The following is a 53062-nucleotide window of genomic DNA, read 5'->3' as shown; positions in this document are numbered from 1 at the left end:
CGGCAGCAGCGCGCCGAGCGCGACAGCGCCGTCGGCGTTCCGCTTGAACCAGATGTTCGGGAAGCCCAGGAAACGGTGCCAGGCCACACCCATGTTCGTGTTCAGGGAGATCGTGATCGCCCAGATCATGGTGGTGCCCAGCTTCACCATGGCGGCGATGTACGTGAGGTTCTGCAGGGTGCCGAAGTCGAGGTCGCGGAAGGCGACGACCAGCGGATACGAGGCGAAGTACGCGGCCTCGTACTGGTCGACGTGGTGGAAGGCGCCCTCCAGGCCGCGCAGCGTCATGATCGCGAGACCGATGATGACGATGACGGCCTCGACGAAGTAGGCCTGACCCATCTTGGAGCCCGTGAACCGGGACTTGCGGCCGGCTCCGCCCGGACGGTTCAGCTGCCGGATGACGATCAGGACGAGGACGCCGACCGTCGTGCCGAGCGCGATGAACTCGGTGTAGACCTCATAGGGCAGCCAGCCGCCCAGGATCGGCAGCACGAAGTCGGCCTGGAAGAGCTGGCAGTACGCCGTGAGGATCGTCAGGCCGAGGGTGAAGAAGCCGATGGCGACGAACCAGTGCGCCACTCCGACGATGCCCCACCGGTTCATCCTCGTGTGGCCCAGGAACTCGCGGAGGACGGTGACCGTCCGCGCCATCGGGTCGTTCGTGCGGCTGCCCGGCGGGATGGACTGGCCGAGTCTGAAATAGCGCGCGAACTGGACGGTGGCTCGGGCGAACAGTGCAGCGCCGACCACAGTCAGGGTCAGCGACACGATGATCGCAGTGAGTTGCATGAGGGGCTCCTCGGGCCTGCGAGAGCGGGTTTTCAGGATTACCAAACAGTAACTTGGCTTGCTGGCTCTGAGGTTACCCAGGACCGCAGGCTCGATGTAGTCGCACGACTGGTGATCTACGTCGCTGACCGGTCGCCTTCAACCCGCATGATCCGCACGGCCGTTGTGCCGCGCGAGCCCGTCCCCTGTCCATGCGTCGGGGCGTGGTGAGGTCCCGACGAGGGCCCCGTGGACGAGCAGCTGCACGAGGTCCGGCAGTTGGGGGTCGCGCAGCGGGTGGTCGGGGTCGCGGGAGCGGGCGAACAGCAGATCGAAGAAGGTCTGGGCTATCTGCGGCGCCGGCATCCGCAGGGACTTCTCCTCGGGGGCCAGCAGGGTCGCGAGGGACGAGACGATGGACCCGAAAGCCTCGCGGGCCTCCCGTATGCCCTTCGACTCGGTGATCGGACCGCGGTGGGCCCGGGGGTGCCCGACCACCTCCGCATAGGCGATGGTCGTGCCGATGCGGGGCAGGTAGGCCTCCAGTGCTCCGGCGGCCGCGGTGAGGCGCGCTGCCACGGAGGCGTCCAGAGGGATGTCGGCAAGCTCGCGCAGAACCTCGTCGGGGCGTGCGGCCTCGGCCAGGCAGGCGTCGAGCAACTTGTCCTTGCTGGTGAACACTTGGAAGATCGTCGCCTCACTGATGCCGGCAGCGCGGGCGATATGGCCGGTGGTCACCGCCAGGCCGTTCTCCGCGATCAGGGCGAGTGCGGATCGGACGATCATCTGGCGGCGCAACTCCGGACTCATGCCGGGAGCCCGTCGCCGTGCCGGAGCCTGGCCGGTCATGCGCCGAGGCTAGTGCGCGGGTGATCACCGGGTCAATCGACCTCACGGCCACATGGCAGCTTCCTGACGACTTCGCCCTTCGGGTGTTCCGCCGGCCGGACAGCCACCGGCCACCCGATGCCGTCACCCTCCTCCGATCCGTCGGATGCGCCGGATCGGACGAGGGTGACGGCGCGGGTGGTGCGGACGGACTCAGGCCGTCCGGTGCCGCCCGGCCGGCCGGGGCAGGGCGAGCCGGTCGCGCAGGGTGCCCCCGGCCGGAGCGGTCTGCGTCCAGGGGGCCTCGTCAGCCCGCACCTCGGCCGCGAGGGCCAGAACGGCGTCATGTGCCGGGCCCGCCGCGCCGGTCGGGGCGAGCAGGGTGAAGCCGTCCGCGGCGCCGGCCTCGAACAGCCTCCTGAGCCGGCGGGCCGCGTCCGTGCTGCCGTCGACCGGCCAGTCGAGCAGTACGGCGATGGCGTCGGCGTCACGTCCGGCCGATCTGGCCTGATCGCGTACGGACTTGCGGATACGGGTGGCTTCCTGGCCGTCCTGGGCCGGGAGGAGGACGACATCGGCGGTGCGGGCGGCGAACGCGAGGTCGTCGGCGTCCGCCGGGCGGTGGACCAGAAGAGGGTGCCCTTGCGGCGGGCGGGCGATGTTCAGCGGTCCGGCCACGTCGAAGTGGGGCCCCCGGTGGTCGAGGGCATGGAGCTTCTCGGGGGTGAAGTAGACGCCCGACCCGCGGTCCCGGCGGAAGGCGTCGTCCTCGAAGCTGTCCCACAGGCCGCTCAGCACGGTGATGAACTCCTCGGCCCGGGAGCGCCGCCCCGCCGCCGACTCGCTGCCGGACCGGCTGTAGTTGGCCGACGCGTCCGGGTCGGCGACGGTGATCGGCTGCCAGCCGGCGCGTCCGGCGCTGAAGTGGTCGATCGTGGCCAGGGTCCGCGCCAGATGGTAGGGGAGCGCGTGTTCCGTGGACACGGCGGCCACGAGCCCCACGGTGCGGGTGCAGACCGCCAGCGCGCCGGCGAGGGTGCCGGCCTCGAAGTAGGGGCTCTCGGCCGGGTCGTGCGCGGCGGACTGGCGGTCGTGGAGCAGCAGGGCGTCGATGCCGACGCGCTCCGCCTCCCGGGCCCTGTCGTGGACCCGGGTGAGGCCACGGACCGCGGGGCCCCGCGAACTGCCGTCCGGGGCGCCCGGGGCGGTGATCAGTCGCGTGAACAAGGTGATGTGGCCATCGCTTCGGCTCATGCGGCACCTGCCGTGATCGACGCCTCGTCGGTCCTGGCCGTCGCGCCGTCAGGGGGAGGAGCGGATAGCCCCAACTTCTCGCGCAGAGTGCCTTCGGCGTACTCCTCGTGGACCAGGCCCCGGCGGCGCAGCTCCGGCACGACATGGTCGACGAAGGCGTCGAGGGAGGCGGGCAGGTGGGGGAAGTCCACGATGTAGCCGTCGGCCGCGCGCTCGGTGAACCCGCGTTCCATGTGGTCGGCCACCTGTTCCGGCGTACCGGCGAAGAAGTCGGCGATCTGGCGCAGGGCAAGCTGGCGTAGCGTCAGGTTCTCCCGATGCGCCAGGGACGTCCACATCTTCCGCGTACTGGAGGAGCGGTTGGAGGAGGGTATGTCCGGCACCGGGCCGTCCAGGGGATACCGGGTCAGGTCCAGGTCCCCCAGCTGTTCCTGGAGCGCCCGCACGGCCACGATGTCGGGCACGAGGTCGTGGAGTTCACCGATGAGGCGGCGCGCCTCCGCCTCCGTGCCGGCCACCAGGGGCTGGACGCCGGGCCAGATCTGGACGCCTTCGGGGTCCCGGCCGTGCGCGGCGACGCGTCGCTTCAGGTCGGCGTAGGTCTCCTGGCCGTCGGACAGCCGGGTGTGCCGCGTGAAGATCACCTCCGCGTGCCGTGCGGCGAACTCCCGGCCCACCGGCGAGGCACCGGCCTGGAAGATCACGGGGCTGCCCTGCGGGGAGGCCGGCAGGTTCAGTGGGCCCCGGACATCGAAGAACTCGCCGCGCGGGGTCCCGGGTTGTTCCGGTGCGGCGGCGGCCCCCGGCCCCGTCCGCCCCGGGGCCGCCCACAGCCGCTTGGTCACGCCGATGAACTCCTCGGCGCGGAGGTAGCGCCGGTCATGTTCCATGTGCTCGGGGAACCCGAAGTTGCGCGACTCCCAGGGCGCCGCCGAGGTGACGACGTTCCACCCGGCCCGGCCGTCGCTGATGTGGTCGAGGGACGTGAACCTGCGGGCGATGTCGTACGGCTCGTTGTAGGTGGTCGTCGCCGTCGACGCGAGTCCGATGTGGTCGGTCCCGGCGGCATAGGCGGCCAGCAGGCTCAGCGGCTCGAAGTGCTCGTTGCGCGCGGTCTGGCTGATGTGCTGGATGTCGGTGCCCCAGACGGCCACCACGTCGGGGACGAAGAGACAGTCGAACCTCCCTCGTTCGAGGGTGCGGGCGCACGCCAGGTGGAAGTCGATGTCGAGCTGGGCGTTGACCGGAGTCGACGGGTGCCGCCAGGCGGCGATGTGCGAGCCGGGGCCGTCGATGATGGCCCCGAGTTTCATCGTGCGTTTCCGACGAACCATGTGCTCTTCCCTCGGCTGAAGTTTTCGGATGAGGAGGATTTCACCGGGAACGCGCACTCCGCTGCTGTCCCGAGCATTTACTGCGGATCGACGGTACTAGGTGATCGCGCTTCTGTCCGGTCCACAACCGGACGGATGGGGGTCCTTGCGTGCTGAAACCTTACTGAAACCGCCCCATGCCATACTGGCCAGTAACTGTCCGGTCTTGCTGGATGTTCCGTGTTATCGCGCAGTATGTGAAGCGGCTTTGCGTGATGAACGTGAGCAGTTTTCATCGGGGGTTCTTGTGGCGTGTTTTCGTGGAGGGGTCGAGGCTGCTCGGATTTCGGCCGTGCCGGTGGTCCCGCGTGCGGTCCGAGGTTCTGATCTCGGCGCGGGCTGGGATTCATCGGCGACGAAGTCGGCGGCGGAGTGCGACGGATGTGACCTTCGGCAGCACCTGAGGTCCGTCCCCTGACGCCCCGCTCTGTCGGTTTTCGCCGTCTTCCGGTGGTCGCGGACCTGTGACTCCCGGCGTGCGGTTTCCCACGATTCGCCTGCCATTCTTCCGAATGCGGATTCGTGAAGTGAGCGGGCTGCGCGCAAGTGCGTTGTTCTGGCATTTCTTGGAGGGGTATCACCGTGAGTGGTAAAGTTATTTCCGGATGCAACGGCCAGAACTCCAGCGCAAAAATCGCCGTCGTCGGATTCTCGTGCCGAGTCGCCGGGGCGTCGACCCCCGAAGAATTCTGGCAGCTCCTCAAGGACGGGCGTTCCGAGGTCGGGGAATTCCCCGACGCCCGACGGGCCGGCCAGGGCGCGGGCCTCTGGGACCTGCCCGGCGGCTACCTGGACGCCGTGGACGGGTTCGACGCGGACTTCTTCGAGGTGTCGCCGGCCGAGGCGGCCGCGATGGACCCCCAGCAGCGCCTGGCGCTGGAGCTGGGCTGGGAGGCGGTGGAGAACAGCGGCACGTCCCCCGACGCCCTGCGGGGCACCCGGGTCGGTGTCTTCGCCGGGGCCATCAACGACGACTACGCCGCCCTGCTGCACGCCCGGGGCGCGGAGGCGATGACGCGGCACAGCCTGACGGGCACGCAGCGCAGCTTCATCGCCAACAGGATCTCCTACCGCCTCGGCCTGCGCGGTCCCAGCGTCCTGGTGGACTCCGGCCAGTCCTCCTCGCTCGTCGCGGTGCACCTCGGAGTGCAGAGCCTGCTGCGGGGCGAGTCCGACGCGGTCCTCGCGGGCGGCGTGAACCTCATCCTCACCGAGCACAGCACCAGCAAGCTCAAGCACTTCGGGGCCCTCTCGCCCGACGGCCGCTGCTACACGTTCGACGCACGGGCCAACGGCTACGCGCGCGGCGAAGGCGGCGGATTCGTGCTGCTCAAGCCCCTGGAGAAGGCCCTCGCCGACGGCGACAGGGTCCTCGCCGTCATCGAGGGCAGCGCCGTCAACAACGACGGCGGCGGTGACGGCCTGACCGTCCCCAGCGCCGCGGCCCAGCGCGAGCTGCTCCTCGACGCGAGCGCGGCGGCCGGTCTCTCGCCCGCGGACATCCAGTGCGTCGAGCTGCACGGAACCGGCACCAGGGTCGGCGACCCGCTGGAGGCCTCCGCCATCGGCCAGGCGCTCGGGGCCGCCCGCCCCGAAGACAAGCCCGTCCTGGTCGGTTCCGTCAAGACGAACATCGGGCACCTGGAGGCGGCGGCCGGGATCGTCGGGTTGCTGAAGGTTGTCTCCTGCGTCAGCCACCGTGAGTTCGTCCCCACGCTCCACCAGGAGACCGGGAACCCGCGCATCCCGCTCGCCGAGTGGAACCTCAAGGTGCAGACGGAGCACGAGCCGTGGCGGGGCGAGAACGACCGGCTCGTCGCCGGCGTCTCCTCCTTCGGGCTGGGCGGCACGAACTGCCACGTGATCGTCGGCGACGCGCCCGCCGCGCTGCGCGAGGACCGTCAGCAGAAGCAGAAGCAGAAGCAGAAGCAGAAGCAGAAGCAGCCGGGCGGCGCGGTGCCCTGGCCGGTGTCGGCCCGCGGCGAGGCGGCGCTGCGCGGCCAGGCGGACCGCCTGGCCGCCCACGCGGAAGGACACCCGGCCGATCCGCACGAGGTCGGGCGCGCTCTGGCGGCGGGGCGCGCGCAGTTGACGCACCGGGCCGTCGTGGTGGGCGAGGACGGACCGGGCCTGCGCGCCGGACTCCGGGCGGTGGCGGCGGGGGCCGGCTCCGCGCAGGTCGTCCGCGGGGTGGTGAGCGGTGACACCGACTCCGGCGTGGTGTTCGTCTTCCCGGGCCAGGGCTCGCAGTGGGCGGGCATGGCGGTCGAACTCCTCTCCTCCTCACCGGTGTTCGCGGCGCGGATGGAGGAGTGCGAGGCGGCACTGACCCCGTACGTCGACTGGTCGCTGACGGAGGTGGTGCGCGACCTCGCCGACCCGGGCTCGCTCGAACGCGTCGACGTCGTGCAGCCGGTGCTGTGGGCGACGATGGTGTCCCTGGCCGAGGTGTGGCGGGCGGCAGGCGTGCGTCCGGCCGCGGTGATGGGCCACTCCCAGGGCGAGATCGCGGCGGCGGTGGTGGCCGGAGCCCTGTCGCTGGCGGACGGCGCGAAGGCGGTGGCGCTGCGCAGCCGGGCGATCGGGCGGGGTCTCTCGCGGCGCGGCGGCATGGTCGCCGTCGCGCTGGGCGCCGCGGCGGCCGGAGAGCTGATCGCCGAGTTCGGCGGGCGTCTGTCCGTGGGAGCCGTCAACAGTCCTTCGGCGACGGTGGTGTCCGGCGAACCGGGCGCCGTCGAGGAGCTGTTGGCCCGCTGCGAGTCCGCGGAGATCCGCGCCCGCAGGGTGCCGGTGGACTACGCCTCGCACTGCGCCGAGGTCGAGACCGTGCGCGACGAGGTGCTGCACGCGCTGACCGGGATCGCTCCCGGGGCGGCGGAGGTGCCGTTCTACTCGGCGGTGACCGGCGCGAGGGCCACGGGCCGGGAGCTGGACGCGGAGTACTGGTACCGGAACCTGCGGGAGACGGTGCGGTTCGAGGAGAGCGTACGGTCCGCGGTGGCGGCCGGCTTCACCCGCTTCGTCGAGGTGAGCGCCCACCCGGTTCTGGTGGCCGGGATCGAGGAGACCCTCGAAGCCGCGGGCGCGGACGAACACGGGCTGGTGGTGGGCACGCTCCGCCGCGACGAGGGCGGCTGGGACCGCTTCCTGCTGTCCGCCGCCGAGGTGTGGACGCGCGGCGTCGACGTGGACTGGTCCGCGATGCTCGGCCCGGGTCCGAAGGCGGATGATCTGCCGACGTACGCCTTCCAGCGCCGCGGCCACTGGCTAGACACGGCCTCCGGAATCCGGAGCGGGGCGGCCCCGGCCCCGGAGGACCGGCCGGAGCGGGAGTCGCACCCGGACCCGCACCCGGAGCCCGGACACCCCTGGGGGGATGCGCGGGACGTGGCGGATCTCGTCCGGGACGAGGTCGCCGTCGTCCTCGGGCACGCCTCGTCCCACGACATCGACATGGACCGTACGTTCAAGGCCCTCGGCTTCGACTCCACGGCGATGGTCGACCTCCGCAACCGGCTGAAGGCCGCGACCGGCGTCAACCTGACCACCACGGCTCTCTTCGACCACCCGTCCCCGTCCGCGACGGCCGCCCACCTGGGGCGCCGGCTGCTCGGAGCCGACGAGACAGGGACCCGGGGCCCCGCCCCACGGCCCGCCGGAGCCGCCGACGACGACCCGATCGCCATCGTGGCGATGGCGTGCCGCTTCCCCGGCGGTGTGGAGACGCCCGAGGACCTGTGGGACCTGGTGGCGGCCGAGCGGGACGTGATCGGGGATTTCCCCGTCAACCGCGGCTGGGACCTGGAGAACCTGTACGACCCGCGGCTGGAGCGACGCGGCACGAGCTATGTGCGGCAGGGCGGATTCCTGCACGACGCCGTCGCGTTCGACCCGGACTTCTTCGGCATCTCGCCGCGCGAGGCCCTGGCGATGGACCCGCAGCAGCGGCTCCTCATGGAGACCTCCTGGGAGGCGCTGGAGCGGGCCGGCCTGGATCCGTCGTCGCTGCGCGGCAGCCGGACCGGGGTGTTCTTCGGTGCGATGTTCCAGGAGTACGGCCCGCCCCTGCAGGACGGCGCCGAAGGCGTCGACGGGCACCGGCTGACCGGCGGCACGACGAGCGTGGCCTCGGGGCGGGTGGCGTACACACTCGGCCTGGAAGGCCCCGCGATCACGGTCGACACGGCCTGCTCCTCCTCGCTGGTCGCTCTGCACTGGGCCGTGCGGTCGCTGCGGTCGGGCGAGTGCACGATGGCGCTGGCGGGCGGCGTGACGATCATGCCGACGCCGGGCATGTTCGTGGAGCTCAGCCGCCAGGGCGCGCTGTCGCCGGACGGGCGGTGCAAGGCGTTCTCGTCGACGGCCGACGGCACCGGCTGGGCCGAGGGTGTGGGCGTCCTTCTGGTGGAGCGCCTCTCCGACGCCCGCCGCAACGGACACCAGGTGCTCGCCGTCGTACGCGGCAGCGCGACCAACCAGGACGGCGCCAGCAACGGCCTCACCGCGCCGCACGGCCCGGCCCAGCAGCGCGTCATCCGCGCCGCGCTGGCCGACGCGGGCCTCACGCCCGACGAGGTCGACGTGGTCGAGGCGCACGGCACCGGCACGAAGCTCGGTGACCCGATCGAGGCGCAGGCCCTCCTGGCCACCTACGGACAGGGGCGGCCCGAGGGCCGTCCGCTGCGGCTGGGCTCGGTGAAGTCGAACATCGGGCACACCCAGGCGGCGGCGGGCGTGGCAGGTGTCATCAAGACGGTGATGGCGATGCGGAACGACAGGTTGCCGCGCACCCTGCACGTGACCGAGCCCTCGCCGCACATCGACTGGTCCGCGGGTGCGGTGGAGCTGCTGACCGAACCGGAACCGTGGGTGGCGGACGGGCGTCCGCGCCGGGCGGGTGTGTCCTCGTTCGGCATCAGCGGCACCAACGGGCACGTCATTCTCGAAGAGGCCCCCACCGACGCGCAACCGGCCCCGTCGGGACGGCCGGGCGCGGCCGACGCCACTGGCGGCACGGGCCTGGTGGCCGACGGCGGCCCGGTGCCGTGGGTGGTGTCGGGCACGTCGCAGGAGGGGCTGTCGGCGCAGGCCGGACGCCTCGCGGTGTTCGCCGGGACGCGCGGGGAGCTGTCCCCGCCGGACATCGGCTGGTCCCTCGCGTCGTCGCGGTCGGTCCTGGACCACCGTGCCGTGGTGCTGACCTCCGACCGGGACGCGGGCCTGGCGGGTCTGTCGGCGCTGGCCGAAGGGCGGCCCGCCGCCGGGGTCGTCTCCGGAGCGGCGGACGTCCGCGGCCGCGTCGTGTTCGTCTTCCCCGGCCAGGGGTCGCAGTGGCGGGGCATGGCGGTCGAACTGCTCGACTCCTCGCCCGTGTTCGCCGCCCGGCTCGCCGAAGTGGACGCGGCCGTGGGCAAGTTCGTCGACTGGTCGGTGGTCGATGTGCTGCGCGGCGCGCCGCACGCCCCCTCGGCCGAGCGCATCGAGATCCTGCAACCGGTGCTGTTCGCGGTGAACGTGTCCCTCGCCGCGGTGTGGCAGGCGTCCGGCGTGCGGCCCGCCGCCGTCGTGGGGCACAGCCAGGGGGAGGTCGCCGCCGCGCACGTCGCCGGTGCGCTGTCCTTGGAGGACTCGGCGAGGCTGATCGTGCTGCGCAGCGCCCTGTTCGCCCGCGAGCTGGTCGGCAGGGGCGCCGTCGCCTCGGTGGCGCTGCCCGCCGACACCGTACGGGAGCGCCTCGCACCGTGGCAGGGCCGGCTGGTGGTCGCCGGGCGCAACGGTCCGCAGGCGACGACCGTCGCGGGAGACGTCCCGGCGCTGGAGGAGTTCGTCGCCTCCTGCCAGGACGACGGGTTCAGGGCACGCACCGTGGGGTCGACGGTGGCCTCGCACTGCGCGCAGGTCGACCCGCTGCGCGAGGAGATCCTGGAGCTGTTCGCCGACATCGCCCCGGTCAAGGGCAGCGTGCCGTTCTACTCCACGGTCACCGGCGCCGTCCACGCCACCCAGGACCTGACGGCCGCGTACTGGTTCGACAACGCCCGGCAGCCCGTGAACTTCGAGGGCACCGTGCGCAGGCTCATCGAGGACGGCTTCCGCTTCTTCGTCGAGTCCAGCGCGCACCCCGTGCTGACCGCGGGCATACAGGCGACCGCCGAGGACGCGCGGACCGAGACGGTGGCGATCGGTTCGCTGCGCCGCGACGAGGGCGGCCCCGCCCGGTTCTTGACCTCGCTGGCCGAGGGATACGTACGCGGCCTGCCCGGCGTGGACTGGCAGGCCCTGTTCGCGGGGACGGACGCGCGGCTGAGCGAGCTGCCGACGTACGCCTTCCAGCGCCGCCGCTACTGGCTGGAGGCCCCGACGGCGGGCACCGGCGACCCGGGTGGCTTCGGCCTCGACACCGCCGACCACCCGCTGCTCGGCGCTGCCGTGTCCTCGGCCGCCGACGGCGCCGTCCTTCTGACGGGCCGCTTCTCCCTGCGGACCCACCCCTGGCTCGCTGATCACACCGCACGGGGCAGCGCGCTGCTGCCCGGCGCCGCGTTCGTGGAACTGGCCCTGCGCGCGGGCGACGCGATCGGCTGCGACCGGCTGGCGGAACTCACCCTGGAGACCCCGCTGCTCCTGCGCGAGCGCGCAGGCGTGCGGATACAGGTCGCGGCCGCGTCCCCGGACGCCGAGGGGCGCAGCCACGTGGCGGTGTACGCGCGGCCGGAGGCCGCGGACGCCACCGGCCCCGACGAGCCCTGGACCCGGCACGCCACCGGCCTTCTGGACACGGCGGGCGCGGCACCGGCCGTCCCCGCCGACCTGACGGCCTGGCCGCCGCAGGGCGCGACCCCCATCGACCTGGACTCCTTCTACGACAGGGCCGCCGACGCCGGCTACGGCTACGGGCCCGCCTTCCAGGGCATGCACGCCGCCTGGCGCGTCGGCGAGGAGATCTACGCCGAGGTGACCCTGGCGGACGAACAGGGCACGGAAGCCGGCGACTTCGGCATCCACCCCGCCCTCCTCGACGCCACGCTGCACCCCGCCCTGCTGAGCGCGCTCGACGATCAGGAACCGGCCCTGCGCCTGCCGTTCGCCTGGAGCGGCATCGCCCTGCACGCCGTGGGCGCCTCCTCCGTACGCGTACGTGTCGCCCCCGTCGGCGCGGACGCGGTGTCCGTGACCATCGCCGACACCACGGGCGCACCGGTGGCCTCGGTGGAGTCGCTGACCCTGCGCGCGGTGCCGGCGCGGCAGCTCACCGGAACCGCGGACCCCACCCACAACGCACTGTTCCGCACCGAGTGGACCGCGCTGCACACCACCGACGACGCCCCCGGAGCCGGTGGGTTCGCGGTACTCGGCAAGCCCGGGAACGGCCCGTTCGACGCGGCCCGGCACGCCCCCGACCTCCGGACGCTGTACGACGGCGACGGCGCCGCCCCGGACATCGTCGTGGCCGCCTGCCCCGCGCAGCCGGGCGACGACCTGGCAGCCGCCACCCACGCGGCGACGGACCACGCCCTGGCTCTGGCCCAGGCGTGGCTCGCCGAGGAGCGTGCCGCGCAGTCCCTCCTCGTGGTCGTCACCCGGGGCGCCGTGTCCGCGCGGCCCGGCGAGGACGTCGTGGACCTGGCGCTCGCCCCGGTGTGGGGCCTGCTGCGATCGGCGCAGTCGGAGAACCCCGGCCGTCTCCTGCTGGTGGACGTCGACGGCCTCGACGCCTCCCGCAGCGCGCTGGCCGCCACGGTCACCGCGGCCCTGGCCGCGCAGGAGCCGCAGGTGGCGGTGCGGGAGGGCAAGGCCCTGGTGCCACGCCTGGCCCGCACCACCGCACCCGAACAGGACGAAACGGGGCCGGTGTTCGGCCCCGACGGCACCGTGCTGATCACCGGCGGCACCGGCGCCCTCGGCGGCCGGCTCGCCCGGCACCTCGTCACCGGGCACGGCGTGCGGCACCTGCTGCTCGCCGGCCGCCGCGGCCAGGACACCCCCGGCGCGGCCGACCTCGTCGCCGAACTCCTCGAGCTGGGCGCCGAGCACGTCGACCTCGCCGCCTGCGACGCGGCCGACCGCGACGCGCTGGCCGCCCTCCTGGACGCCGTACCGGACGACCGGCCGCTGACCGGCGTCGTGCACGCGGCCGGCGTCCTCGATGACGGACTGCTGACCGGTCTGACCCCCGAGCGCGTGCGGCGGGTGCTGCGCCCGAAGGTCGACGCGGCACTGAACCTGCACGAGCTGACCGCCGGTCTCGACCTGACGGCGTTCGTCTTGTTCTCCTCGATCGCGGGGACCTTCGGCAACCCCGGACAGGCCAACTACGCGGCCGCCAACGCCTTCCTGGACGCCCTCGCCGGGCACCGCCGCGCCCGGGGACTGCCCGCCCAGGCCCTCGCCTGGGGCCTGTGGGCCGAGTCCGGCGACATGCTCGGCCACCTCGCCGAGAACGACCTCGCGTGGATGAAGCGCGCCGGCATCCAGCCGTTGCCGACCGACCTGGGGCTGGCCCTGCTGGACGCGGCGGTCACCCGGGACGACGCGCACCTGGTCCCCGTGCGCCTGGACACCGCCACCCTGCGCGCCGAAGCCGCCTCCGGCATGCTGCACCCCCTCTTCCGCGGCCTGGTGCGCGCGCCGGCCCGCAGAAGCGCCGCCGGCGTGCGGGCCGCGGGCGGCACGGCCCTCGCACAGCGCCTGGCGGGACTCCCCGAGGAGGAGCAGACCCGGACCCTCCTGGACCTGGTGCGCGCCCAGGTCGCGACCGTGCTCGGGCACACGGACGGCACCGCGATCGTCGCGGGCCGCCCCTTCCAGGAGCTCGGCTTCGACTCGCTCACCGCCGTCGAGCTGCGCAACCGCCTCAACGCGGCCACCGGCCAGCGGCTGCCCGCCACCCTCGTCTTCGACTACCCCACGCCCGCGCTGCTCACCGGCTACCTGCGCGCGGAGGTCCTCGGCGTCGCGCCGGCGGCCACCGACGCCCCGCGGCCTCCGGCGGCGGGCGGCGCGACGGACGAGCCGATCGCCATCGTCGGCATGGCCTGCCGCTACCCCGGCGGCGTCAGCTCCCCGGAGGACCTGTGGCGGCTCGTCGACGAGGGCCGCGACGCGGTGTCGCACTTCCCGACCGACCGGGGCTGGGACGAGGGACTGTACGACCCGGACCCCGACGCGACCGGTAGGACGTACGCACGCGAGGGCGGATTCCTCCACGAGGCGGGCGAGTTCGACCCGGGCTTCTTCGGCATCTCGCCGCGCGAGGCCCTCGCCATGGACCCGCAGCAGCGACTGCTCCTGGAGACGACCTGGGAGGTGTTCGAGCGCTTCGGCGTCGACCCGAGGACGCTCAAGGGCAGCGCCACCGGTGTGTTCACCGGTGTCATGCACCACGACTACGGCTCCGGCTCCGAGACCCCCGAGGGGCTGGAGGGCTACGCCGTCACCAGCACCCAGGCCAGCGTCGCCTCCGGCCGCGTCGCCTACACCTTCGGTCTCGAGGGCCCGGCGGTGACCGTCGACACGGCGTGCTCGTCGTCGCTGGTCGCCCTGCACCTGGCCGCGCAGGCGCTGCGCTCCGGAGAGTGCGACCTCGCCCTCGCGGGCGGCGTGAGCGTGATGGCGACGCCGTGGGTGTTCGTGGAGTTCAGCCGCCAGCGCGGCATGGCCCCCGACGGCCGCTGCAAGGCCTTCTCGGCGGCGGCGGACGGCGCGGGCTGGTCCGAGGGCGCCGGGGTGCTCCTGGTGGAGCGGCTGTCCGACGCCCGCCGCAACGGGCACCAGGTCCTCGCCGTCATCCGCGGATCCGCGGTGAACCAGGACGGTGCGAGCAACGGTCTCACCGCACCCAACGGCCCCTCCCAGCAGCGGGTCATCCGCGCCGCCCTGGCCAGTGCCGGACTGGAGTCCGCCGACGTCGACGTGGTCGAGGCGCACGGCACCGGCACCACCCTCGGCGACCCCATCGAGGCACAGGCGCTGCTCGCCACCTACGGCCAGGACCGCCCCGCCGGGCGGCCGCTGCGGCTCGGTTCGATCAAGTCGAACATCGGGCACGCGCAGGCCGCCGCGGGCGTGGCGGGCATGGTCAAGATGGTGCAGGCCATGCGGCACGGCGTGCTGCCCCGCACCCTGCACGCGGACGAGCCGTCCCCGCACGTGGACTGGAGCGCGGGCGCGGTGGAGCTGCTCGCCGAGGCGGCGGAGTGGACCACGGACGGACGCCCGCGCCGGGCCGGAGTCTCCTCCTTCGGCATCAGCGGTACGAACGCGCACGTGATCATCGAGGAAGCGCCGAGGGAAGCGCGGCAGGAGACGATGCCGGAGACCCCCCGGGAGCCGGACGAGGCCGCAGCCGTGACCGACGGGGGCGTTCCGGCGGCGGCCATGCTGCCCTGGCCCCTCTCCGGCCGCACCAAGGGCGCCCTGCGCTCCCAGGCCGAGCGGCTCGCGGACTTCACGGAGACGGGCACCGGCCTGCGCCTGCCCGACGTGGGCCACTCCCTGGCCACGACCCGCGCACACCTCGAACACCGCGCCGTCGTCCTCGCGGCCGACCGCGCGGGCGCCCTCGCGGGCCTGAGCGCGCTCGCCGACGGACTGCCGGCCGCGGGCGTGGTCACCGGCACCGCGCCCGAGGAGCCGGGCCAGGTCGCGTTCGTCTTCCCCGGGCAGGGCTCGCAGTGGCCGGGCATGGCGGCTGAACTCCTTGAGGCCTCACCGGTGTTCGCGGCCCGGCTCGCCGAGTGTGACGCGGCGTTGCGGCCCTACGTCGGCTGGTCCGTCGCGGACGCCGTGGGGAGCCGCGAGGACGCGCCGCCGCTGGACGACGTGGTGGTCGTGCAGTGCGCGCTGTGGGCGGTCATGGTGTCGCTCGCGGCCCTCTGGCAGTCGGTCGGCGTGCGGCCCGCCGCCGTCGTCGGACACAGTCAGGGCGAGATCGCCGCGGCCACCGTGTCCGGCGCACTGTCCCTGGCGGACGCGGCCAAGGTGGTGGCGCTGCGGGCACGGGCGATCGCCGAGGACCTGTCGGGCCGCGGCGGCATGGTGTCCGTGTCGCTGCCCGCCGACGAGGTCCGCGAGCGGCTCGCCCGTTGGGGCGCACGGATCTCCGTCGCCTCCGTCAACAGCCCGAACTCCACCGTCGTGTCCGGCGAACCGGAGGCCCTGGACGAGTTGGTGGCGGCCTGCGAGGCGGACGAGGTGCGCGCCAGGCGCATCCCGGTGGACTACGCCTCGCACTCCGCGCAGGTGGAGGCCGTCCGCGAGCAGGTTCTGGAGGCCCTCGCGGACATCGAGCCGCGCCGCGGCGACATCCCGTTCTACTCGACGGTGACCGGCGGCCTGCTCGACACCACGGGCGTGGACGCCGCCTACTGGTACGCGAATCTGCGGCAGGAAGTGCGGTTCGACGCGACCGTGCGCGCCCTGCTGAACGACGGCTTCGGCCTCTTCGTCGAGTCCAGCGCCCGGCCCGTGCTGACCGTCGGCCTGGAGGAGATCTTCGAGGACACCGGCTCGCACGCCGTCGCCCTCGGCACCCTGCGGCGCGACGAGGGCGGCTGGGACCGATTCCTGACGTCCCTCGCCGAGGGGCACGTACGAGGCCTGCCCGTCGACTGGGACGCGGTGTTCGCCGGAACGGGCGCGCGCCGCGTCGACCTGCCGACGTACGCGTTCCAGCGCGAACGGTTCTGGCTGGACGCCCCGGCCCGGCGAGGCGACGCGGCGGGCCTGGGCCTGGCGGCGGCCGGGCACCCGCTGCTCGGCGCGGTGGTGACCCTCCCGGACGACCGGGGCGCGGTGTGGACCGGCCGGCTCTCCCTCGCGGAGCAGCCCTGGCTGGCGGACCACACGGTGTTCGGCTCGGCGGTGCTGCCCGGCGCGGTGCTGGTGGAGCTGGCGCTCGAGGCCGGCGGCCGCCTGGAGTGCGGCCGGCTGGAGGAGCTGACCCTCCAGCAGCCGCTGCTCCTCGGCGCGAGCGGCGGGGTCCGGGTGCAGGTGGCGGTGGCCGGTCCCGACGCGGCCGGCCGGCGGGAGGTGACGGTCCACTCCTGCGCGCCCGGTGACGGGGGCGCGGATGCCGGGCGGCTCGGCGGCGAGATGTGGACACGGCACGCCACCGGCACGCTGACCGGCGCGGAAGGCCCGTTCACCGCGGCCGACCCGGCGGCCTGGCCGCCGCGCGGCGCCGAGAAGGTCGACGTGAGTGACCTGTACGACCGGCTGGCCGACCAGGGCTACGGATACGGCCCGGCCTTTCAGGGCGTACGGGCCGCCTGGCGGCGCGGCGCGGAGATCTACGCCGAGGTCGCGCCGAGCGACGAGATGAGCGGGCAGAGCGCCGGCTACGGCGTGCACCCGGCGCTCCTGGACGCCGTCTTCCACCTGTCGATCGACGTCGGCGCCGACGAGGTGCGGCTGCCGTTCGTGTGGTCCGGCGTCGAGGTGTGCGGCGCGAGTACGGCGTCGGTGCTGCGGGTCGCCTTCGTGCCGTCGGCGCGGGACGAGCTGTCCGTACGGGTGGTGGACGAGGCCGGCACTCCGGTGCTGTCGGTGGACCGGCTCGTCACGCGGCCCGTGGCACGGGAACAACTGCGCGCCGCCGAGGGCGCGTCACGCGACGCGCTGTTCAGCACGGAGTGGGCGACGACGCAGGCCGGTTCGGGTCCGTCGCCGGGCTGGACGGCCTGGGACGCCCTGGACGGGACGGCGGCGCCCGGGACGGTGCTGTGGCCGCACTCCGGAGCGGGGCACTCCACTGCCGGGAAGGAGTCCGTTTCGACGGCAACCGCCCGGACGCTGGCGGTCGTTCAGGAGTTCCTTTCGGCCGGGCGGTTCGCCGCCTCGCGCCTGGTCGTGCTGACGCGCGGCGCCGTGGGCACGACCGCCGCCGAACGGATCGCGGACCTCACGGCGGCCCCCGTGTGGGGCCTGGTGCGCTCGGCGCAGGCCGAGCACCCGGACCGGCTGGTCCTGGTGGACGTCGAGCCGGGTCTGTCCCGGTCCGCCGAGGAGGCCGCTCTGCGGGCCGCGCTCGGCACGAGGGAACCGCAGGTCGCGGTCCGGGGCGGCAGGACGGTGGTCCCGCGCCTCGCCCGCCTCACGGACACCCGGCGGGACCCGGCGCCGACGCGCTTCGGCCCGGACGGCACCGTCCTGGTGACCGGCGGCACGAGCGGCCTGGGCGCGCTGGTGGCCCGCCGCCTGGTACAGGAGTACGGCGTCCACCGCCTGCTGCTCGTCTCGCGCCGGGGAGCCGCCGCCGAGGGCGTGCCCGAACTGGTCGCCGACCTCACCGGGGCGGGCGCCGACGTCCGCGTCGAGGCGTGCGACGTCAGCGACCGCGACGCGCTGGCGGCGCTGCTCGCCTCGATCCCGCAGGACCGTCCGCTCGCGGGCATCGTCCACAGCGCCGCCGTGCTCGACGACGGCGTGATCGAGTCCCTCGACGCGGAGCGGCTCGCCGGAGTCTTCGGCCCCAAGGCCGACGCGGCCCTGCACCTGCACGAGCTGACGGCAGACCTGGACCTCACCGCGTTCGTGCTGTTCTCGTCCTTCGCCGGAGTCGTCGGCAGCCCCGGACAGGCGAACTACGCCGCTGCCAATGCCTTCCTGGACGCCCTCGCCCACGACCGCCGTGCCCAGGGTCTGCCCGGACTCTCGCTGGCCTGGGGCTGGTGGGGCGCCGACGGCGGTCTCACCGGGGGCCTCTCGGACGTGGACCGGAGCCGGCTCGCCGCTCTCGGCCTCGCCGAGATGTCCGGCGATGAGGGCCTCGCGCTCTTCGACGCGAGCCTGGCGGCGGACCGTGCGACGGTCGTCCCCGCGCCGCTCGACCTGACGGGGCTGCGGCGCCGCGCGGCGCAGGACATCGCGCCGCTCCTGCGCCTGCTGGTACGCGGTCGGACACGGCGGGAATCCGGGGCCGAGCCCATGGGCGCGGTGACGGATCTGGCGGCACGCGTCGCGGGCCTGAACGAGGCCGAGCGGCACCGCGTGGTGCTCGGTGTGGTGCGCGGGTATGTGAGCGGGGTCCTCGGCTACGGGCCCGGTCAACAAGCCGACGCGGACACGCTGTTCAAGGACCTCGGCTTTGACTCGCTGATGGCGGTCGAGCTGCGCAACCGCCTCAACGGGGCGACGGGCCTGCGCCTGCCGGCCTCCCTCGTCTTCGACCACCCGACCGTCCAGGATCTGACCGCGTACCTGGACAGCAGGCTGGACACGGGCCCGGGAACGCAGGGGAGCGCGGACACCGAGCCGATCCTCGCCGACCTCGACAGGATCGAGCAGGCGCTGACCGGGGCGGACCTCGGCGGCGACGCGCGCCAGCGCATCGCGGAGCGCCTGATGGGCCTGCTGACCCTCTCGGGCCCCGACGACGACCTGAGCGCCTCCCTCACCCGGACGGACCTCGCCCCGGACCTCGACCCGGACCTCGCCCCGGGCCCGTACGCAGCGGGCGGCGATGACTTCGCCGACCAGCTCGAAGCCGCGACGTCGGACGAGATCCTCGACGTCATCGAGAGGGAGTTCGGCAACTCCTGACCGTCCGGGCGCTGCCCCGACCCCTTCCCCCTCGGCCCGTCCGAACCCACGCAGACGCACGTAGCGGAGTGACCTCACATGACTGACGAGAAGAACCTGCTGGGCAAGCTGAAGTGGGCTGTCCGGGAGCTGCACCAGACGCGCCGGCAGCTCCGGGACGCCGAACAGCGCCGGCCCGAGCCGATCGCGATCGTCGGCATGGCCTGCCGCTACCCCGGTGGCGTCGCCTCGCCGGAGGACCTCTGGCAGCTGGTCGCCCAGGGCGGGGACGCCGTGTCGGACTTCCCCGAGGACCGCGGCTGGGACACCGACGCCCTCTTCGACCCGGACCCCGACCGGCCGGGCAGGAGCGCCACCCGCAAGGGCGGGTTCCTGTACGACGCGGCCGAGTTCGACCCGGGCTTCTTCGGTATCTCGCCGCGCGAGGCCCTGGCGATGGACCCGCAGCAGCGGCTGCTCCTGGAGACGGCCTGGGAGGCCGTCGAACGGTCGGGCATCGACCCCCGGTCGCTGAAGGGCAGCCGAACCGGCGTCTATGCGGGCGTCATGTACCACGACTACGCGGCGGGCCTGGAGACCGTCCCCGACGAGATCGAGGGCTACTACGGCACCGGAACGGCCGCCAGCGTCGTCTCCGGCCGGGTGCCCTACACCCTCGGCCTCACGGGCCCCGCCATCACGGTCGACACGGCCTGCTCCTCGTCGCTCGTCGCGCTGCACCTCGCCGTGCAGGCACTGCGCCACGACGAGTGCTCGCTGGCCCTGGCGGGCGGCGTCTCGGTGATGTCGAGCCCGGTCATGTTCGCCGAGTTCAGCCGGCAGGGCGGCCTGTCGGCCGACGGCCGCTGCAAGGCGTTCGGGGCCGGCGCGGACGGCACCGGCTGGTCCGAGGGCGTCGGCGTACTCGCCCTGGAGCGCCTCTCCGACGCCCGCCGCCATGGTCACCGCGTCCTCGCCGTCGTACGCGGCAGCGCGGTGAACCAGGACGGCACGAGCAACGGCATGACGGCGCCCAGCGGTCCGGCCCAGGAGCGCGTCATCCGACAGGCCCTCGCCGACGCGGGCGTCCCGGCGGACGCCGTCGACGCGGTGGAGGCGCACGGGACGGGCACGAAGATCGGTGACCCGATCGAGGCGCAGGCCCTGCTCGCGACGTACGGGCAGGGGCGCGAGGCCGGACAACCGCTCTGGCTGGGCTCGTTGAAGTCGAACCTCGGGCACGCGCAGGCCGCGGCCGGCGTGGGCGGCGTCATCAAGATGGTGATGGCGATGCGACACGGCCTGCTGCCGCGCACCCTGCACGCGGACGAGCCGACGCCCCTGGTCGACTGGTCGCAGGGCGCGGTCGAGCTGCTGGGCGAGGAGCGCCGGTGGCCCGAGGCGGCGGACGGCCGCCCCCGCAGGTCGGGTGTGTCCTCGTTCGGCATCAGCGGAACCAACGCGCACGTGATCCTGGAGCAGGCGCCTCAGGACGGGACGGCCGAGGAGCCGGAGGCCGAGGACGGCCTCGTGCCGTGGATCGTGTCCGGCCGTACGGAGGAGGCGCTGCGCGACCAGGCGCTGCGGCTGCGCGACCACGTGTCCGGCCAGGAGACCGTGGACATCAGGCCGTTGGGCCGCGCCCTGGCGGCCACCAGGTCCACCTTCGAGCACCGGGCCGTCGTGGTCGGCGAGAACCGGAAGGCCCTGCTGGCGGGCCTCGACGCTCTGGTGGCCGGGGAGAGCGCCGCGGGGCTGGTACGGGGCGTGGCACCGGGCGCGGCGGGAACGGCGGTGATGTTCACCGGGCAGGGCAGCCAGCGGATCGGCATGGGGCGTGAGCTGTACGAGGCGTTCCCGGTCTTCGCGGCGGCGTTGGACGAGGTGCTCGGGCTCTTCGAAGGGGAGCTCGACCGGCCGCTGCGGGAGGTGATGTTCGAGGCGTCGGACGGTCTCCTCGACCGGACGGTGTACGCGCAGGCGGGGATCTTCGCCGTCGAGGTGGCCCTGTTCCGCCTGGTGTCGTCCTGGGGGGTGCGTCCGGACTTCCTGATCGGGCACTCGGTGGGCGAGATCGCGGCGGCGCACGCGGCCGGAGTGCTGTCGTTGGCCGACGCGGTGAAACTGGTGGCGGCACGCGGGCGGTTGATGCAGGCCCTGCCGGTGGACGGTGGCATGGCGGCGGTCGAGGGCGCGGAGCACGAGATCGCGGCGGCGCTGGCCGAGGGCGGTTACGCGGGCCGTCTGGAGGTCGCGGCGGTCAACAGCGCCTCCTCGACCGTGGTCTCCGGGGACGCGGCCGCGGTGGCGGAGTTCGCCGACCACTGGAAGTCGCGGGGCCGTCGGGCCAAGCGGCTCACGGTCAGTCACGCGTTCCACTCGCCGCACATGGACGGCATGCTGGCCGACTTCCGTGCGGTGGCAAGCGGTCTCACCTATCGGGCGCCGAGCATTCCGCTGGTCTCGAACGTGACCGGCACCCTCGCCGACCCGGCGTACGTGTGCTCGCCCGAGTACTGGGTGCGCCATGTGCGCCGGCCGGTCCGCTTCCTCGACGGGGTGCGAACGCTGGAGGCCGAAGGAGTCGGCGTCTACCTGGAGCTGGGCCCGGACGCCGTCCTCTCCGCGCTCGGCCCGGACTGCCTGGCCCCGCGGGAGGAAGCGGAGGGCGAGGACGACCGGCCCCTGTTCGCGGCAGGGCTGCGCGGCGACAGCGTGCCGGAGCCCCGCGCCCTGCTCGACGCCCTCGCCCGGGTGCACGCCCGTGGCGGGGCGGTGGACTGGCCGGCGGTGCTCGGCGACGGCCCGGTCGCCCACGACCTGCCCACCTACGCCTTCCAGCGGGAACGCTTCTGGCTGGACGTCCCGGCGGGCCGCGCCGACGCGGCCGGCCTGGGCCTGATGGCCGCAGGCCACCCCCTGCTCGGCGCCGTGATGACCCTGCCGGACGGCCGGGGAACCGTGTGGACCGCCCGGCTCTCCCTCGCGGAGCAGCCGTGGCTGGCGGACCACGCGGTGTTCGGCTCCGCGGTGCTCCCCGGCGCCGTCCTTGTCGAACTCGCGCTGCACGCCGGTGACCGCGCCGGATGCGGCCGCATCGAGGAGCTGACCCTCCAGCAGCCCCTGCTGTTCTCCGGGACGGCGGGCGTGCGGATCCAGGTGACCGTGACCGGGCCCGACGAGTCGGGCCGGTGCGCGGTGACCGTGCACTCGTGCCCGGTGGGCGGCGGGGACGCCGCTGCGGGCCTGCTCGGCGGCGAGGTGTGGTCGCTGCACGCCACGGGCACGCTGTCCCCTTCGGCAGGCCCCTTCTCCACCGCGGACCTGGCGGTGTGGCCGCCGAGCGGCGCCGAGCGGGCCGACGTGAGCGATCTGTACGAGCGGCTGGCCGACCAGGGCTATGAGTACGGCCCGGTCTTCCAGGGCCTGCGATCCGTCTGGCGGCGCGGCGACGAGCTGTTCGCCGAGGTCGCGCTGCCCGAGCCGGTGACCGACGGAGGGGCGTACGGCATCCACCCGGCGCTGCTCGACGCCGTCTTCCACCCCTGTGTCGACCCGGCGGCGCAGGAGGTACGACTGCCGTTCGCGTGGTCCGGCGTCGAGCTCGCCGGTGCGGGCGCGACGGCCGTCCGCGTCAGCCTGGGGACGACTCCCGCCGGTGAGCTGTCCGTGCGGGCGGTCGACGAGTCCGGCGCCCCGGTCCTCTCGGTGGAGCGGCTGGTCGCCCGCCCGGTGGCGCGCGATCAACTGCGGCCTACCGCAGGGGTGTTGCGGGACCGTCTGTACGACGTCGAGTGGAGTCCGGCCACCGCCTCCGGGCAGGCCCCCGAGGGCTGGGCCGAGTGGGACGGTCCCGACGGGAGCGGCGACGCCCCCGAGCTGGTCGTCTGGACGCACGAGGGCCGGACCGGAGAATCGCCCGCGACGGCAACCGGCCGTGCGCTCAGCGTCGTTCGCGCATTCCTTGCCGACGACCGGTACGCCGACGCGAGCCTCGTGGTCCTCACGCGCGGAGCTGTCGCCGCGGACGCGCGGGACGGCATCGCCGACCTCACGGCGGCCCCGGTGTGGGGCCTGGTGCGCTCGGCCCAGGTCGAGCACCCCGGCCGTCTCGTCCTCGTCGACGTCGAGCCGGACCTCGACCCGGCCGCACAGGAATCCGCTCTGCGCGCCGCGCTCAGCACGGCGGAGACACAGGTGGCGGTCCGTGACGGCAAGGCGGTCACCCCGCTCCTCGCCCGGACGACGGCACCGTCCGGCGCCGCACCGGCGTTCGGCCCGCACGGCACCGTTCTGGTGACCGGTGGCACCAGCGGCCTCGGCGCGCTCGTCGCCCGTCATCTGGCCTCGACGTACGGGGTACGCGACCTGCTCCTCGTCTCGCGGCGCGGCCCCGCCGCCGAGGGGATCGCCGAACTCGCCACGGAACTCGGCGGGCTGGGCGCTCGTGTTCGTGTGGAGGCCTGCGATGTGGGCGACCGCGACGCGCTCGCCGCGCTGCTGGCGTCGGTCCCGGACGACCGCCCCCTCACCGGCGTCGTCCACTGCGCGGGCGTCATCGACGACGGAGTCCTCACCTCGGTCACCGGCGACCGACTGGCGGGCGTCATGCGGCCGAAGGCCGACGCGGCCCTGCACCTGCACGAGCTGACGGCGGAGCTCGACCTCACCGCCTTCGTGCTCTTCTCGTCCTGCGCCGGACTGGTCGGAGGCGCCGGCCAGGCGGGCTACGCCGCCGCCAACACCTTCCTGGACGCCCTCGCGTTCCGCCGCCGCGCGCAGGGCCTGCCCGGCGTCTCCCTGGCCTGGGGCTGGTGGGGGGCCGACGGCGGACTGACCGACGCCCTGTCCGACGTCGACCGCGGTCGCCTCTCGGCGCTCGGCATGACGGCGATGTCCGCCGAGGAGGGCCTCGCGCTCTTCGACGCGGGCGTGCGTGCCGGGTCGGCGCTCGTCGTCCCCGCGCTGTTCGATCCGGCGGGGCTGCGGCGGCGCGGCGCGGAGGGCGTACCGGCCGTGCTGCGGTCGCTGATGCCGAGCGGGACGCGGCGCGCGCGGGCCGCGAGCCAGGGCGGCGACGCGGGTCTCGCCACCCGGATCGCCGGTCTCACCGAGGCGGAACGGCTGCGCGTGATCCTGGACGCGGTGCGCGGCTACGCGAGCGAGACCCTGGGCGCGGGCCCCGGCCGCGCCATCGGCGTGGACGCCCCGTTCAAGGACCTGGGCTTCGACTCGCTGATGGCCGTCGAACTGCGCAACCGCCTCGACCGCGCCACCGGCCTCCGCCTCCCCGCCTCCCTCGTCTTCGACCACCCCACGCCGAGGCGCATCGCCGAGTACCTGACACGTGCGTTCGGTCCCCGGGCAGCGGAGCAGCCGGCCCTCGCGGTGGCGGCGACGGCCCACGCGGACGACCCGATCGTGATCGTGGGCATGGCGTGCCGCTTCCCCGGCGGCGTACGCACCCCCGACGACCTGTGGCAGCTGGTCCTGGACGGCCGGGACGCCATCGGTCCCTTCCCCGACGACCGCGGCTGGGATGCCGGAGCCACGGACGGCTCGTACGCCGCCGAGGGCGGTTTCCTGTACGACGCGGCCGAGTTCGATCCGGGTTTCTTCGGTATCTCGCCGCGTGAGGCCCTGGCGATGGACCCGCAGCAGCGGCTGCTCCTGGAGACGTCCTGGGAGGCGATCGAACGGTCGGGCATCGACCCGAAGTCGCTCCAGGACACCCAGACCGGTGTGTTCACGGGCGTCATGTACCACGACTACGCGGCACGCCTGCCGGACATCCCGGAAGGCCTCGAGGGCCTCCTCGGCTACGGCTCGGCGGGCAGCGTGGCCTCCGGCCGGCTGTCCTACTCCCTCGGCCTGTCGGGCCCCGCGATCACCCTGGACACGGCGTGCTCGTCATCCCTGGTGGCGATGCACCTGGCGGCGGACTCGCTGCGCCGGGGCGAGACCGACCTCGCCCTGGCCGGCGGCGTGACCGTGATGGCCTCGCCCGGAGCCTTCGTGGAGTTCGGTCGTCAGGGTGGTTTGTCGTCGGATGGGCGGTGTCGGGCGTTTGGTGTGGGGGCGGATGGGACGGGTTGGTCGGAGGGGGCGGGGGTGGTGGTTCTTGAGCGGTTGTCGGATGTGCGTCGTCGTGGGGGTGAGGTGTTGGCGGTGGTGCGGGGGAGTGCGGTGAATCAGGACGGTGCGAGTAATGGGTTGACGGCGCCGAGTGGTCCGGCGCAGGAGCGGGTGATTCGTCGGGCGTTGGTGAATGCGGGTGTTTCTGCGGGTGGGGTGGATGTGGTGGAGGCGCATGGGACGGGGACGCGGTTGGGGGATCCGATCGAGGCGCAGGCGTTGTTGGCGACGTATGGCCGGGGGCGTCCGGTGGATCGGCCGTTGTGGCTGGGTGCGTTGAAGTCGAATCTTGGTCATACGCAGACGGCTGCGGGTGTGGGTGGGGTGATCAAGATGGTGCTGGCGTTGCGGCATGGTTGGTTGCCGCGGACGTTGCATGTGGGTGAGCCGTCGCCGTTCGTGGACTGGGCGTCGGGTGGGGTGCGGTTGCTGGATGAGGCACGTGTGTGGCCTGTGGTGGAGGGTCGTCCGCGTCGGGCGGGTGTGTCGTCGTTCGGGATCAGTGGGACCAATGCGCACGTGATCATCGAGGAGGCCCCCGAGGTCCCGGAGGCGGTTGAGGTGGGGGAGGTGCCGGGGGTTTCGGGTGGGCTGGTGCCGTTGTTGGTGTCGGCTCGGACCGAGGGTGCTCTGCGTGCTCAGGCCCAGCGTCTGCGTGATCATGTGGCGGGTCAGGAGGCGGTTGACGTAAGCGCGTTGGGGCGGGCGCTCGTCTCGTCCCGTTCGACTTTCGAGCATCGGGCCGTGGTCCTCGCCGACCGTGCCGAGACCCTCCTCGCCGGCCTGGACGCCCTCAGCCGGGGCGAGAGTGCCCCCGGGCTCGTACGCGGTGTGGCGGACGGACCCTCGCGGACGGCGTTCCTGTTCACCGGGCAGGGCAGCCAACGCCTCGGCATGGGACGTGAGTTGTCCGGGACCTATCCCGTATTCGCCGAGGCTCTCGAGGAGGTTCTCGCCCTCTTCGACGGCGAGTTCGAGCGCCCCCTCCGGGAGGTGCTGTTCGATCCGACGGACGGCCTGCTCGATCAGACGGTCTACGCCCAGGCAGGGATCTTCGCCGTCGAGGTGGCTCTCTACCGGCTGATGACCTCGTGGGGCGTGCGCCCCGACTTCCTGATCGGTCATTCGGTGGGCGAGATCGCCGCCGCGCATGTCTCCGGGTGCCTCTCGCTGCCGGACGCCGTGCGGCTCGTCGCGGCACGCGGACGCCTCATGCAGGCCCTGCGTGCCGACGGCGGCATGTCAGCCGTCGAGGGCACGGAGCAGGAGGTCACGGCGGCGCTGGGCGAGGGCGGCCACAGGGGCCGCCTGGAGATCGCGGCGGTCAACAGCGCCTCGTCGGTGGTCGTGTCCGGCGACCTGGACGCGGTCGAGGAGTTCGCCGCCCGGTGGAAGTCCCGGGGCCGCCGGGCCAAGCGGCTCACGGTCAGCCACGCCTTCCACTCGCCGCACATGGACGCCATGCTGGACGACTTCCGCACGGTCGCGCAGAGCCTCAGCTACCGCGCGCCCTCCGTCCCGCTGGTCTCCAACGTCACCGGGGCCATCGCGGACCCCGAGCAGATCTGCTCGCCCGAGTACTGGGTGCACCACGTCCGCCGGCCGGTCCGCTTCCTGGACGGCATCCGCGCCCTGGAAGCCGAGGGCGTCTCGGTCTTCCTGGAGCTGGGCCCGGACGCCGTCCTCTCCGCGCTCGGCCCGGACTGCCTCACCGCGGAGGGCGACGCCGGTGCCCCTCCTCTCTTCGCGCCGGGTCTGCGTGGCAGCGAAGCGCCGGAGCCCCGCGCCCTGCTCGACGCCCTCGCCCAGGTGCATACCCGTGGCGCCGAGGTGGACTGGTCGGCGCTGCTCGGCAGCGGCCCGGTCGCCCACGGGCTGCCCACCTACGCCTTCCAGCGGGAACGCTTCTGGCTGGACGCACCGGCGGCGAGCGGTGACGCGGCGAGCCTGGGCCTCGCGGCCGCCGGGCATCCGCTGCTCGGCGCGAAGGTGTCCCTGCCGGACGGCCGTGGCTCCCTGTGGACGGGGCGGCTGTCCCCGGCCGAGCAGCCGTGGCTGGGCGAGCACACCCTGCACGGACGCATCGTCCTGCCCGGCTCCGCGCTGGTCGAACTGGCCCTCCAGGCAGGCGATCACGTGCACAGTCCACACCTCGAAGAGCTGACCTACCACCGGCCCCTGCTCCTGTCCTCCGAGGCCGTCTTCCTCCAGCTCCTGGTGTCGGAGGCGGACGACGAAGGCCGGAGCACGGTCGAGGTCTTCGCGCGCCCCGGCGGCACGGCGGACCACGGGGAGTGGACGCTGCACGCGTCCGGCACGCTGAACCGGGCCGCCGGCCCGGCGAGGCCGGAGGCCGTCCATGCTGCCTGGCCGCCCCCCGGCGCGACCGTACTGCCGGTCGACGACCTGTACGAACGGACGGCACGGTCCGGCGTCGGCCTCGGTCCGGCGTTCCGGGGAGTCCGAGCCCTCTGGCGCCGCGGCGCGGAGACGTACGCCGAGGTCGCGCTGCCGGATTCGGTGGTCGGCGAGGCCGCCGCGTACGGCATGCACCCGGCCCTTCTCGACGCGGTGGCACGTGTCGTCGGCGACGAGACCGGCGAGGCGCTGCTGTCGTCGGCCTGGACCGGTGTCGAACTCTCCGCCGTGGGTGGGGCGTCCGTACGCGTGAGTGTCCTGCCGTCGGCCGACGGCGAGGTCTCCATCGCCGTCGCCGACGAGACCGGTGCGCCGGTCCTGTCGGTCGCACGGCTGGCCACCCGTCCGGTCACGCAGGAGGAGATCCGGGCTGCGGGCGGATGGTTGCGGGACGCGCTGTTCGACATGGAGTGGAACCCGGTCCAGGGCGGCTCGGAGCGGCTGTCGGGCTGGGCCGAATGGGGTGCGCCGGACCAGGGCGGGAAGGCGGCCGAGCTGGTCGTCCGGCACCACGGCGGTGATCCGCACGAGACCCCCACGGCAGCAACGGCGCGCGCCTTGAACGATGTTCGGGACTTCCTCGCGGACGAGCGGAACGGGTTCGCCCGGCTGGCGGTGGTCACGCGTGGCGCCGTCGGCACAGGGCCGGCGGAGGGCGTCGCGGATCTCGCGGCGGCCCCGGTGTGGGGCCTGGTCCGGGCGGCGCAGATCGAGCATCCCGACCGTCTGCTCCTGGTCGACATCGAACCCGGCCTGGACGCCGCCGCCGAGGCGGCTGCCCTGCGCACCGCACTCGGCACGGTCGAGCCCCAGGTCGCCGTACGCGGCGGCCGGGCCCTGGTCCCGCGCCTGACCCGTACGGCCGTGCAGTCCGAACCAGGCACGCAGGGAAGGGCCTTCGGGGCTGAGGGCACCGTTCTCGTGACCGGTGGCACGGGCGGCCTCGGCGCGCTCGTCGCCCGCCATCTGGCATCCACGTACGGGGTACGCGACCTGCTCCTCGTCTCACGGCGCGGCACCGCGGCCGACGGCGTCGGCGAACTGATCACGGAACTCGGCGGGCTGGGCGCCCGCGTTCGCGTGGAGGCCTGCGACGTGGGCGACCGCGACGCGCTCGCCGCGCTGCTGGCATCGGTCCCGGACGACCGCCCCCTCACCGACGTCGTCCACTGCGCCGGCGTCGTGGCCGACGGGGTGATCGAGTCGCTCGACGAGGAGCGGCTGGCCCGGGTGTTCCGGCCGAAGGTCGACGCGGCGCTCAACCTGCACGAGCTGACCCGCGACCTCGACCTGTCGGGCTTCGTCCTCTTCTCCTCCGTCGCCGGTGTGTTCGGCGCGGCGGGCCGGGCCAACTACGCCGCCGCGAACGCCTTCCTGGACGCTCTCGCGTACGAGCGCCGGGCGCAGGGTCTCCCCGCGGTGTCCGCCGCCTGGGGACTGTGGGAGGAGGACCGCGGCATGGCCGGCCAGGTGACCGGCACCGACCTGGCCCGGATCCGGCGCGAGGGCGCCCTCGCGATGTCCGCCGACGAGGGGCTCGCGCTCTTCGACGCGGTCCTCACCCACGACCGGGCGCTGAGCGTGCCGGCCCGCCTGGACCTGGCGTCCCTCGCCGGGGCGGACGTCCCGCTGCCGCCCGTGCTGCGGAAGCTCGTGCCGCCGGAGCGCACGCGCCCGACCGCGAGCGCCGCCGCCCCCGTGAACACCGACCGGAAACTCGCGCAGAGCCTGGCCGGGCTGAGCGAGGCCGAGCAGGCACGCATCCTGCTCGCCCTGGTGCGCGGCCATGTGGCCACCGTGCTCGGCCACGCCGATCTCGACGCGGTCTCCCCGGACCGGGGCTTCCTGGAGTCCGGCTTCAGCTCGGTGGCCGTGGTCGAACTGCGCAATCGCCTCAGCGGGGCCACCGGCCTGCGCTTCTCCGCGGCCACGCTGTTCGACCACCCCACGCCCCGGGCGGTGGCGGTGCACCTCCGGGAGAGGCTTGCGCCGGAATCGGCCACCGGCGCGGACCCGGCCACCCCCGACGCGGGGCTCGGCACGACCGACGCCGCGGGATTCCGCGCCGCCCTGTCCGCCCTTCCCCTCGGCCGCCTCCAGGAGGTCGGCGTCCTGGACGCCCTGCTGCGACTCACCGGGTTCGCGGACGCATCCGGTGGCGCCGGCCTGTCTCCGGGAGCGGCCGGAGCGAACGACGGACCGGCCGCCGACGCCGCCGGCCCCCACGCCGTGGCACCCGTGACGCCGGAGTCCATCGACGCCATGGACCTGGACAGCCTCGTCGACATGGCGATCAACACCGACCTCTGAACAACCCTCGGGAGTGAGCTCATGGGCACCACTGACGATCGCGTCGTACAGGCGCTGCGGGCGTCGATCAAGGAGACCGAGCGGCTGAAACAGCAGCACCAGCAGCTCGTGGAGTCGCTGAACGAGCCGATCGCCGTCATCGGCATGGCCTGCCGCTTCCCCGGCGGGGTCGCCTCGCCGGAAGAGCTGTGGCAGCTCGTCGCCGAGGACGGCGACGCGATCGGCCCGTTCCCCGACGATCGCGGCTGGGACCTGGACGCGCTCTACGACCCGGAACAGCGCCGCAAGGGCACCCTGTACGTGCGCGAGGGCGGCTTCGTCGAGCGCGCCGCCGACTTCGACGCGGCGTTCTTCGGCGTGAGTCCGCGCGAGGCCACCGCCATGGACCCGCAGCAGCGGCTGCTCCTGGAGACCGGCTGGGAGTCCTTCGAGAGGGCCGGCATAGACCCGGCCGACCTGCGCGGTTCCGACGTCGGCGTCTTCTCCGGCACCAACATCCAGGACTACCAGTCACTGCTCCTCGCCTCGCCCGGCGCCTTCGAGGGGCACGTGGGCACGGGCAACGCGGCCGCCGTGCTCTCCGGCCGTCTCGCCTACACCTTCGGCTTCGAGGGGCCCGCGGTGACGGTGGACACCGCATGCTCGGCCTCGCTGGTGGCCCTGCACCTGGCGGCGCAGGCGCTGCGGCAGCGGGAATGCTCCCTGGCGCTCGTGGGCGGCGTCACCGTGATGTCCACGCCGATGGGCTTCGTCGAGTACAGCGGGCAGCGGGTGCTCGCCGAGAACGGGCGCTGCAAGTCGTTCGCCGGGTCCGCCGACGGCACCGGGTTCTCCGAGGGTGTCGGCATGCTCCTGCTGGAGCGGCTCTCCGACGCCCGCCGCAACGGCCACCCCGTCCAGGGGCTGATCCGCGGCTCCGCCGTCAACCAGGACGGCGCCAGCAGCAGCCTGACCGCGCCCAACGGGCGCGCCCAGCAGCGCGTCATCCGGCAGGCCCTCGCCAACGCGCAGGTCCCCTCCGAGCAGGTCGACGTCCTCGAGGCGCACGGCACCGGCACCGAACTCGGCGACCCCATCGAGGCCGAGGCGCTGCTCGCCACCTACGGCAGGGACCGCACCGCCGAACACCCGCTCTGGCTCGGCTCGGTGAAATCCAACCTCGGACACACCCAGGCCGCCGCCGGCCTCGCCGGAGTGATCAAGATGATCCTCGCCATGCAGCACGGACGGGTGCCCCGGACCCTGCACGTCGACGAGCCGACGCCGCACGTCGACTGGGAGTCCGGCACCGTCCGCGTGGCGACCGAGCCCGTCGCCTGGCCCGAGCGCGGCCACCCGCGCCGCGCCGGTGTCTCGTCGTTCGGGATCAGCGGCACCAACGCGCACGTCATCATCGAGCAGGCACCGGCGCTCCCCGAGCCCGCCGCACCGCCCGCGGCGACCGACGGCCCCTTCGCATGGACGGTCTCCGGCCGCACCGACCAGGCGCTGCGCGCCCAGGCGGGCCGGACCGCCGAGCATGTGCGCGGCCGACCCGAGCTCTCCGCCGCCGACCTGTCGCTCTCCCTCGCCGGGCGGACCCACTTCGAGCACCGGGCCGTCGTGGTCGGCAGCGACCTCGCCGACCTGGAGGCCGGGCTCGCGGCGCTGGCCGCCGGGCGCGAGGACGACCGCCTCGTGCAGGGCGTGACCACCGCCTCGGGACGGACCGTGTTCGTCTTCCCCGGGCAGGGCTCGCACTGGCCGGAGATGGCCCGCGAGCTCCTGGAGACGTCGGCGGTGTTCCGCGAGCGGATCGACGTGTGCGCCCAGGCGCTCTCCGCGTACGTGGACTGGTCGCTGACGGACGTCCTGCGCCAGGAGCCGGGGGCGCCCGCGCTGGACCGCCTGGACGTGGTGCAGCCCGTGCTGTTCTCCGTGATGGTGGCGCTCGCCGAGGTGTGGCGCGCGCACGGCGTCGAGCCCGACGCCGTCATCGGCCACTCGCAGGGAGAGATCGCCGCCGCGTACGTCGCGGGCGCGCTGTCGATCGAGGACGCGGCCCGCATCGTGACGCTCCGCAGTCGGCTGCTCAACCTGTTGGTCGGCAAGGGCGCCATGGCCTCGTTCCTGCTCTCCGCCGACGAGGTCGCCCGCCGCATCGAGCCGTACGGCGACCGTCTGTCGATCGCCGCCGTCAACGGCCCCACCTCGGTCATCGTGTGCGGCGAGCCGGACGCCGTCGACGAGCTGGTGGCGACCTGCATGGCCGCGCGCGTACGCGCCCGCAAGGTGCCCGGCGCGACCGCCGCCGGCCACTCGGCCCAAGTGGAGTCCCTGCGTGCGGAGTTCATCGACGGCATCGGGTCCGTCGAACCGCGCCGGGCCGACGTGCCGTTCTACTCGACCGTCGCCGGGGAGGTCGTCGACACGGCCGCCCTCGACGCCGCGTACTGGTACCGCAACCTGCGCGAGCCGGTGCTCCTGGAAGGGGCCGTGCGCCGCCTCCTGGCGGACGAGTACCGCTACTTCGTCGAGGTCAGCCCGCACCCCGTCCTGACCGTCGCCCTCCAGGAGACCTTCGAGAAGGCGGGCGCCGCGGCCACGGCCGTCGGCACCCTGCGCCGCGACGAGGGCAGTGAGGCCCGCTTCCTCGCCTCCGTCGCCGAGGCCCACGTACGCGGGCTGCCGCTGGACCTCGGCCGACTGCCGCACCTGTCCGGTGCCCGCCGCGCCGACCTGCCGACGTACGCCTTCCAGCGCAGGCGGTTCTGGCCGGAAGGCAGCACGACGGCCGCCCCGGCGGCGCCCCGGCAGACCGCCGCCGACGCCCCGGCCGCCGAGCCCGAGCAGGGGACGGCGGACACCGCCGGGCATGTCCTCGGACGCCTCGCCGAGCTGCCCGAGGAGGAGCACGACGCGTTCCTCGTGGACCTGGTGTGCGAGCAGGCCGCCGCAGTCCTCGGCCACGGCTCCACCGAGGGGATGGAGCTGGCGCGGCCCTTCCAGGACCTCGGCTTCGACTCGCTGACCGCCGTCGAACTGCGTAACCGCCTCAACGCCGCGCTCGGTCTCGCGCTGCCCGTCAGCCTGGTCTTCGACCACCCCACGCCGCAGGAGCTCGCGGGCCGCCTGGCATCCGAGGTGGCGGGCACACTGCCCGACCCGGGCGCCGCCACCCGCGCCGATGCCCTCGGCCACCTGGACAAGCTGGCGGCCGCGCTCGCCGAACTCGGCGTGGACCCGGCCGGGGACAAGGAGATCGACGAGCGGCTCCAGCGCCTCTTCGCCGACTGGACGCAGGCCGGGGGGACGGCCCCCCGGGCCCCGGAGGACCCCGCCGTGAGCGGCGCGCTCCAGGAGGCCTCCGACGAGGAGATGTTCGACCTCATCGGCAAGAAGTTCGGGATCCAGTAGCCCGGTCGCCGTACCGCAGTCCGACGGTTCACGTGTGAAGGGTGTGAAAGGCCGACATGGCAGACGAAGAGAGGCTCCGCTACTACGTGAAGCGGATGGCCGCCGAACTGGAGTCCACGCAGGAGAAGTTGCGCGCATCGGAGGCTCTGCGCAGCGAACCCATCGCCATCGTGGGCATGGCGTGCCGCTTCCCCGGCGGCGCCGACACCCCGGAGCGGCTGTGGGACCTGCTGGTGGCCGGCGAGGACGCCATCGGGAGGTTCCCGGACGACCGGGGCTGGAACGTCGACCCCGCCGACGGGTCGTACGTCCCGGAGGGCGGATTCCTCCACGACGCGGCCGAGTTCGATCCGGGTTTCTTCGGTATCTCGCCGCGTGAGGCCCTGGCGATGGACCCGCAGCAGCGGCTGCTTCTGGAGACGTCCTGGGAGGCGATCGAACGGGCGGGCATCGACCCGCTCTCCCTCAAGGGCACCGACACCGGGGCCTTCCTGAGCACCAGCTACCAGGAGTACCTGGCCAGGCTGCAACAGACCGGTGCGACCGTCGACGCCTTCAAGCTGTCCGGCAACTGCGTGAGCGTGGCCTCCGGCCGCGTCTCGTACGTCCTTGGGCTCTCCGGTCCGTCGATGACGCTGGACACGGCGTGCTCCTCCGCCCTGGTGGCGATCCACCTGGCGGCGGACTCACTGCGCCGGGGCGAGACCTCCCTGGCGCTCGCGGGCGCCGCCACGGTCATGGCCACCGACGGCATGTTCGTGGAGTTCGGTCGGCAGGGTGGTTTGTCGTCGGATGGGCGGTGTCGGGCGTTTGGTGTGGGGGCGGATGGGACGGGTTGGTCGGAGGGGGCGGGGGTGGTGGTTCTTGAGCGGTTGTCGGATGCGCGTCGTCGTGGGGGTGAGGTGTTGGCGGTGGTGCGGGGGAGTGCGGTGAATCAGGACGGTGCGAGTAATGGGTTGACGGCGCCGAGTGGTCCGGCGCAGGAGCGGGTGATTCGTCGGGCGTTGGTGAATGCGGGTGTTTCTGCGGGTGGGGTGGATGTGGTGGAGGCGCATGGGACGGGGACGCGGTTGGGGGATCCGATCGAGGCGCAGGCGTTGTTGGCGACGTATGGCCGGGGGCGTCCGGTGGATCGGCCGTTGTGGCTGGGTGCGTTGAAGTCGAATGTTGGTCATACGCAGACGGCTGCGGGTGTGGGTGGGGTGATCAAGATGGTGCTGGCGTTGCGGCATGGTTGGTTGCCGCGGACGTTGCATGTGGGTGAGCCGTCGCCGTTCGTGGACTGGTCGTCGGGTGGGGTGCGGTTGCTGGACGAGGCGCGTGTGTGGCCTGTGGTGGAGGGTCGTCCGCGTCGGGCGGGTGTGTCGTCGTTCGGGATCAGTGGGACCAACGCTCACGTGATCATCGAGGAGGCTCCCGAGGTCCCGGAGGCGGTTGAGGCGGGGGAGTCGGGGTCCGGGCCGGGGGTTTCGGGTGGGCTGGTGCCGTTGTTGGTGTCGGCTCGGACCGAGGGTGCTCTGCGTGCTCAGGCCCAGCGTCTGCGTGACCATGTGACGGGTCAGGAGGCGGTTGACGTGAGCGCGTTGGGGCGGGCGCTCGTCTCGTCCCGATCGGCTTTCGAGCATCGGGCCGTGGTCCTCGCGGACCGTGCCGAGACCCTCCTCACCGGCCTGGACGCCCTCAGCCAGGGCGAGGAGGCGGATCACCTCGTCACCGGCGTCGCCCCCGGCAAGCCGGTCAAGGGCAAGACGGCGTTCCTGTTCACCGGTCAGGGCAGCCAGCGTCCCGGCATGGGCCGCGACCTGCACGCCGCGTTTCCCGTCTTCGCCGAGGCGCTGGAGGAGGTGGCCGGCCGACTCGACACCCACCTGGACGCCCCGCTCCTGTCCGTGATGTTCGCGCCGGACGACGACCCGCGGGCCCGGCTGCTCGACGGCACGGACTACGCGCAGCCCGCGATCTTCGCGTACGAAGTGGCGCTGTTCCGCCTCTTGGAGAGCTGGGGTGTGCGCCCCGACGTACTGGCCGGACACTCGCTCGGCGAGCTGTCGGCGGCGTGCGTCGCGGGCGTGCTCTCCGTGCCGCACGCGGCCGAACTCGTCGCCGCTCGCGGCCGGTTGATGCAGTCGCTCCCGGCTGGCGGTGCGATGGTCGCCGTGCAGGCCACCGGTGAGGAGATCCGGGCGAGCCTCGCGGGCCGGGAGGACGCGGTCGACCTCGCCGCGCTCAACGGCCCCACGTCGGTCGTCCTGTCCGGCGACGCGGACGCCGTCGAGGAGATCGCCGGGCAGTGGGCCGCGCGCGGCCGCCGGACCAGTCGGCTCAAGGTCAGTCACGCCTTCCACTCGCCGCACATGGACGCCATCGCCGAGGAGTTCGGCCGCGTCGTGGGCCGGCTGACCTACGCGGCCCCGCGCATCCCGATCGTCTCGGACGTCACCGGCGACCTCCTCGGCGCGGGGGAGGCGTGCGACCCCGGGTACTGGGTCGCCCACATCCGCCGTACGGTGCGCTTCCACGACCAGGTGCGGCGGCTTCAGCGGTACGGTGTCGGCGCCTTCGTCGAAGTCGGCCCCGACGCCGTGCTCGGCAGGGCGGCGAGCGGATGCCTTGCCGACGAGCCCGGCAGGGCCGCACCCGTCCTGGTGTCCACCACTCACGCCGGCCGCCCCGAAGTCCCGTCGCTGCTCGCTGCGTTGGCGGAGTTGCACACCCGGGGCGCGACCGTGGAATGGGGGACTTGGCTCGGCGCCGGTCCGCGCGCGGCCGGGCTGCCCACGTACGCCTTCCAGAAGCAGCACTACTGGCCGCAGGGGCCCACCGGCTGGCAGACCGCGCCCGCCGGAGCCGGAGCCGGAGCCGGGGCCGGGGCCGCACCCGAGGTGGTGCCCGCCCCTCCGTCCGGGCCCGCGACTGCGGAGTCCCGACCCTCTGCCGCGTACCTCCCGCAGTGGCGTGCGCTGCCCGCCGCCGAGCGGTACGACGCCGTGCTGCGGGCCGTGCGCGCCGAGGCCGCCGACGTCATGGGACACGACGGGGCGGAGGCGGTGGAGCCGGATCGCGGCTTCCTCGACCACGGCTTCGACTCCGTGATGACGGTGAAGCTGCGCAACCGGCTGGCCGACGCCACGGGCTGGGAGCTGCCCTCGACGCTCCTGTTCGACCAGCCCACTCCCGCCGCCGTCGCCCTGTACCTCCTGGCGCGGTTGGCCGAGACCGAGGGGGATACCGCGCCCGCCTTGTCCCTCGTCGAGCAACTCGACCGTCTGGAGGCCGACCTGGCGCGGCTGCCCGCCGGCGACCACCGGCGGAGCCGCGTCACCGACCGGCTCAGGGGGCTGCTCGCGGTCCACGAGGGCCACCGGGCCGGGACCGGGAACGGGTCCGGCGGCGGCGCCGACCAGGACCAGGACCAGGACAAGAACGGGCTGGCGACGGCGACCGACGACGAGATGTTCGCGCTGATCGAGAAGGAACTCCGCCGTGACTGAGAACATCGAGAACGTGGACCGGACGGGCACAGACGCGGGCACGAGCACCGACGCGGGCACGGGCACGGGCACAGACACGAGCACCGGCGCGTGCACGAGCACCGGCGCGGGCACGAGCACCGAGGACCGGCTCCGCGACTACCTGCGCCGCGTCACCGCCGACCTGCAGCACACCCGCCGCCGGCTGCGGGAGACCGAGGACGCCGCCCACGAGCCGGTGGCGATCGTCGGGATGGGCTGCCGCTTCCCCGGCGGCGTGACCTCGCCCGACGCGCTGTGGGAGCTCGTGGACGAGGGCCGCGACGCCATCACCGAGTTCCCGTCGGACCGGGGCTGGGACATGGCTGCCGTCCACGACCCGGAGCCCGGCAAGCCGGGCAGGACCTACGCACGGCACGGCGGATTCCTCACGGACGCCGCCGGGTTCGACCCGGCGTTCTTCGGGATTTCGCCGCGCGAGGCGCTCGCCATGGACCCGCAGCAGCGCAAGATCCTGGAGGTCTCCTGGGAGGCGTTCGAGCACGCGGGCCTCGACGTGACCGGCCTGCGCGGCGAAGAGGTCGGCGTCTTCGTCGGATCCAACAGCAACGACTACCTGATGAACGTGCTCGACGCACGCGAGGTCGCCGAGGGCTTCATCGGCACCGGCAACTCCGCGAGCATCCTCTCCGGCCGGGTCGCCTACACCTTCGGCTTCGAGGGGCCCGCCGTGTCCATCGACACCGCGTGCTCGTCGTCGCTGGTCGCCGTGCACCTGGCCGCGCAGTCCCTGCGCCAGGGCGAGTGCTCCCTGGCCCTCGCGGGCGGCGCGACGGTGCTGGCCACGCCCACCGCGTTCATCGAGTTCAGCCGCCAGCGGGGCCTCGCGCCCGACGGCCGGTGCAAGTCCTTCTCGGCGACCGCCGACGGCACCAGCTGGTCCGAGGGCGCCGCGGTGCTGCTCCTGGCCCGGCTCTCCGACGCCCTGCGTCTGGGCTACCCGGTGCACGCCGTCGTCCGGGGCAGCGCGGTCAACCAGGACGGCGCGAGTGCGGGCCTGACCGCGCCCAACGGGCCCTCGCAGCGGCGTGTCATCCGGCAGGCGCTCGCCAACGCGCGCCTGACCGCCGACCGGGTGGACGCGGTCGAGGCGCACGGCACCGGCACCCCGCTCGGCGACCCCATCGAGGCACAGGCGCTGCTCGCCACCTATGGGCAGACCCGCGCCGAGGGCAGGCCGCTGTGGCTCGGCTCGCTCAAGTCGAACCTCGGGCACACGCAGTCCGCCGCGGGTGCGGGCGGCGTCATCAAGATGGTGATGGCCATGCGGCACGGCGTGCTACCCCGCACCCTGCATCTGACCGAGCCGACCCCGCGCGTCGACTGGGCGTCCGCCGATGTGCGGCTGCTCGCCGAGGCCCAGAAGTGGCCGGACACCGGCGAGCCGCGCCGCGCGGCGGTCTCCTCCTTCGGCGTGAGCGGCACGAACGCCCACGTGATCCTGGAGGCCCCGCCCGCCGAAGAGCCGCCCCCGGCATCCGCCGCCGCGCCGCCCGCCACGCCCCCGCTCTCCGCCACGGGCCCGCTGCCCTGGCTCGTCTCCGGCCGCACCGAGGAGGCCGTCCGCGCCCAGGCCGGGCGGCTCGCCGCCCATCTGGCCGCCCGGCCGGAGCTGACCCCCGCCGACATCGCCAGGCCGCTCGCCACCGGGCGGGCCGCCCTGGAGCACCGGGCCGCCGTCGTCGGCCGGGACCGCGAGGAGCTGCTGTCGGGTCTGGCGGCCCTGGCGTCCGGCAGCCGCGCACCCGGCACCGTCACCGGCCGCAGCACGCCGTCGGGTGGCAGGACGGCGTTCCTGTTCACCGGGCAGGGCAGCCAGCGGCCCGGCATGGGACGTGAACTGGCCGCATACAGCCCGGTGTTCGCCGCCGCCCTCGACGAAGTGGCCGCGGAGTTCGACCGACACCTCGAACGGCCTCTGCGCGACGTGCTGTTCGCCCCGGAGGGCACCCCCGAGGCCGCGCTGCTCGACACCACGGCGTACACGCAGCCCGCGCTGTTTGCCATCGAGACCGCGCTGCTGCGGCTCCTCGCCGCGTGGGGCCTGCGGCCCGACTTCGTCGTGGGCCACTCCATCGGCGAGCTCTCGGCCGCCTACGCCGCCGGGGTCTGGTCACTCGCCGACGCGTGCACCCTCGTGGCGGCCCGCGGCCGGCTCGTCCAGACGCTCCCCGCGGGCGGAGCCATGATCGCCGTACAGGCCACCGAGGAGGAGGTGCGGGCCCAACTCGCCGCCGGGCCCGGTGGATACGACGATGTGGACCTCGCGGCGGTCAACGGCCCCGACGCCGTGGTGCTGTCCGGTGGCGAGCGTGCCGTCACCGCGCTGGCGGACCACTGGGCCGGACGCCGCCGCGAGACCAGGCGGCTGCGGGTCGGCCACGCCTTCCACTCGCCCCACATCGACGCCGTGACCGAGGAGTTCGCCGAGATCGCGAGCGGGCTCACCTACCGACAGCCGTCCCTCGCGGTGGTCTCCACCCTCACCGGCACCGTCGTCGCCGACGAACTGTGCACGCCCGATCACTGGGTGCGGCAGCTGCGCGGCACCGTGCGCTTCCGCGACGCCGTGCACACGGTGCGCGAGCGCGGGGCCACCACGTTCCTGGAGATCGGCCCCGGCGGCATCCTCACCGCCGCCGGACGCACCTGCCTGCCCGACGCGGCCCCCGAGTCGTTCGTGCCCGTGCTGCGCCGCCGCACGCCCGAGCCGGAGGCCGTGGTGACGGCTCTCGCCCAGGCCCACACGGTCGGCGCCTCCCCGGCCTGGGAGCGTGTGCTGCCCGCACCCCGCGTGCGCGCGGAGCTGCCCACGTACGCGTTCCAGCAGCGCCGTTACTGGCTGGAGGGCATGGCCGGAGCGGGGGCCCCGCAGCAGGCCCCGCGCCCCGCGGCGGCGGCCGCGCCCGAGCCGGAGCCGGGCGTCCCGCCCCTGTCCCGGCGGCTGGCCGGGGCGGGGGAGGAGGAGCGCGGCGAGCTGCTCCTGACGCTGGTACGCGAGCGGGCCGCCCTGGTGATGGGCGGCGTCGACCCCGCTGAGATCGAGCCCCGGCACCCGTTCCTGGAGCTCGGTTTCGACTCCCTGATGGGCGTCGAGCTGCGCTCCGCGCTCGCAGCCGACTGCGCTCTGGACCTGCCGCCCGCGCTGATCTTCGACCACGCGACGCCCACCGCGCTCGCCGCGTTCCTCGGCCAGGAGATCGCCGCCGGGACCGGCGGGCCGCGTGCGGCGGCGGCCCCGTCGCCGTACTCCCTGGAAGCCCTCTACCGCAACGCGAACGACCTCGACCGGCCCGAGGACGCCCTCGAACTCACCAAGGTGGCCTCACGGTTGAGGCCCGCCTTCCGGAGCGTCGCGGAGGCCGGCGCGGACCCCGTCACCGTCGAGCTGACCCGGGGCACCGACCGGGCGGGCATCATCTGCTGCCCCGCTCCCGTGCCGCTGTACGGGGCGCAGCAGTACGCCCGGCTCGCCGGGGCCTTCCGCGGCACGCGCGGCGTCTCGGCCCTGCTCGCCCCCGGCTTCACGGCGGGCGAGCTGCTCCCGGCCGACTTCGAGGTGATGCGGGAGTACCTCGCCGAGGGCATCCGCAGGCACAGCGACGGCAAGCCGTTCGTGCTCCTCGGCCACTCCTCCGGCGGCTGGTTCGCCCACAGCATGGCCGCCCACCTCGCCGGCAGCGGGCAGCGTCCCGAGGCCCTGGTGCTGCTGGACACCTACCAGCTCGACGACCCGGCGCTCCACCGCATGCAGCGCGAACTCGCCCAGGGCGTCCTCGACCGTGAGGACGACTTCGGGGCGATGACCGACGTGCGGCTGACGGCCATGGGCAAGTACTTCGGGTTCTTCACCGAATGGGTGCCGCAGGAGCCCGGGGTGCCGACCCTGCTCCTGCGGGCCTCCGAACCGCTCGGCACGGTCGCCGACGGCGAACGGTGGCAACCCGACGGGCAGTTCGACAGCACTCTCCTCGACACGGAAGGCGACCACTTCAGCATGATGGACGACTACGCACCGCAGACCGCGGCCGCCGTGAACGCGTGGCTGGCGGGGATCGCCGGCGGTCGGGGCTGATCGGCGATGACGACCTCGACCGCGGGAACCCCGCGCCCCGGCACCGCCCTCGACCGGCTGTGGATACGCCGCTTCCACCCGGCCCCCGCCCCCTCCGTCCGGCTGCTGTGCCTGCCGCACGCCGGCGGATCCGCCAGCGCCTACTTCGCGCTCTCCAAGGCCCTCGCGCCGGAGGTCGAGGTCCTCGCCGTCCAGTACCCCGGCCGGCAGGACCGGCGCGACGAACCGCTGCTCGACTCCATCGCCGCGCTGCGCGCCGGACTGGCCGAGGCGCTCACGCCGTGGCTCGACCGGCCGATCGCGGTGTTCGGGCACAGCATGGGCGCGCTCCTCGGCTACGAGACGGCACGGCTGCTCGCCGAGGACGAACGCGCCCGGCTGGTCCACCTGTTCGTCTCCGGGCGCGGCGATCCGGCGCGCACGGTGGGCGTCGCGCTCGACCTGCTCGACGACCGGGCGATGGTCACCGCTCTCGGCGACCTCGGCGGCACCGACCCCCGTCTCCTGGACGACGAGGACGTCCTGGAGATGGTCGCGCCGGCCATCCGCAGCGACTACCGCGCCGTGCGCACCTACCACCACGAGCCGGGCCCGCCGCTGCCCTGCCCGGTGACCGCGCTGGTGGGCGACCAGGACGCCATGGCGCCGGTCGACGACGTCGAGAAGTGGAGGGCGCACACCGCGTCCGAATTCTCCCTGAAGGTATTTGGGGGTGGGCACTTCTATTTGCTGGAGCAGTTCCAGAAAGTGAGTGAGGATGTGTACGATGGACTCCTCAATTCGCCTTCGGTGCAAACGTAGCCCGACTGGCGGATCCGGCTCTTCTCGCCGTCCGATCCGCCGTATTCCGAAAAGGTGACCGCGCTGGGGCGCGTACCTTCCTTGAATTCCCTCCAGCTGGCGCGGAGGGCGTATGTAGACGGGGTTCTGTGTGCGAAATTCTCTGTACGAACTGGGTGACATACCGCCGATCGGCAGCGTGCCCGAGAAAATGCATGCCTCGGTGATTCGCCGGGACCGCTACGGGCCGCCCCACCAGGCGTTCCGGAGCGAGGTCGTGGACGTGCCCGAGGTCGGGCGGGGCCAGGTCCTGGTGTACGTCATGGCCGCGGGCATCAACTACAACAACGTCTGGGCCTCCCTCGGACGGCCCGTCGACGTGATCTCGGCGCGTCAGAAGCGGGGCGAGCGCGAGGACTTCCACATCGGCGGCTCCGAGGGCTCCGGCGTGGTGTGGGCGGTCGGCGAAGGAGTGCGCCAGGTCGCTGTCGGCGACGAGGTCATCCTTTCCGGCTGCCAGTGGGACGAGTCCTCCCCGGACGTCCGCCTCGGCGCGGACCCCATGACCTCCGTCTCGCAGTCGGTATGGGGCTACGAGGGCAACTTCGGCTCCTTCGCCCAGTTCGCCCGCGTGGACGAGTACCAGTGCCACCCCAAGCCGCCGGGCCTGACCTGGGAGGAAGCCGCGTGCTTCCTGCTCACCGGGGCGACCGCCTACCGCCAGCTGGTCGGCTGGCCGCCGCACGACGTGCGCCCCGGCGACCCGGTCCTCATCTGGGGCGGCGCGGGCGGCCTCGGCTCCATGGCCATCCAGATCGCCCGCGCCCGCGGCGGGGTGCCCGTCGCCGTCGTCTCCGACGAGGAACGCGCCCGCTACTGCCGCGGACTCGGCGCCCAGGGCACCGTCAACCGACTCGATTTCGACCACTGGGGCCGGCTGCCCGACATCGGTGACCGCGAGGCGATGGGCGCCTGGACCAAGGGCGTACAAGCCTTCGGCCGCGCCTTCTGGGAGGCCCTCGGCGAGCGCAGGTCCCCGCGGATCGTCCTGGAGCACAGCGGCCAGGACACCATCCCGACCTCCATGTACCTGTGCGACAACGCGGGCATGGTCGTCATCTGCGGCGGCACCACCGGCTACAACGCCGATATCGACCTGCGTTTCCTTTGGATGCGGCAGAAACGCCTGCAGGGTTCGCACTTCGCCAATCTCCGCCAGTGCCGCGACGTCATCCATATGGTCTCCACCGGGCAGCTCGACCCGTGCCTCTCCTGGACCGGCGGATTCGACGACATCGGTAAGGCGCACCAGATCATGCACGACAACCAGCACCCCCAGGGAAACCAGGCGGTCCTGGTCAACGCGTCGCGCACGGGAATGACAGAACTCACCTGAACCACATGAGATCGCACGGCGACAAGCAAGAGACCGGAACAACGGACAAAGGAATGCACATGGACCAGAACCAGCTCGACATCCTGTGGGCCGAGCGCGAGATCCGCACCGTTCTGCAGCGCTACTGCCGCGGTCTCGACCGCCTCGACGAGGAGCTCGCCAGGTCCGCGTACCACGAGGACGCGCACGACGACCGCGGCGTCATCCGCGGCAACGCGCACGACTTCGTCAAGCAGATCGTCCCGCTCCTGCGCGACACCTACACCGGCACCCTGCACACCCTGCACGGCACCACGATCGAGGTCGACGGCGACACCGCGGGCGTGGAGACCTACTGCACCGCGTACCACTACCTCCTGGCCGACGGCGTCAAGCGCGTCGAGCAGTTCGCAGGCCGCTACGTCGACCGCTTCGAGCGGCGCGACGGCGTCTGGAAGATCGCCCGCCGGGTGGTCCTCATCGACTTCAGCCTCACCCAGGAGGCGCCGCTCGACCCCGCCGAGGCCCAGGCCGGCTTCAACCCGTCCCGCCGCGACGTCACCGACGTCAGCTACCAGGCGCTCCCGCTGACCGGTCCGGACGCCCCCTCGGTCTGAACAGGCCCCCACCAACACGCTCCCATCGAGCAGGAGTTCACGTGACCGATACCGAGCAGCGCCCGCCCACCCTGCCCAGGCAGCGCACCTGCCCCTTCTCGCCGCCGCCCGAACTGGAGGAGCTGCGCGGCTCCGACCCCATCAGCCGGATGCGGTTCGCCGACGACTCCGAGGGCTGGCTGTTGACCCGGCACGCCGATGTGCGCGCCGCGCTGGCCGCCCGCGCCGTCAGCTCGCACCCCGGCAGGACGCCGCAGCCCTGGCGCAACCTCGCGCCCGAGATGCGCGCCGCGGAGTACCTGCCGGGTTTCCTCATCTTCATGGACCCGCCCGACCACACCCGCTACCGCCGTCTGCTGACCAAGCACTTCACCATGCGCGCGATCCGCAAGCTGGAACCCCGCATCGAGCAGATCGTCGCCGACACCCTCGACGCCATGGAGGCCGAGGGCGGCGACGGCAACCCCGTCGACCTGGTCCGGTCGTTCGCGCTGCCGATCCCGCTGCTCGTCATCTGCGAGCTGATGGGCATCCGCTACGACGACCGCGTCGAGTTCATGGACATGGTGCTGCGGCTCCAGGACCTGGAGGCCACCCCCGAAGAGCTCGGGGTCCTCGGCGCCAGGATGAACCGGTTCATGACCGACCTGTGCGCCGCCAAGCGCGAGAACCCCGGCGACGACCTGCTCAGCCGGCTCATCCAGGACCCCGACGCCCAGCCGGCGCTCACCGACCTGGAGGTCGCGGGCATCGGCGTCCTCATGCTGATAGCGGGCCACGAGACCTCCGCGAACATGCTGGGCATCGGCACCGGCACGCTGCTGGAGAACCCCGACCAGTGGGACCTGCTCCGCAACGACATCGGGCTGATCGACCAGGCCGTCGAGGAGCTGCTGCGCCACCAGACCATCGTGCAGCAAGGCCTGCCGCGCGGCGTCACCGAGGACATGGAGATCGCGGGTCACCCGATCAAGCCCGGCGAGACCTTGCTCGCCTCGCTGCCGGCGGCCAACCGTGACCCCGAGGTCTTCCCCGACCCCGACCGCCTCGACATCACGCGCGAGCACAACCCCCACCTCGCCTTCGGCCACGGCATCCACCTGTGCCTCGGCATGGAGCTGGCCCGCATCGAGATGCGGTGCGCCTGGCGCGGCCTGGTCAAGCGCTTCCCCAGCCTGCGGATGGCGGCGAAGACCGAGGACATTCCGTGGCGCGACGACCAGATCGTGTACGGGGTCTACGAGCTGCCGGTGACGTGGGGCGACGCCCGGTGAGCGGGCGTGTGACGGACGCCGCGGCCGGACAGACGCCCGGCGCCACGAGCGCCCCCGCGGCGGACGGGGCGCGCGGCTGCCCCTTCGCCGCGGGCGAGGCCCCCGCGTACCCCTTCCACGCCCCCGACCGGCTGGAGCCGGACCCGTACTGGGATCCGCTGCGCCGCGAACAGCCTCTGCAACGCGTCACGTTGCAGTACGGCGGCGAGGCGTGGCTGGCCACCCGCTACGAGGACGTGCGCAAGGTCTTCGCCGACCGCCGGTTCTCCCGGGCGCTCGCCGTGGCCCCCGGCGCCCCACGGTTCCTCCCGCACCAGCCGCCGCCGGACGCGGTGCTCAGCGTCGAGGGCCCCGACCACGCACGGCTGCGCCGCCTGGTCGGCAAGGTCTTCACCCCCCGCCGCGTGGAGGGCATGCGCCCCCTCATCCAGAGCACCGCCGACCGGCTGCTGGACGTCATGGAGGAGATGGGCCCGCCCGCGGACCTGGTCGAGGACTTCTCGCTGCCGTTCGCCGTCTCGATGATCTGCGAGCTGCTCGGGGTGCCGCCCGAGGACCGCCGACGGTTCTGCGCCTGGTCGGACGCCCTGCTCACGACCACCGCGCACACCCCCGCCCAGGTGCGCGAGTACATGATGCAGATGCACGACTATCTGGGCGGCCTGGTCGCGCAGCGCCGGGTGCGGCCCACCGAGGACCTGATCGGCTCCCTGGTGACCGCGCGGGACGAGGAGGACAAGCTCACCGAGGGCGAGCTGGTTCGCCTCGCCGAGGCGATCCTCATCGCCGGGTACGAGACGTCGGCCAGCCAGATCCCCAACTTCCTCTACCTCCTCTTCCGCAACCCGGAGCTCCTGCGGCGGCTCAGGGCCGACCACGACCTGATCCCGGACGCCGTCGAGGAACTGCTGCGCTTCGTGCCGATCGGCACCGTCGACGGCTTCCCGCGCACGGCCACCGAGGACGTCGAACTCGGCGGGGTGACGGTCAGGGCGGGGGAGACGGTGGTGCCGTCGATGGGCGCGGCCAACCGCGACCCCGAGATCTTCGCCGACCCCGAGCAGCTGGACCTGAGCCGGCGCCCCAACCCGCATCTGGGATTCGGCGCGGGCCCGCACCACTGCCTGGGCGCCCAGCTCGCCCGCGTGGAACTGCAGATCACCCTGACGACGCTGTTCCGACGCTACCCGGGGCTGCGCCTCGCCGTGCCCGAGGAGCAGCTCACCTGGAAGGCGGGCCTGATGGTCCGCGGCATGCACACGATGCCGGTCACCTGGTGACCCGACGCCCCACGACTCCGACAGCCGGACGACACGAGCACACAGAGGGTGACGCGACGCGATGAACGATGCTATCGACGAACGGGAACAGAGCCCCGAGGACGTGGGGATGGCGCCCTCGGTCCTGCGGCGGCTGACCGAGGTGGTGCGGTCGAGGGGCGGCGCGGCGCAGTTGTGCGTGATGCGGCGGGGCGCCGTGGTCCTCGACCGCGCCTACGGCTGCTCGGCCGACTCCCTCTTCCTGCTGTACGCGGCGACCAAGCCCTTCCCGGCGCTCGCCGTGCACAAGCTCGCCGAAGAGGGCCGGATCGAGCTGGACAGCCCGGTCGCCGCGTACTGGCCGGAGTTCGCCCGGCACGGCAAGGGCGAAGTGACCGTCCGCCACGTCCTGCAGCACCGCGCGGGCGTGCCGGTGGGCCGGGGCATCGTGCGTACCATGCGCACCGCACGCGACTGGGAGCGCTCGGTACGGGACCTGGAGAACTCCAAGCCGCGCTGGCCGGGAGGCAAGGTCGCGGCCTACCACTTCATGAGCTACGGATTCATCCTCGGCGAACTCGTGCAGCGCGTCACCGGACAGTCCTTCCGCGATTTCGTGACGGCCGAGTTCTTCGCCCCGCTGGGGCTGAATGATTTGTATCTGGGATTGCCCGACAGCGTATGGTCCCGACATGTGCCGGCGCGAGCCGCTCATCCTTCGGAATGGCCCAACCAGTGGATGAGCAACGGCCGTCGGTACCGTCAGGCCGTCATCCCCTCCGCGGGTCTCTCCGGAACGGCAGAACAGCTCGCCCGCTTTTATCAGATGCTTTTGGAAGGCGGGGCACTCGACGGTGTCCGTGTGCTGCGGCCCGAGACCGTGGCAGCGGCGAGAAATCCTTCCCATGACGGGTCGGACGACGCCTCCCTGAAGCGCCCGGTCCGCTGGGCCCATGGATTCATGCTGGGCGGCCCGGGTCCCGATCCACGGGATCTCGCCCAGGTGATGGGCAGGATGAGCGATACGAGCACCTTTGGGCATGCCGGAACCACGTCCAGTGTCGTCTGGGCCGATCCGACACGCGAGTTGGTCTTCGCGTACGTGTCCAACATCCAGCCCGAGTTCGGGGCCGGCATCGAACGACTCCGTGAGGTCAGCGATCTCGCGCTCGACGCCTGTGAGGCTGGCTGAAAAGAGCCTCTGTCGGGCCGGGCCGGGTAACGCCGGGCGCATAGTCACTCGCGTGCACCCGGGTGAAATACGGCTGAGACACGACTGATCCCCGAGTCGCACACCTTGGGTGACATAGCGCACAACGGGGCCCGCAGATTCGATAGTCCCTTGATCGCAATGGGCGCCAATGCAACGATGATCACCCGTCATGGCATTCCGGCCCGCCGGATATAGGTGACCCTGGAGGAGGGGGCAATGTCTGAGTTGTCTCAGTGGATCCCGCGTGAATGCCGACAATCTCCGCCGGAAGTGAGAATGCTCGGGCCCTTAGAGGTCCGTTTCGCGGGGAATTCGAAATCGGGAGTGTCGGTGGGCGGTATTCGCGTTCGCACACTGCTCGCTGTCCTCACCGTACGGGTGGGGGAGGCGATGTCGACCGAGGACATACTCCATGAGGTCTGGGCCGACAGTCCGCCCGCCACGGACCGCAAGGCGGTGGCCGTCGCCGTCCTGCGGCTCCGCCGGGTTCTCGGCGACCGGGACGGACAGTGGCTCCTCACCCGCCCGTCCGGGTACGTCCTGGACATCCCCCCGGACCACCTCGACGCCGTACGGGCGGAGCGCCTGATACGGGAGGGGAAGGCGGCCCTGGCCGCGGGCAACCCGCGCACCGCGTCCCTCTCCCTCGGCCGGGCACTCGCCCAGTGGCGGGGAGCTCCGTATGCGAACGCCAACGCCACCTCGACGGTGGTCCAGCGGACCAGGGAACTGGAGAGCCTCAAGTCCGAGGCCGTCCAGGCCCGCATCGACGCCGATCTCGAGCTGGGCCACCACCAGGAGTTGGTGGGGGAGCTACGGTCGCTGACCACCGCCAACCCTCTGCACGAGCCGCACTGGCTGCAGTTGATGCTCGCCCTCTACCGGTCCGGCAGACAGGCGGAGGCGCTGGCCACCTACACGAAGGTCCGTCAGGTGCTCGCCGAGAAGCTGGGTGTGGACCCGGGCCGCCAGCTCCAGGAGGTGCACGTGGGGATCCTGCAGGCCGATCCCGGGCTACTGCCCGGGTCGGTGACCGCGGTGCCGCAACTGTCGCTGGCCGGCCGGTCCTAGAACCGGCCTCCCGGTGCGGCCCGCCCGTACGGCGCGACCGGGTTGTCCACCTCGCCGATCAGCTGCAGGGCGGCCGAGGGGTCGGCCAGGTCGACCATCTGCCGGTTGTTGCGCAGCTGCAGCCGGTTGAGGCAGGACAGGGCGAAGGTCTTGGCGAAGGGGTCATAGCGCTCGAAGCGGTGCGCGAGCAGCGGTACCGAGTCCCGGTAGTCGGATATGCAGGCCGCCACGGTCCGCCAGAAGTCCGCTTCCGCGAGCGTCCCCGCCTCGTCGAGGATCGCGGAGAGATACCGCAGGAAGCCGTCGAAGACATCGGTGAAGATCGACAACAGCCGCATGTCCTCGGGAATGTCGGCGAGGATCCGCTCCACGGCGGGCGGCAGATCCACCTCCGGGTCCAGGACGACGATCTCCTCGGCGATGTCCTTGAACACCGTCCGCACCACCGCCCCCGCCTCGTCCAGCACCAGGATCACGTTCTCGCCATGGGGCATGAACGCCAGGTCATGGGCGTAGAAGCTGTGGAGCAGAGGGGTGAGGTAGGCATCGAGATAGCGCCGCAGCCACTGCTTCGGGTCCATCCCGGAGCAGCTGATCAGGGCTGAGGCGAAGGAGCCCCCGTCGGGATCGGTGTGCAGCAACGCGGCCATCGTCGCGAGCCGTTCGCCGGGGGCGAGGGCGGGCACCGGGCTCTCACGCCAGAGCGCGGCCAGCATCTTGCGGTACGGCGAGAAACGGTCGGTCGCGGCCTCGTACTGAGGGCTCCGGTAGCCGATGGCCGCGCGCTCGCGAAGGATCGTCAGTCCGGTGCGGCGGAACACCGGATCGGCGGCGATCAGGTCGGCGAGCCAATCGTTGATCGCGGGCGTCGCCTCCATGTAGGCGGCCGACAGACCGCGCATGAACCCCATGTTGAGTACGGAGATGGCCGTCTTGACGTAATGCCGCTCGGGGCGGTCGGCGTTGAAGAAGGTCCGGATGGACTGCTGCGCCAGGTAGGCGTCCTCGCCCTCCCCGAGATACACCAGCCTGCGGGTGGCCAGCTCGCCCGCGAAGGTGACGCTGATCCTGCTGGTCCACTGCCAGGGGTGGACCGGGAAGAGGAAGTAGTGGCCGGGATCCAGGCCCAGGCCGGTCAGAACGGCCTCGAAACGCCCGCGCTGCGCGGCCCCCAGCTCCTGCTCCACCAGGGTGTCGTAGTCGATGTCCACGCACGAGGTGAAGGTGGCCCGGTCCCGGTGGGCGGCGAGCCACACCAGACGGACCGGTGCACCGGCCTCAGGGGCGTAGCGGTGGAAATCCCCGGAGTCGAAGCCGATCCGGCCGTTGTTGGCGACGAAGCCGGGGTGTCCCTCGGTCATGCCCGACTCGATGGCCTGGAAGCCGGCCCGGGTCAGCTGGGCCGCGGACGTACGGGGACGGGAGAGTTTGTACGCGGCCGAGGCGAGCGTGGAGTTGAGCTCCTCCAGGTAGACCGGCAGCACCTCGTCGCTCAGACCCAGGGACCGGCGCAGATCGAGGACGAGGTCGACCGCGTCGGGCGGGAGCTCCGCACCGTCCCGGTGGCGGCTGATGCTGTCCGGCGCGATCTGCCAGTGGTCGAGGGCCATGCGCCGGGCGGTGAAGCGGTACTCCACGCTGCCGTCGTCCGACCCGACCGTGTACCGGCCCTCGCCCACGGGGACGGGATGCACCAGCCTCTCGTGAGCGAACTCGGCCAGGGCCTTGCGCACCAGCGCCCGGTTCGCGGCGGCCCAGGTGTCCGGACGCAGATGCCCCACCGGGTCGTGCTGGGGGCGGTCGGGGTTGCTCATGAGGTCACTCCTTCGGTGGCTGCCTGGAACTGCTCGCGCGTGCAGAAGCTCAGGAGCGCCTCCTTCTCCGGCTTGGTCAGGGGGCCCTGGGGGGAGAAGCCGACGGCGGCGTTGAGCGCGTGCACAGCCGTGTTGCGGATGTCCGGCTCGACCACGACACGCCTGACCCCGGTGTCCTCGAACAGATGGGCCATCACGGCCGTGATGACGGCGCGGCTGAAGCCGCGCAGGGGGCGGTCCGTGGGGGCGCAGAGGAAGTGCATGCCGATGTCGCCGGGGCGGGCCTCGTACAGGCCGGCCAGTTCGACGTGGACGGGGTCGTAGCGCTCGACCAGAAAGCAGGGATCGCCGTCCAGGGTGCCGATGAAGGCCTCGTGGTACGGGTGGTCCGCGATCTCCTCGTAGCTGCGCGCCACTTCGGAGACGTTCTGGTCCTGCATCATCCAGTAGGCGGACTTCGGGTGGGTGACCCACGCATGCAGCAGTACGGCGTCGGCCTCCGGGTCGAGCTCGTGGAGTGCCAGGATCCCCAGAGGCGTGGAATGCGAGAACAGCGGGGGCCGGTCGAATGCGGTCACGATATGACGTCCTCCGGAGCGCCGAACTCCTGAAAGGCGATGCTCTTCTCGATCGGGTAGACCTCCCGGCCGGAGATCTCACGGATGATCCACGAGTTGCGGTAGGGGCCCATCCCGAGATCGGGTGAGGTGACGCTGTGCGCGTGCGTGGCCCCGTTCTGGAGAAACACCCCCCGGCCGGTGACGTCGACGCTGTAGTTGCGGGCCACGTCCAGTCGCCCGCGGCCGTCCCACAGCAACCGGTCGTGGACCGGCTCCAGGAACGCGGGCGGCACATAGGAGTAGCCGGTGGCCAGGATCAGGCCATGGGTCATGAGGGTGAATTCACGGTCCTGTTCGGTGTGGTGGATCCCCAGGGTGAAGCGGCCCTCCGTCGCGTCGTACGAAGCGGTGCGCACAGCGGAGTTCGTGAGGAGCCTGGCGGGTACCGGACCCCCGACATTCTTCTGGTAGAGCAGGTCGAATATGTTGTTGATCAGCTCCGCGTCGATGCCCTTCGAGAGCATCTTCTGCTCCTGCTCCAGCCGGTAGCGTGTGTCCTCGGGGAGGGCGTGGTAATAGTCCACATAGTCCGGCGAGGTCATTTCCAGAGTGAGTTTGGTGTATTCCAGTGGGAAGAACCGCGGTGAGCGGGTCACCCAGTTGAGCCGGTATCCGTGCACGTCGATCTCGGAGAGCAGATCGTAATAGATCTCCGCCGCGCTCTGGCCGGATCCGACGACGGTCAGTGACTCCTTCTTCTGGAGCAGCGCCTTGTTCTGCAGGTAGGCGGAATTGTGGATGAGATCGCCGCCGAGATCCCGGCAGGCGGTCGGCAGATAGGGAGGCGTTCCGGTGCCCAGCACCAGATGCCGCCCGTAGTGGCGGACCTGCTCGCCGGTCGCCGTACGCGTGGCGGTGACCGCGTAGACGCCCGCCGTCTCGTCGTAGTCCACCCGCTCGACCCGGTGGCCGAAGCGGAGTGACGGCAACTGGGCGGAGGCCCACCGGCAGTAGTCGTTGTACTCGGTCCGCAGGGGGTAGAACGCCTCACGGATGTAGAACGGGTAGAGCCGCCCCTTCTCCTTGAGGTAGTTGAGGAAGGAGTACGGCGATGTCGGGTCGGCCAGGGACACCAGATCGGCCATGAAAGGGACTTGCAGGGTCGCGAAGTCCAGCATCATGCCGGGATGCCAGTCGAACTGGTCACGGGCCTCCAGGAAGACCCCGTCGAGTCCCTCGACCGGCGCGGTCAGACAGGCGAGTCCGAGATTGTAGGGACCGAGACCGACGGCGACGAAGTCGTGCACATCGCCGATGTCGTGAGTGGGCATGGGCTCTCCATTCCTGGGGATGGGGTTCTCCGGGATCATCCGGGCGGGCCCGGCACTCCTGGTGACGTCTCCTACGGGCTGCCGGGGGCAGGGGCGCTGGCGCGGGGCGCGCGTCCCCGTCGGATGCGGCGGGGCGACGTCGTCGGCGGTCATCGAGGGCGTCGCGGTCGTTCGTCGGGTCCGGCTCCGGGGCGTGTCCTCACCGGCCCGTCCGGCGAGAGGCCCTAGCTCGGCCTGCCGGCCGTGTGGGCGAGGTGGTCGGCCGCGTGGCCCGCCAGGAGGTCCAGTACCTCGGCGATGTCGTCCAGCGTGGTTTCCGGGTTGAGCAGGGTGAGTTTGAGGTGGTGCCGGCCGTCGACCCTGGTCGCGGCCACCATGCCCGCACCTGATGCGGCGAGTGCCTCGCGTGCGTACAGGTTGGCGTCGTCGGTGAGCGGAGTTTCGGGGTCCACGTCCTCAGGCCGATAGCGGAAGACCAGCGTCGACAAGGGCGAGCGGATCGTCACCTCGAAGCGCGGGTCGTCACGGAGGAGGGAGTACGCCCCGTCCGCGAGGTCCACGACCTGGTCGAAGAGGATCCCCATGGCCTCGGCGCCCATGACCCGCAGGGTCAGCCACAGCTTGAGGGCGTCGAACCGGCGGGTGGTCTGGAGGGACTTGTCCACCTGGTTGGGCAGACGCCGCTCGGCCATATGGGCCGGATTGAGGTAGTCGGCGTGGTAGGTGCCGTGCGACAGGGTGGCCCCGTCCCGGACGACGAGCGCGCTGCAACTGACCGGCTGGAAGAAGGACTTGTGGTAGTCGACGGTCACCGAGTCGGCCCGCTCCACCCCGTTCAGAAGGTGCCGGCGGGTGGGGGAGACCAGCAGGCCGCATCCGTACGCCGCGTCCACGTGGAGCCAGATGCCGTGCTGCTCGCACACGTCGGCCGCGGACTCCAGCGGGTCGATGGTGCCGAAGTCGGTGGTTCCCGCCGTGGCGACCACGGCCATCACCGTCAGCCCCGCGGACGTCGTCCGCGCGACTTCGTCGCGGAGCGCGGAGACGCACAGTCGGCGGTCCGGTCCGGTGGGAACCGCGATCACGGCCTCCACGGGCAGGCCGAGCGTCTTGGCGGCCTTGGCGACACTGAAGTGCGCAGCGGTGGAAGTGATCACA

Annotated in this window: 19 protein-coding genes and 1 pseudogene (1 of these 20 running past the window's edge); 12 read left to right on the top strand and 8 right to left on the bottom strand. The window is 72.8% G+C overall.

What is annotated here, in order from left to right; all coding sequences use genetic code 11:
- From ACH4UK_RS36180 to ACH4UK_RS36165, 4 genes and pseudogenes are all read right to left on the bottom strand, one after another.
- Positions 1-792, bottom strand: a pseudogene (locus ACH4UK_RS36180) (Fe-S oxidoreductase); the annotation flags it as partial.
- Positions 793-930: 138 nt separating this feature from the next.
- Entirely contained in the window at positions 931-1620 is a 690-nt protein-coding gene (locus ACH4UK_RS36175; protein ID WP_398363381.1) for a TetR/AcrR family transcriptional regulator, read from the bottom strand.
- A 192-nt stretch (positions 1621-1812) separates the two neighbouring features.
- Positions 1813-2853, bottom strand: a complete 1041-nt coding sequence (locus tag ACH4UK_RS36170) for an LLM class flavin-dependent oxidoreductase (protein WP_398363379.1) — start codon at positions 2851-2853, stop codon at positions 1813-1815.
- Complete coding sequence (locus tag ACH4UK_RS36165; protein WP_398363377.1) at positions 2850-4187, bottom strand: NtaA/DmoA family FMN-dependent monooxygenase; 1338 nt, start codon at positions 4185-4187, stop codon at positions 2850-2852. The genes ACH4UK_RS36170 and ACH4UK_RS36165 overlap by 4 nt, the downstream gene beginning before the upstream one ends.
- 621 nt (positions 4188-4808) lie before the next feature.
- On the opposite strand from ACH4UK_RS36165, the gene ACH4UK_RS36160 reads away from it, so the two are divergent.
- The 12 genes from ACH4UK_RS36160 (at position 4809) to ACH4UK_RS36105 (ending at position 48199) form a co-directional block, all read left to right on the top strand.
- Positions 4809-18767, top strand: a complete 13959-nt coding sequence (locus ACH4UK_RS36160; RefSeq protein ID WP_398363375.1) for an SDR family NAD(P)-dependent oxidoreductase — start codon at positions 4809-4811, stop codon at positions 18765-18767.
- Between the two features lie 78 nt (positions 18768-18845).
- Positions 18846-29609: an SDR family NAD(P)-dependent oxidoreductase gene (locus ACH4UK_RS36155; RefSeq protein ID WP_398363373.1), complete on the top strand. Its 10764-nt coding sequence runs from the start codon at positions 18846-18848 to the stop codon at positions 29607-29609.
- A gap of 54 nt (positions 29610-29663) precedes the next feature.
- Positions 29664-33005 carry a type I polyketide synthase gene (locus ACH4UK_RS36150; protein WP_398363386.1) on the top strand — a complete coding sequence of 1114 codons (3342 nt, stop codon included), beginning with the start codon at positions 29664-29666 and terminating at the stop codon, positions 33003-33005.
- An 86-nt stretch (positions 33006-33091) separates the two neighbouring features.
- Entirely contained in the window at positions 33092-36496 is a 3405-nt protein-coding gene (locus ACH4UK_RS36145; protein ID WP_398363385.1) for a type I polyketide synthase, read from the top strand.
- Entirely contained in the window at positions 36489-40610 is a 4122-nt protein-coding gene (locus ACH4UK_RS36140; protein ID WP_398363372.1) for a type I polyketide synthase, read from the top strand. Before ACH4UK_RS36145 ends, ACH4UK_RS36140 begins: the two co-directional genes overlap by 8 nt.
- A gap of 6 nt (positions 40611-40616) precedes the next feature.
- Positions 40617-41411: a thioesterase II family protein gene (locus tag ACH4UK_RS36135; protein WP_398363370.1), complete on the top strand. Its 795-nt coding sequence runs from the start codon at positions 40617-40619 to the stop codon at positions 41409-41411.
- A 130-nt stretch (positions 41412-41541) separates the two neighbouring features.
- Positions 41542-42786: a crotonyl-CoA carboxylase/reductase gene (gene ccrA, locus ACH4UK_RS36130; RefSeq protein ID WP_398363368.1), complete on the top strand. Its 1245-nt coding sequence runs from the start codon at positions 41542-41544 to the stop codon at positions 42784-42786.
- A 59-nt stretch (positions 42787-42845) separates the two neighbouring features.
- Positions 42846-43382 carry a nuclear transport factor 2 family protein gene (locus tag ACH4UK_RS36125; RefSeq protein ID WP_398363366.1) on the top strand — a complete coding sequence of 179 codons (537 nt, stop codon included), beginning with the start codon at positions 42846-42848 and terminating at the stop codon, positions 43380-43382.
- A 41-nt stretch (positions 43383-43423) separates the two neighbouring features.
- Positions 43424-44656: a cytochrome P450 gene (locus ACH4UK_RS36120; protein WP_398363364.1), complete on the top strand. Its 1233-nt coding sequence runs from the start codon at positions 43424-43426 to the stop codon at positions 44654-44656.
- A gap of 8 nt (positions 44657-44664) precedes the next feature.
- The gene (locus tag ACH4UK_RS36115) at positions 44665-45936 is read left to right on the top strand and encodes a cytochrome P450 (RefSeq protein WP_398363362.1); all 1272 of its coding nucleotides are present in this window, start codon (positions 44665-44667) and stop codon (positions 45934-45936) included.
- Between the two features lie 109 nt (positions 45937-46045).
- A complete protein-coding gene (locus tag ACH4UK_RS36110; RefSeq protein ID WP_398363360.1) occupies positions 46046-47107 on the top strand; it encodes a serine hydrolase domain-containing protein in 1062 nt (353 codons plus the stop codon).
- Positions 47108-47344: 237 nt separating this feature from the next.
- On the top strand, positions 47345-48199 hold the full coding sequence (locus ACH4UK_RS36105) for a BTAD domain-containing putative transcriptional regulator (RefSeq protein WP_398363359.1): 855 nt from the start codon (positions 47345-47347) through the stop codon (positions 48197-48199).
- Here the strand turns inward: ACH4UK_RS36105 and ACH4UK_RS36100 are convergent.
- The 4 genes from ACH4UK_RS36100 to ACH4UK_RS36085 form a co-directional block, all read right to left on the bottom strand.
- Positions 48196-50013, bottom strand: a complete 1818-nt coding sequence (locus ACH4UK_RS36100) for an IucA/IucC family protein (RefSeq protein WP_398363357.1) — start codon at positions 50011-50013, stop codon at positions 48196-48198. The two genes, ACH4UK_RS36105 and ACH4UK_RS36100, sit on opposite strands and share 4 nt — an antisense overlap.
- Complete coding sequence (locus ACH4UK_RS36095; RefSeq protein ID WP_398363355.1) at positions 50010-50591, bottom strand: GNAT family N-acetyltransferase; 582 nt, start codon at positions 50589-50591, stop codon at positions 50010-50012. The genes ACH4UK_RS36100 and ACH4UK_RS36095 overlap by 4 nt, the downstream gene beginning before the upstream one ends.
- Positions 50588-51904, bottom strand: coding sequence for a lysine N(6)-hydroxylase/L-ornithine N(5)-oxygenase family protein (locus ACH4UK_RS36090; RefSeq protein ID WP_398363353.1), 1317 nt, complete (start codon positions 51902-51904; stop codon positions 50588-50590). The genes ACH4UK_RS36095 and ACH4UK_RS36090 overlap by 4 nt, the downstream gene beginning before the upstream one ends.
- A gap of 224 nt (positions 51905-52128) precedes the next feature.
- Positions 52129-53062 carry the 3' portion of a pyridoxal phosphate-dependent decarboxylase family protein gene (locus tag ACH4UK_RS36085; RefSeq protein WP_398363383.1) on the bottom strand. 602 nt of this gene lie beyond the right edge of the window, so only the last 934 of its 1536 coding nucleotides appear in the window; the start codon falls outside the window, past its right edge; the stop codon is at positions 52129-52131.

Origin of the sequence: Streptomyces sp. NPDC020884, assembly GCF_044333935.1 — a bacterium.
Taxonomy (GTDB): Bacteria; Actinomycetota; Actinomycetes; order Streptomycetales; family Streptomycetaceae; genus Streptomyces.
Note: the sequence above shows the minus strand (reverse complement) of the source record. Positions and strands in the feature narration are given on the sequence as shown.

Bases quoted from the DNA above. Each gene is read 5' to 3' on its own strand.
- ACH4UK_RS36155 (WP_398363373.1), top strand. From the start codon at position 18,846: ATGACTGACGAGAAGAACCTGCTGGGCAAGCTGAAGTGGGCTGTCCGG.
- ACH4UK_RS36100 (WP_398363357.1), bottom strand. From the start codon at position 50,013: ATGAGCAACCCCGACCGCCCCCAGCACGACCCGGTGGGGCATCTGCGT.
- ACH4UK_RS36105 (WP_398363359.1), top strand. From the start codon at position 47,345: ATGTCTGAGTTGTCTCAGTGGATCCCGCGTGAATGCCGACAATCTCCG.
- ACH4UK_RS36175 (WP_398363381.1), bottom strand. From the start codon at position 1,620: ATGACCGGCCAGGCTCCGGCACGGCGACGGGCTCCCGGCATGAGTCCG.
- ACH4UK_RS36110 (WP_398363360.1), top strand. From the start codon at position 46,046: ATGGCGCCCTCGGTCCTGCGGCGGCTGACCGAGGTGGTGCGGTCGAGG.
- ACH4UK_RS36135 (WP_398363370.1), top strand. From the start codon at position 40,617: ATGACGACCTCGACCGCGGGAACCCCGCGCCCCGGCACCGCCCTCGAC.
- ACH4UK_RS36090 (WP_398363353.1), bottom strand. From the start codon at position 51,904: ATGCCCACTCACGACATCGGCGATGTGCACGACTTCGTCGCCGTCGGT.
- ACH4UK_RS36165 (WP_398363377.1), bottom strand. From the start codon at position 4,187: ATGGTTCGTCGGAAACGCACGATGAAACTCGGGGCCATCATCGACGGC.
- ACH4UK_RS36170 (WP_398363379.1), bottom strand. From the start codon at position 2,853: ATGAGCCGAAGCGATGGCCACATCACCTTGTTCACGCGACTGATCACC.
- ACH4UK_RS36125 (WP_398363366.1), top strand. From the start codon at position 42,846: ATGGACCAGAACCAGCTCGACATCCTGTGGGCCGAGCGCGAGATCCGC.